At 50.5% G+C, this 57,671-nt stretch carries 53 protein-coding genes and 1 rRNA gene (1 of these 54 cut by a window edge); 32 read left to right on the top strand and 22 right to left on the bottom strand.

Translation table 11 applies throughout. The features are described 5' to 3' along the window. The 3 genes from NWE93_05365 to NWE93_05375 form a co-directional block, all read right to left on the bottom strand. Nucleotides 1–310: the beginning of a helix-turn-helix domain-containing protein gene (locus NWE93_05365; protein ID MCW3999647.1), read on the bottom strand. 1,910 nt of this gene lie to the left of the window's left edge; the window shows 310 of its 2,220 coding nt (coding positions 1–310); its start codon is at nt 308–310; the stop codon falls past the left edge of the window. A gap of 106 nt (nt 311–416) precedes the next feature. Beyond that, nucleotides 417–1,463, bottom strand: a complete 1,047-nt coding sequence (locus NWE93_05370; protein MCW3999648.1) for an agmatine deiminase family protein — start codon at nt 1,461–1,463, stop codon at nt 417–419. Beyond that, nucleotides 1,456–2,268, bottom strand: coding sequence for a carbon-nitrogen hydrolase (locus tag NWE93_05375; protein MCW3999649.1), 813 nt, complete (start codon nt 2,266–2,268; stop codon nt 1,456–1,458). The genes NWE93_05370 and NWE93_05375 overlap by 8 nt, the downstream gene beginning before the upstream one ends. Nucleotides 2,269–2,711: 443 nt before the next feature. On the opposite strand from NWE93_05375, the gene NWE93_05380 reads away from it, so the two are divergent. The 7 genes from NWE93_05380 (at nt 2,712) to NWE93_05410 (ending at nt 9,715) form a co-directional block, all read left to right on the top strand. Further along, the gene (locus NWE93_05380) at nt 2,712–3,023 is read left to right on the top strand and encodes a hypothetical protein (GenBank protein MCW3999650.1); all 312 of its coding nucleotides are present in this window, start codon (nt 2,712–2,714) and stop codon (nt 3,021–3,023) included. A 43-nt stretch (nt 3,024–3,066) separates the two neighbouring features. Beyond that, nucleotides 3,067–4,533: a C/D box methylation guide ribonucleoprotein complex aNOP56 subunit gene (locus NWE93_05385; GenBank protein ID MCW3999651.1), complete on the top strand. Its 1,467-nt coding sequence runs from the start codon at nt 3,067–3,069 to the stop codon at nt 4,531–4,533. After that, on the top strand, nt 4,463–5,215 hold the full coding sequence (locus NWE93_05390) for a fibrillarin-like rRNA/tRNA 2'-O-methyltransferase (GenBank protein ID MCW3999652.1): 753 nt from the start codon (nt 4,463–4,465) through the stop codon (nt 5,213–5,215). Before NWE93_05385 ends, NWE93_05390 begins: the two co-directional genes overlap by 71 nt. A gap of 391 nt (nt 5,216–5,606) precedes the next feature. Then, entirely contained in the window at nt 5,607–6,278 is a 672-nt protein-coding gene (rnhB, locus tag NWE93_05395) for a ribonuclease HII (GenBank protein MCW3999653.1), read from the top strand. Between the two features lie 94 nt (nt 6,279–6,372). After that, nucleotides 6,373–8,055 (top strand): CBS domain-containing protein, encoded by a 1,683-nt coding sequence (locus NWE93_05400; GenBank protein ID MCW3999654.1) that lies wholly within the window; start codon nt 6,373–6,375, stop codon nt 8,053–8,055. A gap of 100 nt (nt 8,056–8,155) precedes the next feature. Next, nucleotides 8,156–8,818: a triose-phosphate isomerase gene (gene tpiA, locus NWE93_05405; protein MCW3999655.1), complete on the top strand. Its 663-nt coding sequence runs from the start codon at nt 8,156–8,158 to the stop codon at nt 8,816–8,818. Between the two features lie 15 nt (nt 8,819–8,833). After that, nucleotides 8,834–9,715 carry an ARMT1-like domain-containing protein gene (locus NWE93_05410; protein MCW3999656.1) on the top strand — a complete coding sequence of 294 codons (882 nt, stop codon included), beginning with the start codon at nt 8,834–8,836 and terminating at the stop codon, nt 9,713–9,715. 23 nt (nt 9,716–9,738) lie between these two features. Here NWE93_05410 and NWE93_05415 read toward each other — a convergent pair whose 3' ends face one another. Next, complete coding sequence (locus tag NWE93_05415; GenBank protein ID MCW3999657.1) at nt 9,739–10,824, bottom strand: DUF4921 family protein; 1,086 nt, start codon at nt 10,822–10,824, stop codon at nt 9,739–9,741. A 104-nt stretch (nt 10,825–10,928) separates the two neighbouring features. Here NWE93_05415 and NWE93_05420 point away from each other — a divergent pair, with 104 nt between their 5' ends. The 6 genes from NWE93_05420 to NWE93_05445 all read left to right on the top strand — a co-directional run bounded on the left by NWE93_05420 (nt 10,929) and on the right by NWE93_05445 (nt 17,871). Continuing rightward, nucleotides 10,929–13,937, top strand: a complete 3,009-nt coding sequence (locus tag NWE93_05420; GenBank protein ID MCW3999658.1) for a glycosyltransferase family 39 protein — start codon at nt 10,929–10,931, stop codon at nt 13,935–13,937. Between the two features lie 167 nt (nt 13,938–14,104). Continuing rightward, nucleotides 14,105–15,316: a tRNA (guanine(10)-N(2))-dimethyltransferase gene (locus NWE93_05425; GenBank protein ID MCW3999659.1), complete on the top strand. Its 1,212-nt coding sequence runs from the start codon at nt 14,105–14,107 to the stop codon at nt 15,314–15,316. Between the two features lie 225 nt (nt 15,317–15,541). Next, nucleotides 15,542–15,889 (top strand): hypothetical protein, encoded by a 348-nt coding sequence (locus NWE93_05430; GenBank protein ID MCW3999660.1) that lies wholly within the window; start codon nt 15,542–15,544, stop codon nt 15,887–15,889. 152 nt (nt 15,890–16,041) lie between these two features. Then, nucleotides 16,042–16,848, top strand: coding sequence for a pyrroline-5-carboxylate reductase (proC, locus tag NWE93_05435; GenBank protein MCW3999661.1), 807 nt, complete (start codon nt 16,042–16,044; stop codon nt 16,846–16,848). An 8-nt stretch (nt 16,849–16,856) separates the two neighbouring features. After that, complete coding sequence (locus NWE93_05440; GenBank protein MCW3999662.1) at nt 16,857–17,513, top strand: HAD family phosphatase; 657 nt, start codon at nt 16,857–16,859, stop codon at nt 17,511–17,513. Between the two features lie 97 nt (nt 17,514–17,610). Beyond that, nucleotides 17,611–17,871 carry a hypothetical protein gene (locus NWE93_05445; protein ID MCW3999663.1) on the top strand — a complete coding sequence of 87 codons (261 nt, stop codon included), beginning with the start codon at nt 17,611–17,613 and terminating at the stop codon, nt 17,869–17,871. Nucleotides 17,872–18,041: 170 nt separating this feature from the next. Here NWE93_05445 and NWE93_05450 read toward each other — a convergent pair whose 3' ends face one another. Beyond that, complete coding sequence (locus NWE93_05450; protein ID MCW3999664.1) at nt 18,042–20,825, bottom strand: cation-transporting P-type ATPase; 2,784 nt, start codon at nt 20,823–20,825, stop codon at nt 18,042–18,044. A gap of 637 nt (nt 20,826–21,462) precedes the next feature. Between NWE93_05450 and NWE93_05455 the strand changes: the two genes are divergently transcribed. Next, nucleotides 21,463–23,679 (top strand): elongation factor EF-2, encoded by a 2,217-nt coding sequence (locus NWE93_05455; GenBank protein ID MCW3999665.1) that lies wholly within the window; start codon nt 21,463–21,465, stop codon nt 23,677–23,679. Between the two features lie 36 nt (nt 23,680–23,715). On the opposite strand, the gene NWE93_05460 is transcribed toward NWE93_05455, so the two are convergent. Then, entirely contained in the window at nt 23,716–24,075 is a 360-nt protein-coding gene (locus NWE93_05460; protein ID MCW3999666.1) for a hypothetical protein, read from the bottom strand. A gap of 151 nt (nt 24,076–24,226) precedes the next feature. Between NWE93_05460 and NWE93_05465 the strand changes: the two genes are divergently transcribed. Both NWE93_05465 and afpA read left to right on the top strand, forming a co-directional pair. After that, nucleotides 24,227–24,820 carry a flavodoxin family protein gene (locus tag NWE93_05465; protein MCW3999667.1) on the top strand — a complete coding sequence of 198 codons (594 nt, stop codon included), beginning with the start codon at nt 24,227–24,229 and terminating at the stop codon, nt 24,818–24,820. Between the two features lie 8 nt (nt 24,821–24,828). Next, nucleotides 24,829–25,410, top strand: coding sequence for an archaeoflavoprotein AfpA (gene afpA, locus NWE93_05470; protein ID MCW3999668.1), 582 nt, complete (start codon nt 24,829–24,831; stop codon nt 25,408–25,410). Nucleotides 25,411–25,483: 73 nt separating this feature from the next. Here the strand turns inward: afpA and NWE93_05475 are convergent, their stop codons facing one another. Both NWE93_05475 and NWE93_05480 read right to left on the bottom strand, forming a co-directional pair. Further along, nucleotides 25,484–25,720 (bottom strand): hypothetical protein, encoded by a 237-nt coding sequence (locus NWE93_05475; GenBank protein ID MCW3999669.1) that lies wholly within the window; start codon nt 25,718–25,720, stop codon nt 25,484–25,486. Nucleotides 25,721–26,129: 409 nt separating this feature from the next. After that, a complete protein-coding gene (locus NWE93_05480; protein MCW3999670.1) occupies nt 26,130–27,221 on the bottom strand; it encodes an ATP-binding protein in 1,092 nt (363 codons plus the stop codon). Nucleotides 27,222–27,380: 159 nt separating this feature from the next. On the opposite strand from NWE93_05480, the gene NWE93_05485 reads away from it, so the two are divergent. The 3 genes from NWE93_05485 (at nt 27,381) to NWE93_05495 (ending at nt 31,838) form a co-directional block, all read left to right on the top strand. Continuing rightward, nucleotides 27,381–27,647 (top strand): hypothetical protein, encoded by a 267-nt coding sequence (locus tag NWE93_05485; protein MCW3999671.1) that lies wholly within the window; start codon nt 27,381–27,383, stop codon nt 27,645–27,647. A gap of 199 nt (nt 27,648–27,846) precedes the next feature. Continuing rightward, a complete protein-coding gene (locus NWE93_05490) occupies nt 27,847–30,381 on the top strand; it encodes a PAS domain-containing protein (GenBank protein MCW3999672.1) in 2,535 nt (844 codons plus the stop codon). Nucleotides 30,382–30,692: 311 nt separating this feature from the next. Then, nucleotides 30,693–31,838: a tryptophan--tRNA ligase gene (locus tag NWE93_05495; GenBank protein MCW3999673.1), complete on the top strand. Its 1,146-nt coding sequence runs from the start codon at nt 30,693–30,695 to the stop codon at nt 31,836–31,838. A gap of 19 nt (nt 31,839–31,857) precedes the next feature. On the opposite strand, the gene NWE93_05500 is transcribed toward NWE93_05495, so the two are convergent. Both NWE93_05500 and NWE93_05505 read right to left on the bottom strand, forming a co-directional pair. Beyond that, complete coding sequence (locus tag NWE93_05500) at nt 31,858–32,667, bottom strand: serine protease (GenBank protein MCW3999674.1); 810 nt, start codon at nt 32,665–32,667, stop codon at nt 31,858–31,860. Continuing rightward, nucleotides 32,646–34,214 (bottom strand): hypothetical protein, encoded by a 1,569-nt coding sequence (locus tag NWE93_05505; GenBank protein MCW3999675.1) that lies wholly within the window; start codon nt 34,212–34,214, stop codon nt 32,646–32,648. Before NWE93_05505 ends, NWE93_05500 begins: the two co-directional genes overlap by 22 nt. Before the next feature lie 217 nt (nt 34,215–34,431). On the opposite strand from NWE93_05505, the gene NWE93_05510 reads away from it, so the two are divergent. The 4 genes from NWE93_05510 to NWE93_05525 all read left to right on the top strand — a co-directional run bounded on the left by NWE93_05510 (nt 34,432) and on the right by NWE93_05525 (nt 36,359). Next, complete coding sequence (locus NWE93_05510; protein ID MCW3999676.1) at nt 34,432–34,860, top strand: CBS domain-containing protein; 429 nt, start codon at nt 34,432–34,434, stop codon at nt 34,858–34,860. Between the two features lie 45 nt (nt 34,861–34,905). Then, the gene (locus NWE93_05515) at nt 34,906–35,460 is read left to right on the top strand and encodes a flavin reductase family protein (GenBank protein ID MCW3999677.1); all 555 of its coding nucleotides are present in this window, start codon (nt 34,906–34,908) and stop codon (nt 35,458–35,460) included. Nucleotides 35,461–35,567: 107 nt separating this feature from the next. Continuing rightward, complete coding sequence (gene rimI, locus NWE93_05520) at nt 35,568–36,017, top strand: ribosomal protein S18-alanine N-acetyltransferase (protein ID MCW3999678.1); 450 nt, start codon at nt 35,568–35,570, stop codon at nt 36,015–36,017. A gap of 75 nt (nt 36,018–36,092) precedes the next feature. Next, on the top strand, nt 36,093–36,359 hold the full coding sequence (locus tag NWE93_05525; protein ID MCW3999679.1) for a hypothetical protein: 267 nt from the start codon (nt 36,093–36,095) through the stop codon (nt 36,357–36,359). Nucleotides 36,360–36,424: 65 nt separating this feature from the next. On the opposite strand, the gene NWE93_05530 is transcribed toward NWE93_05525, so the two are convergent. Together NWE93_05530 and NWE93_05535 are read right to left on the bottom strand one after the other, a co-directional pair. After that, nucleotides 36,425–37,306 carry a hypothetical protein gene (locus NWE93_05530; protein MCW3999680.1) on the bottom strand — a complete coding sequence of 294 codons (882 nt, stop codon included), beginning with the start codon at nt 37,304–37,306 and terminating at the stop codon, nt 36,425–36,427. A gap of 224 nt (nt 37,307–37,530) precedes the next feature. Next, a complete protein-coding gene (locus NWE93_05535) occupies nt 37,531–38,826 on the bottom strand; it encodes an NADP-dependent malic enzyme (GenBank protein ID MCW3999681.1) in 1,296 nt (431 codons plus the stop codon). A 535-nt stretch (nt 38,827–39,361) separates the two neighbouring features. Here NWE93_05535 and NWE93_05540 point away from each other — a divergent pair. Then, a complete protein-coding gene (locus tag NWE93_05540) occupies nt 39,362–40,585 on the top strand; it encodes an MFS transporter (GenBank protein MCW3999682.1) in 1,224 nt (407 codons plus the stop codon). 221 nt (nt 40,586–40,806) lie between these two features. Here the strand turns inward: NWE93_05540 and NWE93_05545 are convergent, their stop codons facing one another. Next, entirely contained in the window at nt 40,807–41,373 is a 567-nt protein-coding gene (locus NWE93_05545) for an OB-fold nucleic acid binding domain-containing protein (protein ID MCW3999683.1), read from the bottom strand. Between the two features lie 151 nt (nt 41,374–41,524). Between NWE93_05545 and NWE93_05550 the strand changes: the two genes are divergently transcribed. Continuing rightward, a complete protein-coding gene (locus NWE93_05550; protein MCW3999684.1) occupies nt 41,525–42,286 on the top strand; it encodes a glutaminyl-peptide cyclotransferase in 762 nt (253 codons plus the stop codon). A gap of 94 nt (nt 42,287–42,380) precedes the next feature. Next, nucleotides 42,381–43,283, top strand: a complete 903-nt coding sequence (gene map, locus NWE93_05555; GenBank protein ID MCW3999685.1) for a type II methionyl aminopeptidase — start codon at nt 42,381–42,383, stop codon at nt 43,281–43,283. 36 nt (nt 43,284–43,319) lie between these two features. Here map and NWE93_05560 read toward each other — a convergent pair whose 3' ends face one another. The 7 genes from NWE93_05560 to NWE93_05590 all read right to left on the bottom strand — a co-directional run bounded on the left by NWE93_05560 (nt 43,320) and on the right by NWE93_05590 (nt 48,321). Next, on the bottom strand, nt 43,320–43,748 hold the full coding sequence (locus NWE93_05560) for a hypothetical protein (GenBank protein MCW3999686.1): 429 nt from the start codon (nt 43,746–43,748) through the stop codon (nt 43,320–43,322). Nucleotides 43,749–43,762: 14 nt separating this feature from the next. Then, nucleotides 43,763–44,875 (bottom strand): DUF1512 domain-containing protein, encoded by a 1,113-nt coding sequence (locus NWE93_05565; protein ID MCW3999687.1) that lies wholly within the window; start codon nt 44,873–44,875, stop codon nt 43,763–43,765. Nucleotides 44,876–44,959: 84 nt separating this feature from the next. Then, nucleotides 44,960–45,079, bottom strand: a 5S ribosomal RNA gene (gene rrf / locus NWE93_05570). A 189-nt stretch (nt 45,080–45,268) separates the two neighbouring features. Further along, entirely contained in the window at nt 45,269–46,288 is a 1,020-nt protein-coding gene (selD, locus tag NWE93_05575) for a selenide, water dikinase SelD (GenBank protein ID MCW3999688.1), read from the bottom strand. A 76-nt stretch (nt 46,289–46,364) separates the two neighbouring features. Continuing rightward, nucleotides 46,365–47,654, bottom strand: coding sequence for a double-cubane-cluster-containing anaerobic reductase (locus tag NWE93_05580; GenBank protein ID MCW3999689.1), 1,290 nt, complete (start codon nt 47,652–47,654; stop codon nt 46,365–46,367). An 82-nt stretch (nt 47,655–47,736) separates the two neighbouring features. Beyond that, nucleotides 47,737–47,970: a sulfurtransferase TusA family protein gene (locus NWE93_05585; GenBank protein ID MCW3999690.1), complete on the bottom strand. Its 234-nt coding sequence runs from the start codon at nt 47,968–47,970 to the stop codon at nt 47,737–47,739. Further along, nucleotides 47,971–48,321, bottom strand: a complete 351-nt coding sequence (locus NWE93_05590; protein MCW3999691.1) for a DsrE family protein — start codon at nt 48,319–48,321, stop codon at nt 47,971–47,973. It lies immediately after the preceding gene. A 164-nt stretch (nt 48,322–48,485) separates the two neighbouring features. Here NWE93_05590 and NWE93_05595 point away from each other — a divergent pair, with 164 nt between their 5' ends. From NWE93_05595 to NWE93_05615, 5 genes are all read left to right on the top strand, one after another. Further along, nucleotides 48,486–49,406: a LysR family transcriptional regulator gene (locus tag NWE93_05595; protein MCW3999692.1), complete on the top strand. Its 921-nt coding sequence runs from the start codon at nt 48,486–48,488 to the stop codon at nt 49,404–49,406. Between the two features lie 84 nt (nt 49,407–49,490). After that, nucleotides 49,491–50,504, top strand: a complete 1,014-nt coding sequence (locus NWE93_05600) for a metallophosphoesterase (protein MCW3999693.1) — start codon at nt 49,491–49,493, stop codon at nt 50,502–50,504. Between the two features lie 75 nt (nt 50,505–50,579). Continuing rightward, entirely contained in the window at nt 50,580–51,788 is a 1,209-nt protein-coding gene (locus NWE93_05605) for a hypothetical protein (protein ID MCW3999694.1), read from the top strand. Between the two features lie 175 nt (nt 51,789–51,963). Then, entirely contained in the window at nt 51,964–53,124 is a 1,161-nt protein-coding gene (locus tag NWE93_05610) for a hypothetical protein (protein MCW3999695.1), read from the top strand. Nucleotides 53,125–53,297: 173 nt separating this feature from the next. Then, complete coding sequence (locus NWE93_05615; protein ID MCW3999696.1) at nt 53,298–54,518, top strand: molybdopterin-dependent oxidoreductase; 1,221 nt, start codon at nt 53,298–53,300, stop codon at nt 54,516–54,518. Between the two features lie 26 nt (nt 54,519–54,544). Here NWE93_05615 and NWE93_05620 read toward each other — a convergent pair whose 3' ends face one another. After that, nucleotides 54,545–54,868: a Rieske (2Fe-2S) protein gene (locus NWE93_05620; GenBank protein ID MCW3999697.1), complete on the bottom strand. Its 324-nt coding sequence runs from the start codon at nt 54,866–54,868 to the stop codon at nt 54,545–54,547. Between the two features lie 257 nt (nt 54,869–55,125). Here NWE93_05620 and gpmI point away from each other — a divergent pair, with 257 nt between their 5' ends. Further along, nucleotides 55,126–56,673: a 2,3-bisphosphoglycerate-independent phosphoglycerate mutase gene (gene gpmI, locus NWE93_05625; GenBank protein ID MCW3999698.1), complete on the top strand. Its 1,548-nt coding sequence runs from the start codon at nt 55,126–55,128 to the stop codon at nt 56,671–56,673. 3 nt (nt 56,674–56,676) lie between these two features. Here gpmI and NWE93_05630 read toward each other — a convergent pair whose 3' ends face one another. Continuing rightward, the gene (locus NWE93_05630; GenBank protein ID MCW3999699.1) at nt 56,677–57,621 is read right to left on the bottom strand and encodes a hypothetical protein; all 945 of its coding nucleotides are present in this window, start codon (nt 57,619–57,621) and stop codon (nt 56,677–56,679) included. Nucleotides 57,622–57,671: the final 50 nt, after the last annotated feature.

Below are 57,671 nucleotides of genomic sequence, written 5' to 3' on the forward strand. Positions count from 1 at the left end.
TACCTTTAGGCTTGACGGCTTTCTTTTCAACGCGGTCCGCCACATCCAAAACCATCTTGCCAAGGTCAGTAAGGTAATACTTTTTGGATTCCACATCCGCCTCCACCAACCCGGCTTTAAGGAGAAACTTGAGGTGATAAGCGAATCTGCCTGCGTCTCGGCTGGGATTCATCTTGAGCTGCGCCATAAGTTCGCTGTAGCTGAGGGCGCTTTTGTCAAAGAGCCAATTTAGAATCTGCAGACGCATCGGTGAGGATACGGCTTTAAGAACCTTGACGCCGCGGCTGCGAGTTGGCTGAGCATTAACCATAAGCTGTCTCTCCCTTTGCGCCCAAATGTGTGGTGCTCTACCTATTATTCCACTGGAGAGTTTAAACTTAACGAAAAAACACGGCTAACGCTGTGGTGTTTGACGTTCAGGCGGGGCAGGGCTGCTGCTGGCTGATGCAGTGCAGGGTACCAAAACCGTAGACGAGGTCCTTGCAGCATATGCCGACGACTTTGCGGGTGGGAAACATCTCCTGCAGAATCGCCAGCGCCTTTTCATCGTTGGGGTCATCAAAGACGGGCACCAGCACTTTGGTGTTGCCGATGTAGAAGTTGGTGTAGCTGGCGGGTAACTGTTCGCCTTCGTCGCTGACGACTTTAGGCATTGGCAGCTTGATGACGCGGAGTTTGTGGCCGTCCTGGTCAGTGGCATCGCAGAGAACCGCATAGTTTTCCTGCAGAGCCCCAAAATCCGCTTCGCCGGCGTCATCTTGGTAGGCACAGACCACAGTGCGCGGATCGACGAACCTTGCCAAATCATCTATGTGCCCGTCGGTGTCGTCACCGAGGATGCCGCGTTTAAGCCAGATGAAGTGGGTGACGCCCAGAAAATCGGAGAGGTACTGCTCGATTCGCTCTTTAGTCAGGTCAGGGTTGCGGTTGCTGTTTAGCAGGCACTGCTCAGTCGTAAGCAGGGTGCCTTCGCCGTTGACGTCTATGCTGCCGCCCTCCAAAACGATGCCGGGCCTAAAACAGCGCAGCTTCATTTTTTGGTTGATGAATGCAGGGATTTCTTTGTCTTTTAGCAGCGTCTCATATTTTTCGCCCCAGCTGTTAAAGTCCCAATGAATCATTGCTAGCTCGTGGCGGGGGTTGCGGACAAAGATCGGGCCGTAGTCGCGGAACCACACATCCGCATAATCCGTGACGTAGATATCTACTTTGGAGAGGTCGATTCCTGCGGCCTGAAAGAGGCGGAGGACCTTTTTCTTGGTAGGTTCATCTATGACAAAGAGGTTCACGTGCTCGCTTTCATGGATTTCCCCAACGATCTGCACGTAGGTAGCTTCCACCTTCTCGACGCGGTCGGGGAAAGTTGTGGGGTCATAGGGCCAAGCCAGCCAAATCGCGTCGTGGCGCTGCCACTCGGCGGGCATGTAGAAGCCCAGTTTGCGGCATTCATTTGGGCTATTCATCGTTGGTATCCGCCTGCTTCTCGGTGAGTTTCTGGTAGATGTCGGGGCGGCGGTTTCGCAGAAAACCCCAGCCCTCCTGGATCTGCCGATTCATAGCCAAATCAACCTTGACGATTAGCACTTCCTCCTGGGTTGTGCTGGCTTCTGCGAGAACCTTGCCGAATGCGTCACAGACAAAGCTGCCGCCCCAAAACTCCAACTCGCCTTCCTCGCCGACGCGGTTCACCGCCGCCACATGCACCCCGTTTGCGATGGCGTGGCTGCGCTGCACGGTTCGCCATGCATCATGCCAGTCGCCGTCCGCCGACGTATAACCTTTGACGTAGCCGATTGCCGTGGGATAGAGGAGGATTTCCGCGCCCTGCAACGTATTGATGCGGGCGGCTTCGGGGAACCACTGGTCATAGCAGATGAGCACCCCGATTTTGGCGCAGCCCACATCGTAGACCCGGTAGGGCTCAGTGCCCGCTTCAAAATAGTTCTTCTCGTAAAAATATGGGTCGTAGGGCACGTGGATTTTACGGTAAACCCCAAGTATTTTGCCGTCGACGCCGATGACTGCGGCGGAATTGTAGAATTTGCCGTCGCTGCCCTTCTCAAAAAGCGGCGCAACAATGACGACGCCATGCTGCTTTGCCAGTTTGCATAGGGCATCGGTGGATTCGCCGGGAATGGTCTCCGCCAAACCTGCCACGTCACGGTGCTCCTCTTGGGGGAAGTACTGTGTGCGGTAGAGTTCCTGCAGGCAGATGATTTGGGCGCCTTGATGGGCGGCTTGCTCGATCATGCGCAGGGTCTTGTGCATGTTCTCCGCTATGTTTTCTGAGGCTGCGGTTTGGATTAAGGCGACTGTGACGGTTTTGGGGGGGTTTAAGTTGGCTATTTGGGTTCCATCCTTGGTTTGAACTATTACCTGCGCCGTATTAACTTTTTTGAAGCATACTCAAAGAAAAAAGGTTCCTGCAACCCTGCGGCTTTTAGAAATCGGTGTATTTCATGCATAATTTTCAAGCAATAGCAAATTATAAAACAAAGCAGACGCTAACTGTACTGAGGCACCGAAAAATAGCAAATATCCAAAAGTACACTCGCTTAAACGCAAATAACAGGCTGCTATATTTGGCATTTCCAATATTGGCTTTTTTGAATGGCGCTAATTCACCAGCGGCTTTTTCTTATTCCGTTGCCCTGTTCGCTGCGGGGCTGGCCTTGTGGTCTTCAGTTGCCTTCTTGAAGGAAAAGAGGAAAATGCGAATTCTCCAAGCACAAGGCAGCTATAAGCCAAATCCGCCTAAACTGCTATCTTTGTTTTTGGTTTTCGCACTTATAGGTAGTCTGCTTATTATTCTTGCTTTAAGCGCCTTCGCCTTTGAGGAGTTACATGCTTATTTGTTTGTCTTTAATTTCTTTACACCCATAATAATCGCGGAGATTTTTGTGCCTGCTACTTACGCCTACCTCTGGCAACGCAGAAACAAACGCATCCTCTACCTCTCAGGCGAACTCCTATATCCCTACCCCTACATCAACATCGCCGCTGGCAAAGAAACTATTTATTAACTAAAGGCGTTGACAATACATACGTTTACTGGGGCATAGAGATATGAAAGCATTCATTGTACAGTTTCCCTTCGGCGTCGCAGCATTCGACGACAAAAACCAGCTTGTCGAAAAAGCGCTTTTTCCCAAAAAACCGCAGGCGGCAGCCAAGAGCCTGCTACGCGCTGAACAGGGAAAACTCAGCGACCAAACCACCTCGCTAATTTCACTGCTCAAAAACGCTGGCTACGACGTGTATGTCTTTGCAGATGCCGCCCTCGCTCAGGAGGCACACCGCAAACTCGAAGTATCAACCGAAGTAACCAAGCCCGCGGAAGCAGCCGTCCTGAATGGACGCATGAGCGAAGTTGCGTTGGAGGCAGGTTTCGCCGTCGACGAATCCGAGTTAGGCGTGTGGAACCGTAACGTCGCCATGGAACTCAGCAAGCTCCGCATTAAGGGCGCAACCATGAAACGTGACCTCATCGTTTCGCAGGGCATCCAAACCCTCGACAGCCTCGACCAGACCGTTAACCTCTTTATGGGCAGGCTCCGCGAGTGGTATGGCGTCTACTTCCCCGAGCTTGATCGCCTCGTAGAGAAACACGAGACCTACGCTCGCCTCGTCATGAACATAGGCGACAAAGAAAGCTACACCCAAGACGCATTAGATGCAGAAAACATCCCCAAGGACCGCGCAGAGAACATCATCAAAGCCGCGGAGAACTCCATGGGCGCAGATGTTGGCGGCGCAGATTTGGTGCAGGTTCAAGCCTTAGCTAAAGATGTGCTGGCATTCTATGAACTGCGCAAGAGCATGGAGGACTACGTGGACCGCACCATGGAGGAGATGGCGCCTAACGTCCGAGCAGTCGCTGGGGCACTTCTTGGGGCACGCCTAATCTCGCTTGCAGGCAGCCTGCAGAATCTTGCGATGCGTCCCGCAAGCACCATTCAGGTTCTCGGCGCAGAGAAAGCTCTTTTCCGCTCACTGAAAACTGGCGCGCGACCCCCCAAGCACGGATTGATTTTCCAGCATACGCTACTGCATGATGCGAAGCGTTGGCAGCGGGGAAAGATCGCGCGGGTCATCGCGGGCAAACTTGCCATAGCCGCACGCGCCGACATGTTCGGTCAAGGACACTACATAGGCGACGACTTGAAAGCAGAGATTAACAAGCGTATAGAGGAAATCCACGAGAAATACAAAGAGCCACCGCCGCCAAAAGAAGCTGCACCAAGACCGCCACGGGAAGGAGGTTTTGACCGCCGACGCAGCGGAGAACGCCGATTTGACCGCGGCAGAGACAGACGTTCTGAAGGGGGCGAGCACCGCTTCTCATATCGTGTGCCTTCTCGAGAGGGACAAAACCAACCCATCCGCCAAACCCCAGAGGTTCCTCAGACGGAAGGAGCGCCTAAAGATAACCAACAGCGCCCACTCACGCCGAAACCTCCACATGCGGGTCCACCTAAAGGCGGCAAACGTAGGCGCAAGCAGTGGAGAGACAAGCGTGCCCGTCAGAGTTAAACCCAACGATAAATTCAGTGAAATCTACCAAATCTTGCTTGAAGACGGCGCCAAGCGGCTAGGAACCAAAAACCTTACGCCAGGCCGCAACGTCTACGGTGAGCGCCTCGTCAAATACAGACGTGTAGAATACCGCGTCTGGGATGCTTTCCGCAGCAAGCTTGCAGGCGCCATAATCAAGGGCGTCCAGAACGTCCCCATTCAACCCGGTTTTAAGGTGCTTTATTTGGGCGCGGCTTCGGGAACTACCCCCAGCCACGTCAGCGACATCGTGGGGGAAACGGGGCATGTGTACTGCGTCGAGTTCGCCCAGCGCAGCCTGCGCGATTTAGTTAACAACGTCGCCGCTTACCGCAATAACATAACGCCTATGCTTGAGGACGCGCGAATGCCCGAACGCTACGCCATGTTTATCCCGGGTAAAGTGGACACCGTCTACTGCGATGTGGCGCAGCCTGAACAGGCAAAGCTGCTCGCCGACAACGCCGATGCTTTCCTTAAAGATGAAGGATGGATTATGCTTGCCTGCAAATCCCAAAGCATCGACGTCACTATGGCGCCTGAAGCAGTCTACAAACAGGAAGCCGGCGTGCTGCGTAAACGGGGTTTTGACGTGAAGGAAATCGTGCCGCTGGACCCCTACGATAAGGCGCATGCCATGATTGTGGCGCAGAAAACCTAGCGCGCCAAGACGGCAAACCTCTTTTTTGGGAAAATCAGCCTATTTATGGCAGGTTAAGAATACTGTTTTTGTTTAGTTGTTGTGGATGATCCCTCTTTACACAACAACAACCTGCGGATTGAGTAAAACAACCCGTTTCGGCGTCGGGCGCTGGGGCATATTGCAGATTGGTTGTGGAGCAAACCACAAGCAGAACAACAAAAAATTGGTTTACTGATAGGATGGGGAGAAGGCGGTGGATCAGCAGCTGCCGCTATGTCTCTAAGAAGGGGGGGATAGCGTTGATAGAGCACAATCATTTCAGTAGAATCGCCATGCTATAGGCTAACAACGCTGATTTTGGAAAGCATTATAGGTTGGAATTCCAAAGCCATCGTAGGATGTGAAGGTGATGTTGGTTGCGGGAGTCGACGAGGCAGGCCGGGGATGCGTGATTGGCCCCTTAGTGGTAGCTGGCGTCGCCGTGCACTCCGATAACCTTACGCAGCTAACGGCGCTAGGCGTCAAGGACTCCAAGCTGCTCACCCCCAAAAAGCGTGAAGCCCTCTACCCCGAAATCCTCAAACTAACACAGCGCCACCACGTCGTCAAGGTTTTGCCCTACCGCATCGACAAAGCCGTCCGCAGCACCAAAACCCTCTACAAACTCAACCGCCTCGAAGCCCAAACCATGGCAGAAATCCTTGAGGAACTCAAACCCGACGAGGCATACGTTGACGCAGCAGACGTGATTGCTGAACGCTTTGGCCTCCACATCCAAGAGTGCTTAACCACAAAAACCTCCATTATATCCCAGCATAAAGCTGACCGTACCTTCCCCGTGGTGTCCGCCGCCTCCATCATCGCCAAGGTGGAACGCGACCGCGAAATCGAGTTGCTCAGAGCAAAGTACGGCGACTTCGGCAGCGGCTACCTCACCGACGAAAAAATCCTGGGTTTCCTGAGGAAGCTCCTAACTGAGAATGGGGGCTTCTATCCGAGTTGTGTTCGCAAATCTTGGGAGCCTGCTAGGCGGGTGAAGGCTGAGTTTGGGTTTAGTCAAAAAAAGCTTGGGCAAGCTTAAATTATTGTGTTTTGTAGCGTCAAAAAGGCTACAATTTATAAAGATGGTTAACTTACTTAATGATTGAAACAGCTGGTTTTACGGCGGAAAATCGATGAGTGAAAAAGACGTAACTAGGTTCCTTCAGATTCTGGGTTTATCGAAGCGGGAAATCCAAGTTTACATGTTCCTCGCCAAGAGCGGCGTGCAATCCACAAGCTTCGTGGCTAAGCGCCTAAAGATGGAGCGTGTGCAGGCATACCGTACCTTCAAGAAACTCCAGGAAAAGGGCTTCATTGAAGCCACCCTTGAGCGACCAACCCGATTCACCATCGTGCCCTTCTCAGCGTTAGTAGACAACTTTATCACTGCCAAAAAAAACGAGGTTACCAACCTAAGCGAGCAGAAACAGAACCTGCTCACCGCCTGGCAATCCATCAGCGCACCCGAATCTGAGTACCCCGTCGCAAAATTCTCCATTATAACGGGTAAAAAGAAAATCCATTCAAAAATGCTTAACATGATTGAGGAATCAAAATCCGAAGTCATCGTCCTCACGACGGCGCTGGGTATAATCCAGGAGGACATCGCCGGCATTTTCGACGCCGCCATCGCGCCCTCGCAGGACCGCAACGTGCAGGTCCAAATCATCACCGACATCTCCATGGATAACTACAAAGTGGTAGAACGCATCGATCGAAACATCAGCGATGACAGTCTCAACATTAAACTCCGTCACGTCACCATGAACTCCAAGTTCTTTCCCCGTTTCCTCATAAAAGACGAGGAAGAAGCTATCCTGTATGCGCCCTTCGGCAACGAAGCCTCCGTGCTTAACCTCGAAGATGAGGGCCTCTGGATTAACGACAAAATGTTCATTTCAGTTCTCAAAGCGTTCTTTGTGCAGATGTGGCAGAGCGGTATCGAAGCGGAAAGGCGCATCGATGAACTGAAAAGCGGTGTCCCCATCGGCGAAACCGTGGTGATTAAGGATCCTGATGAGGCATGGCAGAAAGTCACCAAGGTTCTAGACATGGCTAAAGAAGATGTGGTCATAATCACGTCTTCGCAGAGTATCAATCGCTTCGCTGAGGATGACCCGCTGCTTGAATACTTCAAGAAAGGCCTCAATGTCCGTTTAATGGCATCCATCGATTTAGATAACCTTGAGCCCGCCCAGAAGCTAGCTAAGAACTACGAGGTCAAACATGTCCCCATCAGCTACCTAACCATGATGCTGGTGGATGGCAAACACCTCTTCATGTTTAAGATGCCGCCGCTAAGCGACTTTGGCGTCGAATCCGCCTTCTACTTAGTGGACACCTTCTACAGCACAGACCCCAGCCAAATCGAGCGGGTAAGCGAAATGCTCGACGACATCTGGAAACGCGGCATAGACATAACCGAAATCAGCAGCCAAGCGGGAACCAAGCTGCCTCAGGTGGAGCTGGAAGCCGATGCCACCATAGCTGACAGCGTGGATAGGATGCTGCAGAACAACGTAACCACCATCCTGATAGTTAAGAACAGTGAGCCGCTGGGAGTTCTCAGTGACCGCGAGGTGCTAAGGGGCATCATCGAGAAACATCATGATCCCCAGAGGACCCGCATAAAAGACCTTGACTACACGCCATTGATAATCCTGGAACAGGATGAATCGATGGTTACGGCTATGAAGATGATGACTAAAAAGGGCTTTAAACGTGCAGCGATGGTTAAAAATGGGCAGCTCATAGGGATGCTTACTGAGGAAGCCGCCAAAAAAGCCGCGGTGCAGATGAAAGCCAAAGCAACCTAGGCCCCTACATCATTCATTGCGACTTTTTAAAGGCAAAGAATTATTAGCAAACCAACCCAAGGCATAGCTGAGGAATCAAGCGTTGAACCCGCAAACTCCCATGATAATCGTTAATTTTAAAACCTACCTTGAATCAACCGGCGTCCATGCGCTGCAACTGGCAAAACAGGCAGAGAAGGCCGCCAAGGAAACCGGCGCATGCATCGTTGTGGCGCCGCAGCTTACTGACCTTGCCAAAATCGCCGCTGAAGTAGAGATTCCGGTTTTCGCCCAGCACATCGACCCCATAAAACCCGGCAGCAGCACAGGCCACGTGCTGGCAGAAGCCATCAAGGAAGCAGGCGCCGTGGGCACCCTGATTAATCACTCCGAGCGTCAGCTGCGCCTCATAGACATAGACGCGACGGTTACTCTTTGCCGAGCCAAGGGCTTAATTTCCTGTGTCTGCGCCAACAACCCCCAAGTCAGCGCCTCAGTTGCGGCTTTATCGCCCGACATAACCTCGATGGAGCCACCTGAACTCATCGGCAGCGGCATTTCTGTTTCCAAAGCTCAGCCTGAAATCATAACTGACACCGTCAAACTCGTCCATAAAGTTAACCCCGCCATGACGATTCTGTGCGGCGCAGGAATAGGCACAGCTGAAGATGTCTCCATTGCCCTCAAACTCGGCACAAAAGGCGTCTTGGTTGCAAGCGGCATCGTGAAAGCCAAAGACCCCTACAGCGTGCTGTGCTCGTTTGGCCAAGCTACTAAACAGTAAATCCGCGTGAATCGCTTGAAGGTTGAACCAGAATGCGAATCCTGCCTGCTTAGCCGGGCAACAATCCAAACCTACCAGGCCACCACCAACCCTGCCCTGCGGTTCCGCTGCATAGCCGAAATCACCAAGCTCCTGAACCACGAATTCAAGCCGACCTCCAACGCCGCGGAAATCGGAACAAAACGAGACCGCATCATCCGTAAACTCACGGGCTGCGATGACCCCTACAAATTCAACAAGAAGCTAGCCAACGAGAAAGCCCTCAAGCTGCTGCCCCGCGCCAAAAAGTTTGTGGAGTCAGGCTACAGCCAGCAGGACCGCTTCAAAAAAGCCTGCCTCTGCGCCATCGTCGGCAACATTATGGAGTTTGATGTTCCCGGCCACAAGTTCACGCTCAATAGCCTCTCGACGGTTATGCGGGAAGCCGCTAAGGACCTTGTCATAGACGACATCGACAAAGCCTACGAGTTGGCAAAGAAGGCGCAGGCTGTGCTGTATCTGGCGGATAACGCGGGCGAAATTGTTTTCGACACCCTGCTGGTGGAGCAGCTTAAGAACATGGGGCTTAAAGTCACCTACGTTGTGAAAGGCGGCCCCGTCATCAACGACGCCACAATGGAAGACGCTGAAGTCAGTAACATGGATAAAATCGCCGACGAAGTCATCACCACCGGCTGCGACGCAGTGGGGCTACAGAAAAAGGAGGCCTCCGCGGAGTTTCTTAAGGCCTACGATCAGGCAGAGCTTGTTTTTGCCAAAGGCATGGGATATGCGGAAACCCTCACTGAATACCAACTCACCAAACCGCATCTGCTGCTGTTGCGCACCAAATGCGTACCCGTTGCCAACTACTTCGCTGTGCCCAGAGACAAAAACGTAGCCAAACTACTCCCCTAACCCATTTTTGCTGAATTTTACGCTTAGGGTGCAACCGCTTTTTTCAGGCTCTCCGCGGCGGCTTCAGGCGGCACCGTGTTGATGTAGATGCCAGTGCTCTTCTCGAAGCCCGCCCACGTAGCCAGTTTCGGGTAGACTTCGAGGTGCCAGTGGTAGTCGCCCCTGATGGTTTGGTGGATGCCGTAGTTGTAGGGTGGATCGTTTAGGAGGCTTTTCAGGGCTGCAAGACTGGTTTTTAGGGTCTGCGCAAGCGTCTTGATTTCGTCTGCGGTGAGGTCGGCGATGTTGGCGCTGTGGCGTTTGGGGGCTATCCAGAACTCCATCGGGTTAATGCTGGCGTAGGGTGCAAAAACCACGAAGTCGCTGTTCTCAAAAATCAGCCGCGGACCCTTCGCTTCACGCGCTATGATGTCGCAGAAGAGGCATCTGCCCTGCTCTTTGCGGTAGGCTTGGAGGGCTTTCTGCTCCTCAGCGATGCACTTGGGAACCATCGGGGTGGCGATGATTTGGCTGTGCGCATGAGTCATCGATGCCCCTGCTTCTAAGCCGTAGTTGCGGAAAATCGACACGTACGCCACGTAGCTTTTGGCGCTGAGCTCTCGGAAACGGTCGATGTAGGCGCCCAAGATAAGTTCGACCTGAGAAAGGGGAGCAGTGGAGGGTTCCTCGCCGTGGACGGGGGTTTCAATAACGACTTCATGGTGTCCGATGGCGTAGCCGAAATCGTTGCCCTGGAAAACCTGCTCAGTATCCGCCAGCTGCTGGGGTGGGGTGAATGCCGGGTAGAGATTGGGGATAACGCGGACCAGCCAATCCTTGGGGCGCTCTCCACCTTGCGGGTCTTGGCTACGAGTTACTTCTCCGTTTTCTTTTTTGATAAGCAGAACGGCAGGCGGCGTCATGTGCTCGTTTCCTACGCACATGGGGCACGTGGAGTTTTTGGTCGCTGGCGGATGCGGCTTGGCTAAATCGATGGGGCGTTTTGCACGTTCAGTGGCGATGACGACCCAGCGGTCGAGAAGGTAATCTTTGCGAAGCTCGTTGTAGGGCATACAAATCAAGATAGAACAGGACGCCCATGATTTAGGCGTTTCTAAATTCGCCTCCATAGGGGTAATTTGCGTAAAATATATTTCGCCGCTGAAATGCATGCTACTAGCGGGCAGTTAGCTATTGAGTGGCATAAACGACTGGGGAGGGTTGGTTGCTAGGTGTGGTTTGCTTCAAAAGAGGCTTAATTGATTACGCGCCGCTTTCGCTGATTTTGTTGGGAGCTGCGCTGGTTGCCTTTTCGATGGGGCCCTACCAAACTTGGGATACCCAACTTGAGTTCGAAGCCGCCTCCAACGTGGTAAAGATGGGCGTACCCTACGTTGAGGGCTTCGGCGCAGTCATCGACGAGCCGCCACTGGGTTACTACCTTGAAGGGCTGCTGTTTAGGGCATTGGGGACCTCGATGACTGTGGGTGTAGGGGCGGTTACTTTTTTCGGGCTGGCTTGCGTTGCTGTAATCTACTTTCTGGGCAGAGAACTCTTCAGTAGATCCACGGGGGTCTTTGCCGCGGCGCTTCTGAGCTTAAACCCCTGGCACCTTGCATTGACCCGCATCTTTCTAATAGACGCTCAGTGCCTCTTCTTTAGTCTGCTCAGCCTCTACGTGGGCGTTTTGGCTATTCGTAGAGACAGCCTTAAACTTGCTTTGGCAGCGGGGCTTCTTTTTGGCGCGGGCTTCATGACAAAGTTTTATGCAGTATTCGCGCTGATCCCCCTGCTAATATTCTATCTTCACTCAAAACCCCGGGATGCAAAACGGGCCTCTGCCAAGTTAGCGGCGTTCGCGCTGCCTACCCTTGCGTTTGCGCTGCTTTGGTATCAGGGGGTTTTGGGGCGTTCGCTGCTTTCAGTTTTTGTCCACAACGACTTCTCAAACACAGTCCCTGCCGCCACGGGTGTGGTTACCTCGCCGTTTTTTGCCGCCAACTTTATGGTGAACTACGGCTTAGGCTTGTATGTGTTGGCTGCGGCGGCGTTTTCTTTGGTAGTTGGGTTTTGGTTTCGACGGGATTTGTCTAAATCATCTCCGGCTGATTTAGCGTGTGTGCTGGCGGTGCTTGCTGTTTTGGGTGTTAACACCTATTTAGGCGCCGTTTTGAACCTAAATATTCCCTATATCGGCGCAGTCAAGTATGAATACCAAGCTTTGCCCTTCTTTGTGTTGCTGGCTGCTTCTCTGGCGGTAAAGGGATCAACTCTTCTTTCTTCAGCTAAACCTATGCTTCCTAAGCGTCGGCTGCCGATGGCTTTTGTTGGAGTAGCCGCTGTGCTTCTGCTTGCAGCCGCTTTACTTTCAAGCATAAATTCAACAAACATGGTATCCCAACGCGACTATTTGCAGTACCGCGTGGAACCCAACGTCGACTACGGCTACGCATTCTCAACACCTGCCCCCCTGAATAGCCAAAGCCCCCTTATGGCGGTTCAGCTGCTGGGTTTTGGTTTGGTGCTGGCTGGGCTGCTTTTTGCTTTTAGGCAGAGAGCTTTAGGGTTTGCTTTTATGTTGAAAGGTTTTATATCCCAAGCCGTGGGAATGGTAAACACTACCTGCCCCGCTGAGACCATGATTACCCAAACAAGTAACCCCTCTGGAGTTTCTCGGCTGAAAGCTGCCTTAACCAAGTGGCGAGTGGCATTCCTGCTCTTCGCCCTAGTCTACGGCGCTGTTCTGCTGCTCTGCACCCAGCATTACCCCTTAGAATGGGACGAAGTTGTCCACCTCAACGGCGCCCTTTTTCTGCAATCCGGAAACTACAGCAGCTTCATCGACACCGCCTTCTACCCGCCCCTCTTCGATTGCCTAACCGCCCTCTCCTTTAGCGCCTTAGGCATAAGCCTCTTCTCGGCAAGGCTGCTCTCGGTGCTGTTCGGGGTTCTTGCGCTCTGGCTGGTCTTTGAACTTACCCAAAAAATGTTTGATTCCAAAACCGCCCTGCTCGCCGCGGTGCTGCTGGCAGTTATGCCCGGCTACTTTTGGCTGTCGCGGATGGCGCTGCTGGAAACCATGCTGCTCTTCTTTATCCTGCTCTCCCTGTTTCTCTTCTACCAGTGGCTGCAGACCAAAAAGGACCGCTACGTTTTCTTTGCTGGAGTAGCGGTTGGACTGGGCGTTTTGGCTAAGTACCAGATGGTTGTGGCGCTGGTGGTTATGGCGGTGAGTTTGCTGTTTCTTGCGAGGGGACAGCTTAAGCGGGCTTTTTTGCGGTTTGCGTTGCTGATAGCTTCAGCGGTGGTGGTTGTGGTGCCTTGGGCTGCTGCGGCTTATCAAGTGTATGCGTCGGCGCTTTTTAGCCAGTGGCTCTATGCCCTGCAGGTGGGTAACCCCGAGAAACTGGCGTATAGCAGCCGCTTCCCCGCGCCCATATTCTACCTCATAGATGTGGCATGGCCCTACGAGAGCTTCCACCCCATCTCCATCGTCCTATATGGGCTGGGGTTGGCTGGGCTGGTTTTTCTATTGCTGCGCCGCCGAAGTGCCGACAAATTCGTCCTCATCTGGTTTGCCTGCATCTACCTCTTCTTCACGTTAATCACAAACAAGGAGTGGCGTTATGTGCTGCCGCTGTTTCCCGCCTTAGCAATCGCAGCCTCCGCTTTCATTATGTTCCTGTTGGGCAAAATCGGCGGCTGGAAAACAAGCGCGCGCTTGGAGCGTAAGCGGTTGCGTAAGGTGGCGGCGGCTGGCTTGGCGGTTTTGGTTGCCGGTGGAGTAGCCTACAGCATCTATGAAACTTACTCGGTGGAATCCTATTTTGATATCCAAATCAAGTTGGAGCCCGCTACAATCTACGCTATGAACCAAATGCAGAATAACCAGTCCATCCTGGTGCTCTGCCCCTTCAACTTCTTCAGCCAAGACATGATACGCTTCTACCTTGCCAAAAACGGCAACGACCAAATCCGTGTCAGCCAATACCCCGCGCAGCCCGTCGATACCTATACGCCGCAGTTCAACATAACCGAACTCATCGGCCTCTGCAAACAAAACCATGTTAAGTACCTCTTCGCCTACGAAAACGGAGGAACCACTCCATACTATAATACTACACTAAATCTTCAGGAAATTTTTGTGCAAATCTATGCTTCAGGCAATTTCAGCGAGATTTCAACGCAAGCCACCTTTGGCGCTAACCCACGCAGGGTAATGGTGCTGACTTTTCTGGGTTAGAATCAGTCGGATTTGCTATTGAGGTATCTTGTCTGAGGCGGCATTCACCCTCAACCCTGTACCCGCCAACTTGATTAAGAAAGCTATGCTTTACCAAATAAACCCGATTACCCAACCAGAAATCTAATATGGCGATAAAATAGTTTGATAGCATCGCGGGGCAGAATATGACAGCAGAGAACGCTTACAGCGCGGATTTTCCATCCGAAGTCATCAGGGAAGGCAAAGTGCAAGTGCTGGTGCCTGACCTTAAAGCCTACGGCGTAACCCCCAGCGACTACGCGCCCTCCAAAGCCCCCGTCTTCTATAACCCCGTCATGGAGTTCAACCGCGACCTCTCCGTGCTGGCGCTCAGAGCCTACCGCCACATGATCGGCCACGACGTAACCATCTGTGAGCCACTCGCCAGCCAAGGCATCCGCGGCATCCGCTATGCCGCAGAAGTCGACGGTGCAGAGGTGCTTATCGGCGACATCAGTAGCAAAGCCGTTGAAGTTGCCCAGCACAACATAGAATTAAACCAGCTTCAAGAAAAAATAACGCTCAAGCACAGCGACGCCAACCGCACACTCATCCACCATGCCTCGCCCAAGAAACGCTTCGATGCAATCGACATCGACCCCTTCGGCACCCCCGCGCCGTATTTGGAGTCGGCGTTTCGCGCCCTCAAAAACAAGGGGTTGCTGGCGGCGACGGCGACGGATCTCGCGCCCCTCTGTGGCGTCCACGCAAAAGCCTGCCTGCGCAAGTATGGTGGCAAGCCATTGCGCACCGAGTACTGCCATGAGTTGGCGGTTCGGCTTTTAGCGGGTAGCATGGCGGCGGCTGCGGCAAAGCAGGATGTCGGCATCCAGATTCTGTTCAGTCACAGCAGCGACCACTACATCCGCGTCTACGCCCAAATAGGCTACGGTGCCAAACGCGCGGATGAGAGCCTCAAAAGCGTCGGCTACATCCTTAACTGCTTTAGCTGTATGCACCGCGAAATCGCCCACAGCCTCTTCGGCTGCCCCACGTGCCATGAATGCGGGTCGCGCATGGATTGGGCAGGGCCGCTTTGGACGGGGAAAATCGCGGATGAAGCCTTCGTGGAGCAAATGCAGCTGGAAAACCAAACTGCCGCATTTAGGAACCACGCAAAAATCGCCAAGCTCCTCACGCTAATCAAAGCCGAAGCCACAATGCCCCCAACCTACTACGTCATCGATAAACTCAGTGGAAAACTCGATTTGCCCGCCCCCGCAAACCAAACCTTCCTCTCTGCCCTGCAGCAGTCAGGTTTTCAAGCTGTGCTTACCCACTTCAACCCAAGGGGCATAAAAACCGACGCCCCAGCATTACACTTACACAAGATTCTTCGGAAACTCGCCGCTCAATAAGCAGTACTTGGGTTTTGAGCATAAATTCTTAAGATACCTCAATTAGATATGCGCTATTGAGAAGATGCATTGCCTTAACTATTTCGTACAAATAGCGTTGGATGACAGGCTCTGTGGTAGATGCGGTGCCGCTGTGAAATCGCAGCTACCCCAAAGCCAAGGCGCTGACGCTGAGAAAGGTAAGCCCGAGTCTAATTTGTCAATTGCTTTACGTTAGGCGTAGGTGTGGCTTTGTTCGTTGTGGGAATTTTCATAGCTTTAGCCCTCAACAGCTTATACTATCAGCAGATCAGCTATTTGGAATCTGAGGGCTTACAGGTAAGCATCTTTTCATCTGGCTTCAATGACATGATTTTCCTAATTGCCACTGGAGCCCTAATTACCATCATGGGCTTATCCATGCTGGTGCTGGGCAGTCTAAGCTACTTCAGCAGAACCGTCAGAGAAGGGATGGCGAGAAAAGATACCTCCGCCCGTATAGGCAACGGGTTAATGACTGGCGGATTTATTGCTACTGCACTCGGCTCCGCTAACTTAGTAAAACAGTTCTACCGGCAATCCAGCGTAGGCTAGTATGAACCTGTCTTGTACTTTTTCATAATTGGGGGCTTAGTAGCAGTTTTCCTCGGCGCGCTTTTAATCCGAAGCTCATACATGCGCAGTCTTGCTGCAACAAAAGTTTAAAGGCGAAACCGCTGTTTCTAACAGTTAAGTAGTGAATAGTCATGAATGACAGAATCGCAGTTATCGGCGCAGGCATGATGGGCAGCGCCATAATCAAGAGCCTCCATAAAGGCGGCTACGGCGGCAAAATCACAGCCGTCGACATCGCTGTTGAGAAGCTCAAGGAACTCGAAGCGCTGGGTATAGGCGTTTCCACAGATAACCTGTTTGCCGCCGCACACGCCGACATAGTTTTCGTTATCGTTAAACCCGCTGACGTAGCTAAGGTGCTAAAGGAAATCGAAGGCGAAATCAAGGGCAAACTAGTCATATCCGTCGCAGCCACGGTGCCCCTGAGTTTCCTTAGAAAGCATGCTTCCGACGCAAAAATCGTGCGGATAATGCCTAACCTCTGCGCGATGGTTCAGGCTTCCTACACGGCGTTCTGCTGCACCGAAAACGTCACCTCAGCCGACAAAGAAAAAGTCCGCACATTGCTGGGCATGATGGGGAGTTGCGATGAGGTTGACGAGAAATACATGGATGCCATCACAGCGGTCAGCGGAAGCGGACCAGGCTACATGAGCATCATCATCGAAGCCCTCACATACGCAGGGTTGAAAGTGGGCTTGCCCCGTAACATCGCCCAAAACTGCGCAGCACAAACCGTGATGGGCACAGGCAAACTCGTCACCGACATGCAGCTTGACCCCGCAAAAATAAAAGACATGACCACCACCCCCGGCGGAACAACCATCGAAGCCATCTATCAGATCGAGCAGAGCCAAATCCGACCCGCCATGATACGAGCCATCGAAGAAGCCACCAAAAAAAGCCAAACCATCCGAGAAAAACTCAACCTCACATAGGCCCAGCCATGTTTAACGCGGCAATTTTTGATTGGGACGGCACCTTAGCAGATACAAGACCTGCAATCGTGGTTTCCTTCCAGCGGGCACTCAAAGAAATCAGCCTAACCGTCCCCACACAGTACATCGAACGCAGAATCGGCATTGGTGCAGCGGAGACTTTCCGCGCCATTCTTGAAGCAGCTAACAGGCGGGTAGATGAGAAAGTGGTTAAGCAGCTTGTTGAACGCAAAAGCCAAATCCAGATTCAGCTAGCCGACGAGGTTGCGCTGTTTGAGGGCACACGGGAGCTGCTGGCGGCGCTTCAGGGCAAAGTGAAGGTGGGGTTGGCGTCGATGAATAACCGCAAAGTCATCATGCATCTGCTTGAGGTTAAGGGTTTAGCGGACTGCTTCGATGCGGTTTTAACGGTTGAGGCAGTTAGCCGCTCTAAGCCTGACCCCGAGATTTTCCTCCGAACCGCCGAGCAGTTAAAGGCGGATCCGAGTGCCTGTGTGGTCTTTGAGGACTCGATTTTCGGGGTTAAAGCAGCCAAATCCGCTGGGATGAACTGTGTGGCGGTTACAACCGGCGTCTACGGCGGCGAGGAACTTGCCTCCGCAAATCCTGATTTAGTCGTTAAAAACCTGCTGGACCCCCATATTCTCGATTTCGTGCTTAGATGAACTGTTGCTTGTTGTAGTGCACGCGCAGTCACATAGCTTTAAACATATTTTAAATACAGTATAGAATGCTCTCAAACACTGAAAGGAAGACCACGTTTTGACAGAGTCAAACAAAAAAACCGCTCCTATATATCAGGTACTGCTACTCGACAATGACAGCAGCCAAAACGTAGAGGTCCATGAAGCCGAAAACGTTGATTTCAGCAAAGTAAAAATGCATCTGCAAAGCGGCGGCTCAGTCTTCATCACCAGTCGCGCAACACAGAAGCTTCTGCCCTCTTTTAAGGCGCAGACAAACTACAATCGAAGCCGAAAAACGCTTGGAATACTCTTCCATCAGCACCTGAGAAGCCAATGACCATGTAGCGTGCATCCACAGATTCCCTTTACCCCCCTCTCTCTTCCGAATTTTTTGGGTGCACGCTGCACCTGTTAACCTATAATTGCCTTCAAAGTTTTCTGCTGTTGAAACAAATCTCGCCAGTTCTTAATGATCAATAAAGGAAGGTTACCCCCTATTCTCGGGGTTTAGTTCTCGCCGGACTTGGCTGTTGCAGTTGCCGTCTTGGTGAAGAATTTACGCACCACCAGCTTACGTATTTCCTCGGCGAAGACCACAGCCAACGGCAGCAAGAGCAGATAGAGCCAATCCATCAAGTTCAGTCCCGTAGTGCCGAATACACCCTGCAGCAGCGGCACGTAGACTAACACGGCTAGTATGGAGAGTTGCGCGATTATGCCCCATATTATCCATTTATTCTTGGCGAGGCTGGCCCTGAAGATGGATTGCTTGCTGGTTCGGCACGCTAAAACGTTCCCTGCCTGCGCAACAACTATGCCCGCAAACGTCATGGTGACACCATGTATGTAGAGGGGGTCGTTTGCTGCCAGCGGCATACCAAACTGCCAGCCGCCCATCATCCATGTGCTCAAGCAGCCATAGAGGGCTCCTACGGCGATGATGGAACCGATGTAGAGCGAACGCGCGAAAACTTTGCCTGTGAAGAGTCGTTCTTTGACGCTTCTTGGCGGCTCCTCCATGATGCCTGCTTCAGGCGGCTCACGGCTCAACGCTAAGCTGGGGATGACGTCTATGGCGAGGTCAATGACGAGGATTTGCACCACCAGTAACGGTAGCGGAATCGCGAAAACGCTTGTAGATAAAACTGCGAATATAACGTATGGGATGAGCTCTGCCATGTTATGGGAGAAGACGTAAACGATGAATTTGCGGATGTTCTCGTAGATGGCTCTGCCTGACTCGACGGCTTTAACGATGGATGCAAAACTGTCATTGAGCAGAACAATATCTGCGGCTTCCCGAGCAACATCAGTGCCTGACGCGCCCATGGCGACGCCTATGTCGGCTTCCTTAAGCGAAGGAGCATCGTTGGCACCGTCACCGGTTACCGCTACAATTTCGGCGCTTTTCTTAAGTAGCTTGACAATGCGAAGTTTCTGCTCGGGCGAAACCCGGGCGAAAATCACGTTTCCCTTTTTAACCTCGTCAGCTATGGCTTGGTCGTTCAATTCTTCCAAGTTGACGCCTGTGATTACTTTGCATTCGCCTTTCTGGACGATACCTACTTCCTGGGCGATGACCTCCGCTGTGGGACCATAGTCGCCTGTGATGATAACCGTTTTTATGCCTGCCCGCTTTGCCTTAAGCACGGCATCCTTGACTTCTATTCTAGGCGGGTCACGCATCGCGGCTATTCCAACAAAGACCAGTTCTTTCTCGACGTCTACACCTTTATGGTAGGCTTCTTTGGGCATGCGTTTGTAAGCCATGGCGATGACCCGCAAGCCCTCTGCTGCGAACTCGTTGATTTTGGCTTCTATCTCATCTATGGTTTCCTGCGTCATTACCTCTTCTTTTCCATCTACCAAAACCCGATTGCTCAGTTCCAGCAGGACTCTTGGTGCGCCCTTTGTGAAAACCAACACGTCACCGTTGAGGGCATGAATGGTGCTCATGCGTTTCCGCTCGAAACTAAACGGCCAAATGTCAACCGTGGGCTTTTCGTTGGTGAGTTCGTCGATGTTTTGCCCATACTTTAAGGCGGCAACAAGCAAGGCGCCGTCAGTTGGGTCGCCGATGACGCTCCAGTTATGATTTCGGTCAGTGGGGGCGCAGACTTTTGAGCTGTTGCAGAGAGCGGCAATTTCAAGGAGTTTATCTAGAGATTTAGTTTCACCGGCCTGCAGCGGTTCCCCGTTTATAGTGAAGTCGCCTACTGGCATGTAGCCTAGGCCTGAAACTTCGATAACTCGGTTTTTAACCCAGAGTTTGTTAACGGTCATTTCGCCTTTGGTTATGGTGCCGGTTTTGTCGGTGCAGATCACAGTGACGCTGCCCAATGTCTGCACTGCCGAGAGGCGTTTGACCAGCACATTCTGTTTAACCATCTTGAGCACGTTAATGGCTAAGGCGCTGGAAACGGTGACCTGTAAGCCCTCGGGGACGCAGGCAACCATGACGCCGATCATGAAAAGGAAACTGGTTCCTGGAGGCACCTTTAGGAACAGATAGCTTGCAATGAAGAACGCGATGCCCACGATGACTGCGACGATGAAGTCGAATTTTGCCATCGATGCGATTTCTTTCTGTAAGGGGCTGTCTTCTTGCTGTATGGTTTGGGTTAAGCTTGCGATTCTGCCGAATTGTGTCGCCATCCCCGTTGCGTAGGCGACTGCTTTGCCCTGTCCCTTCGCGACGCTGGTGCTCATGAAGACTAGGTTGGGCGCGTAGAGGTAGGCTTTCTCGACGGTTTTGACCGTTTCGGGCGATCGAGGCTGAGGCTCGGATTCACCTGTTAGGGGTACATTGTTTGTCCACAGGTCAAAGGCTTCGATTAAGCGTGCATCGGCTGGTACGCGGTCGCCTTCTTCAAGCTGAATGATGTCACCGGGCACAATTTCTCTGACTGAAATCTTTTTGAGTTCACCATCCCGCATAACCTTGGCGTACTCAGGCATCCAGCTTTTGAGTGTCTCCATTGCTTTTTCAGCGCGTGACTCTTGGAACATGCTGATGATTATGTTAACGAAAACCACGGCTAAAATGATGACGCCCAACGAGGGGCTGTCACTTAGGAAAGACAGGATCGCAGCGAATATCAGCAGAATACCGAAGAGGTCGCGGAGGTGCTTGATAAATTTGGTGAGATAGGGAAGCTGGCGGCGCTCGGTGAGTTTGTTGTAGCCGTACTTTTTGAGGCGCAGTCTAGCTTCTTGGCTGCTTAAACCTTCAGGCGACGTTTTTAGGTCGTCGAAAACTCCCTCAATCGGCATAGATGCAGCTTTTTCCAAGTATATAACCGCCGAAACCTAGAAGACCACTGAGTTATCGTTAACTCGAGTGGGGAAATGGACGAATGAAGCGGTGGAGTTATGGACCAACGCATACTGATTTTGTCGTGAAACCGTTTGATGCCGCATTTGTATCCTCAGCATTTAGATATAGTGCTGTTATTGCAGGTTGTTTTTGCCTTATTGATTAATGTGGCATTTAAACTAATCGGAACCGACGCCTCTTTTAGCCGCGAAAACGCCTGCTTCAAGACCGAATTGTTTGCAATCGCTATATTGTGCACTAGATTCTCCCCTTTATTTTGCTTCCGTTTTTTTGTTTAAATGAAAATTGAGACCATTTATCCGTTTTTGCGAAGCAGACTTCACTAACTTGCAAAGTCCAGCCAACCGCTTCCACGGCTAGACACCCGCAAAGCGTCAGGGCAATTCTGGATACTGCACAGACACCGATATGAGATTTACGTATATGTTCCATCTCCCGTTGTTTCGGAGATTAATGCCATAAAGTTAATAGGCTACAAACTAGATTTCCATGTAGTCTTACCAATTTCATGAGAGACAAAATAATGCTTAAAATAACTAATAGACAAGCATTTCAAAGTAAAATTTCATGTAAAACGGAGAATGCATAGTTATGGCGCGATATAGACAAACAGACGAAATCGTAAAACTGATGAATAATCCCACGATCATCCGCAACACCAGCATCATCGCCCACGTGGACCACGGCAAAACTACCTTATCTGACAGCCTCCTTGCCCACGCAGGCATCATTAGCACCCAGACCGCTGGGCAGAAGCTTTTCTTGGACAGCTGGGATCTTGAGCAGAAGAGGCAAATGACCGTTTTCGCCTCAAACGTCAGCCTCGTCCACACCTACAACAACCAAGATTACCTCATTAACCTCATCGACACCCCCGGACACATCGACTTCTCAGGCGCGGTCACCCGCAGCCTCAGGGCAGTCGACGGCGCGCTCGTCGTCGTGGACGCGGTGGAGGGACCCATGACCCAGACCGAAACTGTGCTGATGCAGGCGCTACGTGAACGCGTTAAACCCCTCTTATTCATTAACAAAGTTGACCGCTTAATCAAAGAAATCAAGCTTACCCCCCAGGAAATCCAGAAGAAATTCGCAAAGATTCTTCTCCGAGTCAACACCCTAATCGAGAAGTATGCCCCTCCAGAGCACAAGAAGGACTGGCAAGTCAGAATCGAGGACAGCCGCGTTGCCTTCGGCTCAGCCCTACACAAATGGGGACTTAACCTTGACCACATGAAAATTAAGAAGGTCAGCTTCCAAGACATCATCGACGCCTACAGCGGCGACCCAACTGACGTCGGCCGAAAAGTCGATGAACTCAGCAAAAAAGCGCCCCTGCCCGAGCCTATCCTTGACATGTTCTGCCAGCATCTTCCTAACCCGCTGATAGCTCAACCTTACAGGCAGCCTCAGATTTGGCCAGGCGACCCAGAAAGCGCAGTCGGCGTCGGCATGGCAAAAGTTGACCCCAACGCCCCTCTGCTCATGTGCATCTCCACCATCGAAGTGGATCCTCACAGCGGCACCGTTGCCATCGGCAGAATCTTTAGCGGCGCAATCACCAAAGGCAAAGAAGTCCAGTTGGTCAGCGCCGGACAGAAAGGCACTATTCAGCAGGTATTCATGAGTATGGCAACTGACCGCGTTTTCATCGACCGTGTTCCAGCAGGCAACATCGGCGCCATCTCAGGGCTACCAGCTTTGCACGTGGGCGAAACCGTCGGTGAAGCAGGCGTAGAAATCCACAGCTTTGAAGGCTTACAATATGTTTCTGACCCCGTCGTCACCGTAGCTGTTGAACCAGAGGATGTCAAAGACCTACCGCTCTTCGACAAAGTCATGCATAAACTCACAACCGAAGACCCCAACCTGCACTTTACCATGAACAAGGAATCAGGTGAATTCCTCCTCTCAGGCATGGGCGAACTCCACCTTGAAATCACCGCTTACCGCATGCAAGAAGCAGGCCTTAAAGTCAAACTCAGCAAACCCATCGTTATCTTCAGAGAAACCATCAGCCACGATTACAAGGGCCCAGCTATCATGGGTAAAAGCCCCAACAAACACAACAAGCTCTGGATAACCATCGAGAAACTATCTGACGAAATCATTGAAGCCATCAAATCCGAGAAAATCACTGATATGCAAAGCAGAGATGAACGCACCAAGACTCTGCGTGCGCTCGGCTGGGACGCAGACGAAGCAAAGGGCGCTGTGGCTGTTGAGGAAAACAACATCCTTGTCAACCGCATCAAAGGACGCCAGTACGTGGAAGAAATCCTCGACCACATAAAAACTGGGTTCCGCGAAGCAGTCCACACCAGTCCACTGGCGAAAGAGCCTGCGTATGGTCTGAAAATCAACTTGGAAGATATCACCCTCCACGAGGACCCAGTCCACCGCGGCCCCGCACAAGCCATCCCCATGACTTGGAGACCCATCTACTGCGCCATACTCCTATCTGACCCCAAGCTGCTTGAACCCATCATGAGTTTTGAATGCAAAGTCCCCAGCGAATTCGTCAGCAGCGTCATCACCTTGCTTAACAAACGCCGCGGCAAAATCATCGATATGCCCAGTGAAGAAGACATGATCACCGTTAAAGCAGAAATGCCGGTGTCTGAAAGCTTCGGTATCGCCGATGAATTGCGCAGCAGCACACAGGGACGCGCCTTCTGGGCTACCCAGTTTAGCAGGTGGGCATACGTTCCAGAGCAGATGCAAGCCGACACCGTTAAGAAGATCCGCGAACGCAGAGGCCTATCGCCGATTCCGCCAAAGCCAGAAGAATATTTCGAGAACGAGTAAACCTACTCTTCTCCCCACTAGTTTTCTCTTTTAAATTTAACTTTCTGCATTCTCTACGTTTCGGCACTCAACCTTTGTCTCTGAACGCGGCTGCGCACCGGGGGTGCTGTCGCTCTCCCGTGCAAACCGTGTTTCACCTACATTGTAGGCGCCCATGGATTCTGCGCCCTTATAACTGGCGTGTGCCTTGTCGATGTCATCTTGGAGACGCCGCAGTTCCACATCGGTTTCCTCATGGATTTTTTTTGCTGACCATCCATCCTCGACCCTGCCCTCCACGCGCTCGGCGACTTCCTCTGCGACCCGCGGGGGAAGCCCTGCAGCTTTGAGGCTTTCTTGAACTTCGTTGCGGTCAAACTCCTGTTTTTTTCCGCTTTCATCGTAAACCTTAACCAAAAAATGCACCTCCAAAAGAAGACTTGTTTTCAATCAACAGTGGCTTTGTTTAGACTTAAAGCTGTGTGATTGCTCATGTACAGCTACGCATGGTGTGTTTGCGTTTGGGATAAGCTTTAATTTGGCTGAGCATCTAGTTTGATTGATTGTTATGATTGTAGGTGTATCGGGCAGCCCAAGGCATCAGGCCACCGAGCATGTTCTTGAGGAGGCGCTGTCGATGCTTAGGGAACGGGGCTACCAAACCCAGCTTTGGACGGTACGCGGGAAATGGATGGAGTTCTGTCAACACTGTGATTTCTGCTTAACCAACAAAGTCTGCACCTACCAAGATGACCTCGAGGAACTCTACGAGCTCCTCGCGAAAGCTAACGGCATAATCCTGGCGACTCCCGTCTACAACGGCGGCGTCTCAGCTCAGCTTAAAACAGTTATGGACCGAACCCGAGCGTTGGTGGCGGCGGATAAGGATTTCTTTAAAGGCAAAGTCGGCATGGGCTTAACGGTGGGCGGCGACCGCGCTGGCGGCCAGGAGCTGGCGCTTTGGCAAATCCACACCTTCTATGTCATAAACGGCATGATTCCAGTCGGCGGGGGACCCTTCGGCGCGAATTTAGGCGCGAACTTCTGGAGCAAAGACACGCTTGAGGGCGTGAAGGCAGATGAGGAGGGGCTGCGGAGTCTGCGCAAGACGGTGAAGCGCTTCGCTGAGTACTTGGAGCTTTACGGTAAAAAAGAAAAGTAGGGATAACTGTGGCAGAGAAACAAAAAAAACTAAAGGTCGCCTGGGGAATAACGGGCGCCGGCGACAAAATCGCGGAGATAGTTTCAACCATGAAGGAGCTTAAAGCCGCCTCGGAGGGAAAAGTGGACATTGACGTCTACATCTCCAAGGCCGCCGACATCATGCTAAAATTCTATCGCCTCGACGAGGAGCTCAAAGCGAGTTTCCCTAAAGTCATTGTTGAAGTGAATTCTAACGTGCCTTTCCTGGCTGGTATGGTGCAGAGCGGCCGATACGAGTTTCTGCTGATAATGCCTGCTTCCTCTAACACGGTGGCAAAAATCGTTAACAGCATCAGCGATACCCTGCTAACTAACGCCGCGCTTATGGCGCTTAAAGCCTATGTGCCGGTTTGGATTATGCCTGTAGACTACAAAGAAAGCGTTATCTACACCAAGCTGCCCAACGGCAAAGACATGAAGCTGCGAGTGCGCAAGGAAGAGGCGGCTCAAGTGCGCGTTTTGGAGGCAATGGAGGATGTGCACGTGTTTGAGAGCCCCCAGAAACTCGCGGATGCATATGTGGCTTGGTTGAAAACAGTGAAGAGTTGATTGCTTACTGGCATCCGGGTTTGTTGTTGGGTTAAGACAACAAGATTATTTTTTTTCCTTGGCGGCTGTGGTTTTAAGACCTGAAGTTGTAGATTTCGATGCTGTCGAAGTCTTCTTTGATTTGGTAGCTGTATTTTCTGGCGATTTCTTTGACTGCGGCTTTGTCGGTTGAATTCATTGACCCTTTGATGAGTACTCTGTAGTCTGTGGTGTTTTGGTTTTGGGCCTGAAATGTAACGGCTTCGGGTGACATTTCTTTGCATTGGATTAAAAGTTCTTTTAGATATGCCACGGCGTCCTTGCGATTCACGGGCATCCCCAGTATCCTGTCTTGAAGGATAATATATATTCTTTTCACTGACAGGGATAATTAAAAAAGCGAACCCATACTTAAGGGGAGAATCAATAAATTGCATGTTTCATATCAATTCAATCGCTTAGATTTTTTTCGTATTCCCATTTAGCAGAAGGGCTCTTTGATTGCTGCTCCCTGAGAACTTGGTTGCTGTTACATCAAGCTGCAACCACATTTCTTTATATCCCAAAATCGGGTTAGCCTTTATTTGGAATGCAAGGGATAGCCAACGAGTTGGGCGGATCCGGCTGCTGACAAAGGAGAAGGCGTTGCCCACCTGCTAACTTTTTCCGTCACTTCTTAGTCAGCACACGGCTTGGTCTGCCCAGCTGAACTTTTTGCCCCAAACAAACCGTGCACCGCATTAGCTTTGCGCTTTGAAGGTTCTGGCGGGCAGTTGGATAAAGAATCTTGAGCCCTTGCCATTTTGGCTTTCGAACCCTATTTTTCCGCTCTGCGCCTCCACCAGCCGCTTCACCGCCGCTAACCCCAGCCCCTGCCCCTTGGCTTTGGTGGTGAAGAGGGGCTTGAAGAGTTTATCTTTAACTTCATCAGATATCCCTCCTCCAGTGTCCTCCACATCAATCTCGGCAAAGTCGGAATCCGCGTGGGCTCTAATGGTTAATTTGCCGCCGTTGGACATGGCTTGTACCGCATTCATGATAAGGTTTGAGAGGGCGCGTTTGAGCATCTCGAAATTTGCCTCAATGATAAGCGCCTCCTTTTCCACCATGATTTCCACAAAAAGATTCTCGGGGATGGGTACTATGGTCATGACTTCAGAAATCACTTGGTTAACATCTACGTTTTCTTTTTTCACTCCATTAATGGGTTTTGCAAAGTCCTGCAAATCAGCCACAATCTTGTTGATGTAGAAAATGTTCTCTTCAACTGACCGGAGGCTTTCCAGCAGGTTTTTCTTGCTGTCCCCCTCTGGAAGCATAGCGATTTCTTCTCGCTCCAAATAAAGCTCGCCCACGATAGCTTGCAGGGGATTGCGGATATCATGACCCACCATAGCTGCGGTTTGACCGATTGCCGCCAGTCGTTCGCTGTCTTTAAGCCTCTCATCAGCTGCCTTTATCCTTTCTTCAAGATGCTTAGCATAAGTTGCAGTTTCTTCTCTTTTTCTTTGGCGTTCCAGATTTTTCTCGGCTTCCGCCATAAAAATATTGACTAAGTAACCGAAGGCAGCTACTTCATCGGAGTGCTCATAGGTGCCTTTTCTAGATTGGCTGTTTAGGGTTCGGATGATCATCCGCTCGATTTTGTAATGGTTAGCCCCATAAACGTCCCGGAGTGCCTCGTGGACTGTGTCGAAGCGGATGGCGAATTCTTCAAAATTAAAACTATACTTACGTTTAAGGTACTCGTAGAATGTTGTCTTGTCTGCAAACTCAAAGCTCGACAGAGCCGTATCTGTGCATTCAAAGATTATTCTGTTAACCGCAGACACAAATTTTGCCTTATGAAACAATGGTTAATTGTGTGTTTAAGGTTTTCCGAACCATGCGCTATCCTTCTTGCTAAACAAAAAACTGCGAATTTTTTACTTATTCATTGTTTCAAGGGAAAATTTATTGCCCTGCACGCCAATGAAGTATTAGGTGTTTTTATGAATTTGACCGAAATAGTGGAATTGCTCAGAGAAATCGTCGACGGTTCCCCCGGCTTGGAGGGCAACGATTTTCTGATAGCTCCCTCAAAAGTTGCAGGTTCCCCAATTGAAGGCTACGGAATTCACCTGACTGGAAACTTTAATGATGAAACACGAAGGCACCTAAACGACATTGCCTTAACCCGCCAACTCTCCATACGTCAAGAGCCCAAATCGGTCATGATTTACAAAGCCAAGAAAATCGAAAATGCGTCTTCCAAGTAACCCGCAGTCCAGAAGCATTATAGGAATTCTTTTAAGCTCTACCACTCCACTACCATTATATATAAATTCTATTCATGTGGCAAGCGTTAACTTGACGTTAACTGATGGTGGGTTAAATCTGAGCAAGAAAAGCAAAAAAGGAACTGAAATTGCAGAGCCACCCCGAGAAAACATTGATGCTAAGTCGGGAAGTGAGGAATTGGCAAAAGATGAAAAAAGTTTTCCGATAGTTGGCATAGGTGCATCCGCGGGCGGATTAGAGGCTCTTAAAATTGTTCTAGAAAACCTTCCTGACGATACAGGTATGGCTTTTGTTATAATTCAGCATTTAGCCCCTGGGCAAGTAAGCATGCTAACGGAGATTCTTTCGCGGTCAACCCGGATGCCTGTTCATAAAGTAACCCAGGGCATAAAGGTTGAGCCTAACAAAGTCTACGTTATCCCACCTGATAACAGTATGACCATCATAGAGAACACGCTGCAGCTTCATCCCCGCGCCCAAGACCTCAAAGCCATCGACGCCTTCCTTACCTCGCTGGCGGTGGCAAGAAAAACCCAGGCCATAGGCGTCATCCTCTCGGGCACCGGCGCCGACGGCACAGAAGGGCTTAAAGCCATAAAAGCCGAGGGGGGACTTACCTTTGTTCAAGACCCAGAAACTGCTCAGTACCCGGGTATGCCTCAAAGCGCCATAGCTGCCGAAACGGTGTACTTCATTTTGCCCCCTGACCGCATCGCCAAAGAACTCGCCCGCATATCCAAGCATCCCCAAATCATCCGCTCAGAAATCCTCGCCGCCCAGCCCAAGCCCACCAAAGAAGAATACAACAAAGCCATCTTCACCATGCTTAAAACCAACTTCAGCGTGGACTTCACCCACTACAAGGAATCAACAATCAGCCGACGCATTGCCCGCCGCATGGTCATAAACCAAATTGACAACCTTAAAAACTACGTTACGTTCCTAAGGTCGCATCCGCGGGAATTGCAGGCGCTCTTCGACGACATGTTAATTGGCGTAACCAGCTTTTTCCGTGAACCCCAAACCTTCAACATCATGACCGAGAAGATTTTCCCTGAATTCATAAAGACTCGCCAACGCGACATCCCCATACGTATCTGGGTGCCGGGTTGCTCCACGGGCGAAGAAGTCTACTCTATAGCCGTCACGATTCAGGAGTTTTTAGAGGAAAAAAACATCGCTGACCAATCAGTCCAAATATTTGGCACCGACGTTAACGACCGAAACGTAGAGCGCGCGCGGCAAGGGATATACGCTAAAAACATCGAAGCCTATATTTCCGAGCGGCGGCTACGCAAATACTTCACCAAAATCAACGGCAACTACCAAATTACCAAGTTCATCCGTGACATGTGCATCTTCGCTAAGCAAGACGTCACCAAAGATCCTCCTTTCTCTAATCTGGATATGATTTGCTGCCGAAACGTCCTTATCTACTTTGACAGCGCCCTCCAGGAAAGAGTCATCCCCATCCTCCACTACGCCCTCAAACCCAGCGGCTTCCTCGTTTTGGGCGAATCGGAGAGCGTGGGCAAATTCACCGATCTCTTTGGAGCCATGGAAAAGAAAGGCGTGGTCTTCATCAAAAAACGGGCGCCCACGCAGGTGACGTTTGGCTTTGAAGCCTTCCAAACAGCCACGCGCCAGCACCCCACAAGGGAAGCAGAGAAAAGAGACCCGCTTGCGTTTCTCCGTGATGAAATAGATAAAATCGTTATGTCCCGATATGTTCCCGCGATGATGCTGGTTAACCGTAACCTTGACATCCTCATCTTCCGAGGCTACATGGCGCCCTATCTGCTGCCTGAGTCGGGTCAAGCAAGCCTTAACGTAAACAAGATGGTCCGTGAGGAGCTTAAGCTTGAAATCCAAACGGGCATATACCGCAGCAAAAAAGAGGGACGCACCATAACCATCGACTCCATTGATTTCAGAACCAACGGCGACACCAAAACAGTAAGCATCGAAATCATACCTATACACCTCCGAAACTTCGAAGATAGCTTCTATCTGGTCCTATTCAGAGAAGCTCTGGCAAGACAGATTATCCACGCTGATTCCGCTCGCGCTCAAGAGACCGCCAAAGAAAGCATAAGCAAAGACCAGCAACTTACTGAACTCCGCGATGAACTCGACTCCACCAAGCAGTCGCTGCAAACCATCATCGAAGAGCAGGAAGCCACCAACGAGGAACTCCGAGCCGCCATGGAGGAGGTGCAGTCCAGTAACGAAGAGCTGCAGAGTACCAACGAGGAACTGGAAACCGCCAAGGAGGAGCTGCAATCCACCAACGAGGAACTAAAAACATTAAACGACGAGCTCAAGAACCGCAACGCAGACCTTGCCCGCTTAAACGATGACTTAACTAACCTCATCAAGAACATTGATATGCCCATTGTTATGGTGGATAATGGGTTGAGGATTCGCCGTTTTACTCCGCTGGCGCAGGATACGCTGGGGCTTATTCCCACTGATGTGGGGCGACCCATCACTAACATACGCCTAAATGTGCAGGTTAAAGCCATCGAGAAACTCATAACTGAAGTCATCACCAAACTCACCACTATAAAGCTGGAACTGCAGGACAACAACGGCAGATGGTTTGAGCTGCGAGTGCGTCCCTACATAACAGAGGAGAAACGCATCGACGGCGCCGTCATAAGCTTAATCGACATCGACGAAATCAAAAAAGCCCAGACCTGCAAAAAATAACCTGTTTGTTCTGTTGCATCCAAAGACCTATACCCCTCTATTTAGAGAGGCATAGAAGCAGCATCTGCTGCTCCACCACTACCTCCCTCCCCTTATAAAAAGGACAAAAACGGTCGGTTTCTTCAAGCAGTCTAAGCGGCGGTTTTTAGTAGCCCAAAACAACCCAGACAATCCGAAACCAACAATGCCTAATGATGAAGGGGGTTTTAGTCTTTAGGTACCATATGCTTTTGGGGGGACGCCTTTCTTGTTGACAAAAGAGATATAGGACTTATGCCTTTTTGTTTGCATCCAAAGCCCACGTGAATGCTATGTCTCTGCCAAACGGTGAAGAAAACAACAACGAAATGGTTGTAACCCCCTGGGAAGTCAAGGGCAAAGTCGATTACCAGCGGCTCATCAAAGAATTCGGCACCCAACCCCTCACACCCGAGCTGCTGGACCGAGTCACCAGCTACACTGACAAGCTGCATCTGCAGCTAGAGCGCCAGATTTTCTTTAGCCACCGCGACCTCGACACCGTCCTAGACCTCTACGATAAGGGCACAAAATTTGTGCTTTACACGGGCAGAGGACCAAGCGGCCCAGTGCACATCGGGCATCTGGTGCCATGGATTTTCACGTTGCACATACAGCAGAAATTCAAGACTCGGCTCTATTTTCAAATCACCGACGACGAAAAATACCTCATCAGCGATGAACGAGGCCTGCAGGAAACCTCTAAGTGGAGCTACGAGAACGCCCTCGATTTAATCGCGCTCGGCTACAAGCCCGAGGACACCTTCATAATCTATGATACTGTTGACATCGATCTGCTCTACGATATCACGTTGCAAGTTGCCAAGCGTATCACCTATAGCACTGCCCGCAGCAGTTTCGGCTTCCAAGACAGCACCAACATCGGCTGGGTTTACTGGCCCGCCATCCAAGCTGCACCATGCTTTATCCATAAAAAACTCACAGGCGAAAACGTTCCCGCGCTCATCCCCGCAGCCATCGACCAGGACCCCTACTGGCGCGTCACCCGCGACGTCGCCCAGAAACTGGGCTACTACAAACCAGCCCAAATCCACTGCCGTTTTCTTCCTGGTCTAGGCACAGGCGGAAAAATGAGTGCATCGATGCCTGAAACCAGCATATTCACTGTTGACTCCCCCGAGGTGGTGAAGAAGAAAATCTGGAATGCCTTCACCGGCGGCAAAGGCACCGCGGCTGAGCAACGCAAAGAAGGCGCTGACCCCAGTGTCTGCAGCATCTTCCAGTACTATGTGTTCCTCTTCGAAGAGGACAGCGCCAGGCTGGCGGAGCGGGAGAGGAGGTGCCGCGGCGGCGAGATGCTTTGCGGCGAATGCAAAAAAGACATAGCGGAGAAACTCAACCGTTTCCTTCAAGCCCATCAGGAACGCCGCGAGAAAGCCAAAGACGTCATCGAGCAGTACCACATAAAACGCAAGTAGGCAGCTTGAATTAGGCTACTTAGGTGATGTTTGCGTTGATTTCGCTCCAAACCTGTGGGCTTTTTGTCTTGATGTATTCTATGATTTTGTCTATGCGTGTTCCCATGTTAACCTGATACGCTGGAATCCCCTGATACATCAGAGGTTCTGGGGTATCCATGAAGCATTTATGTAAAGCAATCGCCTGCCAATCATCGTTGAAAACAGGGGAACCCGACGAGCCAAACAACGTATCACTGTAGTAGAGCAGATCACTCTCTTCGAGTCTACAGGCGGAGTTGTTGCGCAGGCTAATCATTTGCTTGCCGCCTTCAGGATGCTGGATAATGTTTACCGCAATCTGTTTTTGTGAAGAATGTAGCTTCAGATATGTGGGGTTGAGCGTCAAGGGGCTGCGGAAGGGCTGGGCTAACTTTAGTATAGCAAAGTCAAGATCGGGATCTGAACCGCATTCGCAAAAAGTCTGCAGAGAATCAACCGTTAACTTCTTGCCCTCACTTAGAGGCGGATTATAATCAAATTGCACTATTGCATGTTTAGCTTGCAGCGCCAAGTCTTCAATGGAGGCGTTTTTTTCACCGTCTTCACGTGCATTGATCACGTGGTGGTTAGTGATTATGTGTTGCCGACCAATCAGCCATCCAGTTCCATAGTAGGGCAGTGGTGTCTGTACTGGCAAACCATGCTCATATCTAAAAACGGATATACGTGCAACTGAGTTGCTTGCGTTGCACCCGATTTCCAGCCAAGATTTGGGCACCAGATCGTTTTCATTAATCACTGCCATGCAGTGGACGGGTTCTCTATCTATCTTTTCTTGCTTATCCATCCGAGAAATCCTCCCTTATCAGAGTTGGGGGCATTTTGAGCTGGCGGATCAGTGGGAGTTGGAGTTTGTAAAGTGGCGGTTATGATGCGGTTTAATGTGGGTTTCTCGTCATCTTTTCCGTACCCTAATTTAAAATTCATGTTGACAAGCTCACTGCAGGATCCCGCAGCCTCTACTTCCCCAGTTATCTTAGCCAGAACAAACGCTAAAACTATACCACTTATGTAAGAGGTGTCGCCGCCACCGATGCTGAGGGGCTTTTTGATGGTTATGGCTTCCCCGCCTTTAGAGCACACTTTAAGATGCAGCAGATGCGAAATGTGAGATGATCGGATATATTCTCTTAGCACGGCATCGACAAGCATTGAGGGCTTGTTATCTGTGGAGGCGGTGATGGAGGCAAAGAAGGAGTCGAAGGATTTGAGCAGCGCCTCGGAATCAAGCACCGATTTGTTTACGTTTTGGAGGGATTTGTTTAGTTCATTTAAAGCGTTGGTTTTGCTAGTTTTTTCCTGTTTTTTTGAGTCGAGGCTTTTTTGGATGCTTTCTTTTTCGGTGCCTTCCAATGCTTTTGCTTTTTTAGTGAGTTCTTCGATTTCGGCCTGAAGCTTGGTTATTTCGTCGCCTTTGGCTTTTGCCTCTGCAACCTTCGCCTTTAAATTCGCCACGGACATATCCAGCTCCATTTTTAGCTTAAGCAGCTCAGTTAGCTTCGAAACTAGCTCTGAGGTTGTTAGAGAGTTAAAATTGCAAACCATAACTTTGCCATTCCATGGTTTACCTGACTCAGTGAGCTCAGAACTGGTTATTTTTCCTGTGATACTTGCGATTAGCGCTTCTTCGTCTATGCTGAACTCTTTGCCCTTAACATTGTAATCGCCCTTGAAGAACCGCAGTACATCTGCAGCCACGCTTAACCCTCCTGAAATGAGGCTTGGAATGGCCGATAAGACCCCTGCAGCAGCCAGGGCGGTTGCAACTTCACGATGAGGCTTTCCAGTGGGAACCGACGGTTTCTGGGGCTCAGCAGGCATTTCCACGCCGTTGTTTTTTAGCTGAGCAAGAATGGATGAATTGTAGTTATCCATTAACCCGTCAATTAGTAAAAGCGGGAAGTCACCTTGTGCAAAGTTGAGGTCCTTCACCACCAGGATTCTTGGCTCAAAATTCTCTATGCCGGTTAATTCTTTCTCCCTTATTGCATCAGCGATGATTTTCGAGTTTTCCTCAACTAACTTGTAGGCGATAAGTTCCGTTGCGTAGCCAAAGTTGGCTGTGGTGGTGATTTCTCCTTCAACACCTGTGCTTTGCCCTTTAGGCAACATTGAGGTTATCTGTGTCTTTTTTGCTTCACTTAGCGCTATCTGGGCGTCAATCAGTTGCTTTTGCTCTTGAAGCTTGGTTTTTTCCTCTTCCGCCGCTGTACTTTCCTTCATTTTAGCGGCAAGCGCCTTCTCGGATTCAACCAATTCTGCCGTTGCCTTGTTTAGAGCGATTTTGTTTTGGATTTCCTCTAATTGTTTTTGAGAATCATCCTTACCAGACATTTTCAAATGCCTCAAATTAGACGGTTTATCTTAATACATGTTAAAGATTATAGGAATTTAAGGTTTGGGCTTGTTTGAAACCTACAATTTTAAGCAAAAGAAGTCTTAGTTGCGAGCGGGAAACGACTGCTAAGGGCAGTGTGTTTTTGAAAATGAAAATATTGATAAACCGCAAAGCGCTAGACTAGAATCAGGACAGTTTTTTAGGTGAAATATTTTGTCTGGCAACACGTTAGTTAAGGATATTATGACTAAAAACGTTAAGGTCGCCCGTGAAGACACAACCCTCCATGAGGTCATCGCGACGTTTAGCAGTTTTGACATAGACTCAATCATCGTGGTGGAAGGGGAGCGCCCGGTTGGAATCATAACCTCCAAAGACGCGTTAACTCGGGGGTTTGAGCATGGCTTACCCGTCAGCGCCATAAAAGCGGGGCAGGTTGCTTCAAGCCCACTTGTCACCATCGATGAGGAGGCAAGCGTGGAAGAAGCCGCTGAGTTGATGAGGCGCCAACACATCAAGCATCTGCCCGTGGTGAGCCATGAAAAACTTCGAGGCATAATCAGCGACACCGACATTATCTTTGCGTTGCCTTCGATGCTTACTGTTATGGAGGAAGTCTGTCGCCCCGCGATTCAGCATTAGCGAAAACAAAAAATGCAAGCCAGCGCCAATATTACTTGTGATTTGATGTCTCCGAAAACTCCAGTTAACATAAACAGCGCTTATCGGCTGCTGCATCCCATGCATGTGGTGATGGTGAGTTGCGTGGGCAACAGCGGCAAACCAAACGCAACCACGCTGGCTTGGGCTATGCCGACTTCGCAGAAGCCGCCGCTGCTAGCCATCAGCATTGCGCCTGGACGCCACAGCCATACCCTCATCGAGGAATCAGGCGAATTCGTCGTTAACATCCCAACCCTTGAGATTCTGCAGGCGGTTTACTCATGCGGCAGCCTCACGGGGCGAAGCTTCGATAAATTCAAGAAGGCTAATCTCACTGCGGCACCGGCCAAAACCGTTAAAGCCCCGATTATAGCTGAGTGCGCTGCGCATATCGAGTGCGAGGTGGATGGGCAATTCAGCACTGGGGACCATACGATTTTTGTGGGTAAAATATTGGAGGCTTACGCTGAGCAAGGTGCCTTTTCGGATGCGGGCTATGATCTTAAGCGGGTGCGTCACCTTTATCATGTTGGCGGCAACAACTTTGCTACTTTGGATCCGAAAAACTATAAGGCATAGATGATGTCGTGAGCGTTGATGTGGCTTATCTGTGTTGAAACCGCTATCATATGGTGGAGTATAGAAAAAACTAAAAACAAATCGGGACAATATCTTATTAGTCCCAAATGATAGAAGTCAGAATTGAAGCCGCAACTACAAAACTCCTCGATAAACTTTACCGCATAGAAGCAGACTGCTTTGACGAGGAAGCCTTCACTAAACAGCAGATATCCTATCTTCTAAGTGACTACAACACCATCGCTTTGGTTGCCAGAGACGGCCAGGAAATCGCGGGGTTCATCATTGCCCAAATCGAAACCGCCGAAACCGAATATGGACACATCATAACCATAAACGTGCAGCCAAGATATCGGCGATTGGGGATCGGCGCTAAAATGCTAAATGAAACCGAAAAACAGCTTAAAATTCGTGGCATAAGCACATGTCACCTTGAAGTCCGCGAAGACAACAACGCAGCCATAAAGCTTTACCATAAACTGGGCTACCAAACCCTCAGTAGACTGGAAAAATACTATGGTAAAAAGCATGGGCTCTACCTCAAAAAGGTCCTCTGAGGCTGCCAAGCGCTGGTTTGGCTGATAAACAAAGCTTTATATCAACTGATGCTGTAAAATCGATGGTGGGGAGAGATGGGAGAATCCCGTGGTAGAAAATCAAACGAGCAAACCCTTCGAACCATCGTTGTTTTAATCCGCAATACAACGTGGCGTTGTGGCAAGCTCGAGAAATCCATCGTTAAGCACCTCTACAAGCGACATGAAAACTTCGGCAAACCCGGCGTATCGATAAGAGACATCATGCAGAACCTCAACATCACCGGCGAAAAGAAAGACGAGTGCCTCGATGCCCTGCGCAGGCTAGAAAAACGCAACATCGTAAAAATAACTCCACTCTAACCTTTCTCTATTTTTTGTGAAAACAGATTGCTCTCTTAGCTGCGATTTTTTTCTATAGGCCCCTATTATATAGGCTCCACAAATGTGCATCCTCCAACGGCTGGGAGCAACGCACACTTAGGAGAAGCCAAGACACATGTGCATATGAAGCAAAAATCAGCAGGGGCGTCTGCGACTGTTTTCCGCTTCTGCCCATACCAAAGAAACATGGCAGCAGCAGTGACGGAAAGAAGCAAAGGCAACATTGCCAACCAAGACAGCTCTGGAACGGTTGGACTTGCGGAAGGCAAACCAGAACTTGTTGGTACTGTTATTGTCTCGGTTTGACTCCAATTGCTCTTAGCTTCACATTCAATAGCAGAAGCCATGTGTCCCAATGTAGGGGCAGAAAGGCTAGCCTCATACATTTCTGATGAGTATCCAAACATTGCTCGCACTTGCACATCCACCTCTGCCTCAGAAGCATAATTCGCTGGAATGCGGACAACCGTATATTGGGGCTCTACTGATGCAGGAAGAGGATCATGGTATAAAGAACTTAGAAATTCCGAAGAAACATTTTCAAGATAAGCTTCTCGTGAATTAAAGCCAGTGATGATAGGAAATAATTCAATCCAATCATCTCCAAAATGACCCTTATAACGTATGTTATAATACAAGGCGTATGTGGCACCGCTTGATGAGTCGCTAAATTCTTGGTTCTTAATTGTGACTACAATCGAAATATTTTGAACGTGAGTACCAGTTACATTAACAACTTTTTGTCCAGTAAATTCGTCTATTTTGTAGGTTGTTGGCACATCATACGAATTATCAATGTAATGCAACGTAAATTCAGGTATAGAGGGTTTAGGTATTGTCTGAGCATTAGCTAATTCTACAAACATCAGGCTGGAAGATATCATGATTATTGTCAGAATTAAGGCCATTTTATTTAATTTACCCATGCTTAAAACTATCAAAATAAAGTGGATAAAAAGATTCCTGTATAGCTTTCTTGACTAAGTCAGTCAACATTTCTTGACCAAAGGCTTCTTTGTCATGCGTGGGCAGATGGATACAGGTGGCAAATTCGATTGGCATGAATCCGTTTTGGATACAGGTATTATCAGCGGCATCACATTTTTTGCGGGGCTTGTCGTTTCATATCGACCAATATGAAAAAAAGGGTTTATTTGAGAAGCTCTGTTTCGCTTGGCGGCTGCTTAATCAAGCCATGCTTCATGAGCAACTCGGTGGATTCCCTTGCGTTCTTGATAATTGCAGATGCCCGCTCGTAGAGTTCTGCTCGGCTGGGCTTAACCCTTGCGACGCCCTGCTCTATAGATTTAAGCGCGCAGGCAACCGCTTCCCGGGGAAACACTTCCCACTCATCCATCCGGGGCAGCAAATCCACCTCTGACATGCCCCGCTCCTCGGCGTAGGTAGCCAGCTCCGTTGCGGCGGCGATGCACATGTCATCAGTTATTGTCTTTGCCTTCACGTCTAGGACGCCTCGGAATATGGCGGGGAACCCCATGCTGTTGTTAACTTGGTTGGGGAAGTCGCTGCGTCCCGTCGCCACCACCCGTGCGCCGGCTTCCTTTGCTTCCCAAGGCCAAATCTCAGGAATCGGGTTAGCGCAGGCAAAAACGATGGAGTCGCTTGCCATGGTTTTTATCCACTCCTTTTTGATGGTTCCGGGGCCGGGTTTAGATGCCGCCACGACTGCGTCGACTCCTTTGAAGGCTTCCTCTATGCCTCCACGTCGGCCCTCAGCGTTGGTTTTCTGGGTGACATCGAACTTCCAAGGGTCCTCCGCCTCGTTGATGTCTGATCTGCCCTTGTATATGACGCCTTTGGTGTCGGCGAGGATTATGTTGCCGGGTTTAACGCCCCACTTCATAAGCACATAGGCGGTCCGGATGTTAGCTGCGCCTGAACCCACCAGCGTAATGAGGCTCTCTTTGGGTTTTTTGCCCACCAACTTGAAGGCGTTCATTAGCCCCGCGAGGATAACGGTGGCGGTGCCCTGCTGGTCATCATGCCAAACTGGCACCTGCATCTCAGCGCGTGCCTTCTCAAGAACATGGAAGCATTTGGGTTTCTCGATGTCTTCGAGGTTTATGCCGCCAAACGAGGGCTCCAGCGCCTTACATATCCGCACTATCTCGTCAGGGTCTTTGGTGCGTAGGCAAATCGGAAAGGCATCGACGCCGCCGAGGTACTTGAAAAGCAACGCTTTGCCCTCCATAACGGGCATCGCGGCTTCAGGGCCGATGTCGCCTAGACCCAAGACGCGGGTGCCGTCGGTGACGACTGCCACGTAGTTCCAGCGGTTGGTTAATTCGAAAGATTTGTCGGGGTCTGCATGGATTTCCCTGCATGCTGCGGCGACGCCGGGTGTGTACCAGATGGCGAAGTCATCTACGTTTCTAATCGCGCATTTCGGGATAACCTGCATTTTTCCTTCGTAGAACCGATGCATCGGCGGCGAGAGCTGCGCGGGTTTTTTGGCTTTTGCAAGCAACTCGTCGACGGTGGCCTTTTTTTCTGCGGAAACCAAAGTGTCATTCTCCTGCAAAGCGCTAAAACACAAAGAACGCTTTAAGCGTTTCCGCCGACGCCTGTTTTCTTCTTTGTTGGGCGAGCGGTTTCTTGGCTACACAAATATGCGGCGGTGCCTGCTCAGTCAGCCTCCCTCCCCTCTATAGGTTCCCTGCATACCTCAGAAATCAGGGCCAAACAGTGGTGAAAAAGACGGCAGAACGTGCAACAAACCTTCCAGCCAACGCCGTCCTCAGACAGAACTAATCGCAAACACTCAAGAGGAATATTGCAGCTAAGCCTAACCAAATATGGCTGATAAGCGATTCTTCGCTTCAAATCACCTTTACGTTAAAGGTGACAGCAGAGAATTGGTATTTGCTCGCTTAAGCATTAATGTTGCGCTGTAATTTGCCATTACTATTTTACAAATCTATCAGTCAAGTTTAATTTTACGGAACTCATGAATGCCTGCTATGTGGCGGTTAGGCACTTTCTTCCATGAGATGGCTTATGGGCTGCTTTCAGTATTCATACCACTCTACATTGTCACCTCTGCAGCCGCGGGCGGTTTGGGTGGAAGCCTGGTAGATTTGGGTATAATAATGGGTCTTTCGGTTGCTTTTACGATACCTTCATCTTACTTTTGGGGCTGGATATGCGACAGAATGAGACGCTACAAAATGTTCATTCTGCTATCTTTCTTTTCTTCAGCAATCATACTTTTTCTCTTTACAATTCCCTTTGCCAGAAACTTGGTTGTTTTCGGAGTGCTCTACATTTTAATGAACGTGCTTCATAATGCCCACGAATCCCCCAAAAACGTGTTAGTTGCAGAAAACTATTCACATGACCAATGGGGAAGAGCATACGCAATATATGAGGGCTTAACCGAAGTCGGCCTCATTATCGGTTTAGGCCTCGGAATTGCAGCCTTTAGCCCAACAATCAATTTCGGAACCAATGCCATGTACACCTTCTACATTTGCAGCTCGCTGAGTTTGGTCGCATTCGTTATTTCTTTGCTATTTGTGGCTGATCCAATTATGAATTTTGAGCGCCGCCTTGTAGGTATAGAAAGAAATCTTGATTATAGCCATAGAGGCTTTGAGGCAGTGTCCAGAATGTGGCGCGGCTATGGAGATAATGCAACCCTTAAGCAAACCCGCTTTTTGGGCTTTGGTCTAGCTATCCTGTTCTTCTCATTAGCAACCGCCGTCTTCTATACACCGCTTCCAGTATTCTTTACCGAGTACTTAGGATTAGACACGGGATCAGTCTTTATCGCGTATGTATTGGGTTCGATTGGCGCCACCTCTGGCTACTTCGCTATTCGCAATCGAGCTTTCGGCGGCGATACCAAAAAGCGCATAAGCCGAATGATCCTGCTGAGAAGTTTTTTTGTTTTCCTAATTGTTGCAGTTGTGGGATTCTCTTTCTATCCGTTACCTCTGGCAGGTATGATTCTGATTGGATTAGGCTTTGCTTTCGCAATCTATTCCATTCTTATGCTTTGTAACGCTATGGCGCTTGTCCCAGAAGGAAAATCAGGCATAAGTGATGTCTTAGCTGGTTTAGGAGCAGCAATCGGCGCCTTTACTGGACCATACTTAGCTGAGGTAATCGGTTATCTGCCTGCTTTCTTAATTGCAGCCCTGCTTTTCTTGGTGGCTTTTGTCTGCATAAAAGTCCTTTCCTAACACCCTTCAAAGCGGCGGCTTCCCCTATCGATGCTTTATCTGATGCTTTGCATGGGGGTCATAGCCACAACAATCACGTAGTGCCCCTGCGGCTCTGTTTTTGCTTGGTAAGTACACAAGCCGCCGCCCGTATTCTAAAGAAAGGAATGCCGACTAAGGTGTGATGTTCGATGGAAAGAAATCAAAAAAAGAAAAAAAATTTTCTTGAACCTTATGGATACTTAGTATCTTGGCCTGTAGCCGCCGCCACCGCGCCGATCGCCGCCGCCTCTGCTATCGCGACCGCCGCCGTAACCGCCGCCGCCACGTCGGTCTCTACCGCCGTAACCGCCGCCACCGCCGAATCCTCTTCCTCCGCCTCGGCCACCGCCGCCGCGGAAGGGTCTTCTCTCCTGCTCATATGTTTTGCTTGAAACGTTGTTTTCTGTGTTCACTTCTGCTGCAAGGGGTTCAGCTGCGGGTTCGAGTTTGCCGTATTTGCCGATGTTTAGGCGGATGTTGCCTTTGAAGAGAGTAACGTAGCCGTTTTCAACGCGGACTGTGTCCTCTTCATTGACTTTCTCGATGTTGTCGTCCCAGAGTGTTAGGTAGACAACGCCAGTTTCGTCGCCGATGAGTGCATCGCTGACTTTGTGTGGTGAGCCGTCTCTGCCCATTGGGATTTCGCGTATTTCAGTTTTAGATACTACCTTGGCCGTGACATTAACTGCTTTAGATTGTGGGGTTAAGTCGCCGACTTTGGCTTCTACGGGTTCCTTTTTGTTTTCGAAAAAACCTTCTACAGCCAATTGATTTCAACACCTATTTTGTGGTCTCAGACACATGTTAGATTTTCTGAGAACTTAAGTGTTTCGCTTAAACGGTTCTGAGGTTTCTGCGCTGAACATATTAGGTTGAGCCACGTTTCTGGTGTATATGCATCGAAGAATGGCTGCTGCCTTGATTATTCTAGTAGCCGCGGGAATAGGATTAGCATATGCAGCCAGCCTCATTTGGACAGCGGTGCCCGATGGACCCACCCAGTACACCTACACAGTCATCAACACCTACCCCCATGACACCGCAGCGTACACACAAGGACTCCTCATCGACGACGGCGTCCTCTACGAGAGCACCGGCGGATTTGGCGCCTCGACTCTTCGCAGAGTTGACCTTACATCGGGTTCGGTGCAGCAGCAAATCAAGCTAAACGATTACCTCTTCGGCGAAGGACTCACCTTAGTCAACGGCAAACTCCTCCAACTAACATGGCAAAACCGCATAGGCTTCATCTACGACAAAGAAACCCTCATGGTGCAGGGCAACTTTAGCTACCCCACAGAAGGCTGGGGCTTAACCTACGACGGAACAAGCTTAATCATGAGCGACGGCACCTCCAACCTCTACTTCCTCGACCCCGCCACTTTCCAGCAAACAAGGCAAATCAGCGTCCAAGTTAACGGCACCGCCCTCACAAACATAAACGAGCTTGAATACGTCAACGGCGAAGTCTACGCAAACATCTGGCACACCCAAACCATCGCCATAATCAACTCCGACACCGGAGAAGTCAGGGGCTACCTTGACCTGTCAGGGCTCTATCAACAGCAGAGCCTAGATGATGTATTAAACGGCATAGCCTACGACCAGGAAAGCGGCAGGCTATTTGTAACGGGCAAAAACTGGGCAAGCCTCTTTGAAATAGAAATCGTGCCCAAGTAGCCCAGCTTGGCGTAGCAAACTGTTTTCTGCGTTTCTTTAGCTGGGTTAGGAATTTAAGTTGCCAATGCACATACAAATCCAGCAAGTGATTGCAATGCCATACGACCATGAAGAACTCGAAAAGTTTCGTCTCTCAGGCAAAATCCTGCGGGAAACCCGAGAGGAAATGCGCAGCTACGTCCAGGAGAACATGCGCTGCATCGACGTCTGCGAGAAAACCGAGGGCTTAATTCGCCAAAAAGGCGGCAAACCCGCTTTCCCAACCAACGTAAGCATAAACGAAGTCACCGCGCACTACACTTCCCCGCCCAACGACGCCTCCACCATCCCCATGGGCTCCACCGTAAAGGTTGATTTAGGCGTACAAATCGACGGCTATGTCACCGACACCGCGTTCACGGTGGCGTTTAGCCCCGAGGGTAAAGCGATGACGGCTACGGCTGAACTTGCGCTGAAAACCATAATCGAGAACATCCATGGCGACATGTCTCTAGGCGACATCGGCGCGTTAGCTGAGAAAACCATAAGAAACCGTGGATTCCGCCCCATAAGCAACCTCACTGGGCACAGCGTAGGCAGATACCTCATCCACGCGGGAACCTCCATCCCCAGCGTGTCCGGCTTTAACCCCCATAAAGTCAAAGCGGGCGATGTCTACGCCATCGAACCCTTCGTTACCCAACTTGACGCCATCGCAAGGGTCGATGATAGTCCACAGAACACGATTTTCCGTTTTCTGAAAGCCAAATCACTAAAGACGCCGGAGGCAAAAAAACTTGCCAAGCACATCGAAGCAAACTTCCATACGCTGCCCTTTGCGGAGCGCTGGCTGCTCGGGGTTTTGCCTAAAGAAAAACATGCAGCCGCATTCAAGGAGCTGCTTAAATCAAAATCCGTTATGACTTACCCCGTGTTTGTGGAAGCCAGCCGAAAACCCGTCGCTCAGGCAGAACATACCTTGCTCATCAAGGAAGACGGATGCGAAGTTTTAACCTGAAAAAATTAAAATAAAATAGATTGGTTGCCTAGCCGTTTAGATGGCGTAGGTTTTTTCCTTCTCTTTGACTTCTTTGTAGATGGCTGTTATCATTTGTTTGCCGCCGCATTTGGGGCATGGAGCCTCGATGTCTTTGAAGACGTAGTCGCCGCGTTGGAATTCTCTGACGGTTTTGTTGTTGCAGGCTTTGTTTTGGCATTCGATGGTTGTCATGACTTTTGGGATGTCGATTTTTACTTCAGCGGCTTGTCTGCGGGATTGGTAGAGCAGAAACAGCGACATAGCCATAGCGATTGCTCCTATGCCGCCTAGAATCGCCGCTGCCAACTGGTCGCCTTGGGACATGTAGGTTTCGAAGGCAACAAACACCGCTACCAGTGAAAGCGCCATGACGACGATCACTATCATCGTCAGGTAATTGGAGATTTTGTTTGTGCCAGATTGGGTTTGTGTTTGCTGAGTCAATGATATCGACCTCACTATTGTCCAACTCCTATGGAGTTACCGACGCCCACGATGATGATGGTGTCGCCTTCTTTGGTGCGTTCCTTCACAACGTCCTTTACGCGGTCGATGACTTTATCGACTGCATCGTTGATTTCTCGGCGCATAGGCGAAACTGCATCGCCAATGTCCTCTTTAACGATTACCGCGTAGAGCGGAATGTGGTATTTGGTAACGTTCTCTTCGATCTTGAACTGGTCCACGCCGGGTCCACCGATGGCTGCGCCGATGCCCTCTGCGACTTCGCCGACGCCTTCGCCTTCCAGCTTAAGGCCTGCATCGATCATGACGACGCTGGCGATTTTACCCTGGTTTTCCTCGATGACGCTCACGATTGCCTCGCCGGGTTTGCCCACGTTTCCACCTGGGCCTTCAGCTTTAAGGACAAGCGCGGTGCGTCCTTCAAAGGGTACCGATGCCACGACGCAGTCTTTGGGGACTTTGCGAACCTCGTAGCCGTGCATCAGCTTAGAGGCGATAAGTGGCCCAACGCCGTCTCCGATGGGTTGACCATACGCGAAGGCTTTAAGCGCGCTGGCATAGGCTTCTGCCTCCTTCATGACCAGTGGCAGTATCATCTGCAGCTGCATGATCACGTAGAGACTGAGGGTTTTTTTGCCCTGGATGTAGTAATGGCGCACGACTTTGTAGATGAAGTTAAGCGCCATCGCTGCCTCCAACGTGTTTTCCAAGTTGTTAATTTGAACTTCGTCTGATGCCGCTGCTGGCGCCATAAGTTTGACTTCTTCCTTTAGCCGCTCGTCTCGGATGTCTAGGATGTGGTCGAGTTTGTTCACTATGCCTGCTGGGTCCATGGTCTGGGGGCTTATGGTGAAGTATTCGAGGTATCGGTCCACGCGGGGGGTGGGGTCAGCGGTGGGTTTGCCTATTTCTTTAAGGACTTCCACAGCTACTTTTTTGCCCTCATCTTTTATAACGCGTAGTTTATGGAGGGAATTCTCCACTTCACGAACCATGATATACATTTGGATGCGTTGGCCATAGAAGATAAAGACTATAAAGAACACATACATGCCTAAGCTAAGTATCTGTAATATTGGCGAATCGGTTCCGGGAATCAAACTCAAGTTTAAACACCACTTCTTTTCAAAACTCTCTTCGCTGAGTTATAAAGATATGCTATATTTGGGTGTATTTGAATTGGGAAAAGGTGCTGCCAGCTTTCCCAGGTTCACGTGGCCTAAGACCACACTACAGCTGGGAACGGAACACGGTTTAACTTCTGAGTTCGGTATGGGATCAGGTGGAACCCGTGCCCTTTGACCGGCAAACATTGCATATCTGCACAGCTTCACCTAATATACCTTTAGTTTTGCAGGAACGGTTTTTGGTGAAAAACCAGCGATTGGCAGCCATCAGTCTTTATTCAGCTGTTAAGGGGGATAGAGACTGGCGGAGCAGCAGCTTCCTGCGCCTTAACCCTATAAATAGAGGGGGGATAGGCGCCCTGAGCAGCAGAGTTATGCCTCGGTGACCTTCGCGTCTTTTAGCACATGCACCAAGCCGCTGCCCCCAGCGACGAAGCCGACTTCACAGTGCATAACCCCGCGTTTGTCAAGTTCACTCTGCAGCTCATCGGCGTTTTCCTTCGCCACCGCCAAAAGGATCCCGCCCGCGGTTTCCTTGGCTTCACCGGTCAGCAGCGGATACCCCAGCACCTGAGCGAGGAGGGGTGTGCCGGCTATCACGTAGAGGTTGTTTATGACTATGTCAACTTTACCGAGCATTGCCATGTTGGCGCTGTGCCCCTTGAGTCCAAAGCCAGTTATGTCGGTTGCGGCATTCACGGGCACGTGCTGCATGGCTTCTGCGACGGGTTTATTGGAGGTAATCATGCCTGTGATTGCTCCATTTACTGCCTTTTCAACGACATCAGGAGGTATATCAGCCAGTAGTTCCTTGCCTTCTTCGTCTTTTCGCAGCCGATACGCCGCCATAGCCGGCGCAATTCCCAGCGGCTTGGTCAAAAAGAGCTTGTCGCCGACTTTGGCGCCCCGGGTGTACACGATTTTCTGCGGGTCAGCGATGCCGGTGGCTGCTCCGCCGATTATGGGCCAGGGGTTGCGGATGGTGTGCCCGCCCACGATGGGAGTGTCCATTTCGCGGCAGAAATCGCCCAGACCCTTAAGCATGCCCACAGCGAGTTCCGTCGGCATGTTCTCGGGGAACGCCATGATGGTGAGTACCGAAGCGATTTTGGTGACGCCCAGCGTGTAGATGTCGCTTGTAACGTTGCTGCCGGCGATGCGGCCCTGGATTTCGGGTTCATCCACCATGGGCGTGAAGAAGTCAAGGGTGTTGAGGACGGCGATGCCGTCGGCGATTTTCACGACGCTGCTGTTTTCCCATGGCCCAGCCAGCACGTCGGGCTTGAATTCCTCGGTTAAGCCGGCTTGGTCAAGTAATTCGCCCAGTTGGTACTGGGGCAGCTTGCAGCTGCAGCCGTGGACGGGCACGGCTTTGGTTAATCTGTAACTCACTTTGGGTTCCTCCATTATGCATGTGTGGTTGATTAAATAAAAATTTATAATACAAAAAAGGAAAAGGAAGGGAAATTTAGGCTTTTTTGCCCGCGATTATCTCAAGGAAGGCTTCGATGCGGGTTTTAATCTGCGCTGCATCGCCCATGCCATAGTCGGTTTCGATGTTTAGCATCGGCAAATTCTGCTCTTTGAGTGCACGCCCGACTTTGACGCCTTCCACATTGTAGTCATGGCAGTTCTGCAGAGTATAGTTGATGACGCCATCAGCCTTGAATTGGCCGGCTAGGTCAGTGACGCTTTTTATGCGGCGGTCGTTGGGCGTGAAGCAGGCGCAGGGGATTTGACTGTACTTCTCCACGATTGCCCATAACAGGTCGCTTATGCTGTCGCCTTTAGGTTCAACAAGAGTACTGAAGAGGCGGGTGCCAACGCAGCTTTCCTCCACAACCACCGTGGCGCCAAGCGATTGTGCGATGCTGTGGACTTTCCAGTTGGGAATCGCCATAGGGCAACCTGAAATCATCAGGCGCGGGGCATCCGCTGGGGCAACGCCGACGCCGTTTTTGACGCGTTCGTCGAGTTCATCACAGAGCTCGTTGACTTTGGCGGTGAAGCGCACGGGGTCATCGTTGAAGCTGATTTGGTTAATGAGCAAAGCGTCGAGTCCACTGATGGGTGAGGGGCTTTTGGAGCGGAGGTTGTTTAGGCGCTGCAGGGCTCGGCGTTTGTTGTTGATGAGTTCTATGGCGGCTTTGAGTTTCTCAGCGGTGATGGTGTTGCCGGTGAGTTCCTCGATTTTAGCTTTGAAGGCTTCTACCTCCTTGAACCAGAAGGCTTTTCCGGCTTCAGTGTCGGGTTTGTGGGGAATCTCGATAACGTAGGTTGAGATAAGTTCGTTTAGGAGTTCGTAGACTTTCTTTTTGCCATCACAGGTAGTTTCGCCCACGACGAGATCGCTGACTTGGAAGTAGGGGCAGGTTCTGCCGAGTTTAAAGCCATAGAAGGACTTGATAAGCGGGCAAAGGTTTCGGGGCAAAACTGTTTCAGCGTCTGGAACCGAGAAGTCTGCTCCGCCGCAGAGCCCCACCATCGAGGCGTCAGCTGCATAGGGGATTTCTTCGGGGGCATAAACGCAGAATGCGCCGACGACTTTTTTGCCGCTGATGCGTTTGTCGTTTAGTTCTTTGATGCGGAGACCATGGATTTCTGAGACGACAAAGTCGAAGTAATCCATTTTTTTGGGGCGGTTTTTTTGGGAGAGGTAAATGTCTGTGTAGAATTGTCCTAGGGCTTTTAGGAGGATGTCGTGTTTTTCAACATCTATTCCTATGCTTTTCCACATTTCCAGATATTGTTCTGACATAGGGCTCACTGCTGATTGAGAAAGGAAGAAGCATTTGTATTAATATTTTTTGTAATTTAAATTAGAAAAATTTATGGTCGAGTCAGCGTTTTTTAACCAACAACTTAAACTCGGCACCGGACCGCTGCGTCCCAACAACCTCATGCCCGTTATTAGTCACCCAATGCGAAATGTTATCAAACTCCAACTCGCCCTCGCCAGTGACCTCCAAAAGAGCGCCAACAGGCAACTCCGCCAGCTTACGCTTGGTCAAAGCCACAGGAATCGGGCACATCTTACCTTTAACATCAATCTTTTCTACGCTCAGAGTTGCCACCTAGAAGGTTACGACCTTGTCGCTTGTTGTCGTCCACTCAACCAAGTCATGGATTGTTGCTAGTTTGACGCCGTCTATGAGTTCATCTTGCTTTAGGCCGCGGGCTTCAGCGCAGACGACGCAGGCTTTGGTTTCTACGCCGCCTTTGACGAGGTCTTCGAGCATTTTCCCATAGTTGGTTAGGCCTTGGGCGGGGTTTTGTCCTTTCTTGGCGAGGTAGACGCCGTTTTCGAAGAGCCAGATGCGGACTTTATGGCCTTCCAAGTCGGCGGTCCATGCGAATCGCAGGGCTGATAGGGCGCGTTCTTTGGCGATGGGGGATTCGAAGATGATTACGGTTAAAGTTGCCATGTTCATGCCTCTAAGTAGTGAATAGTGTTTATTCAATTTGTTAATTTAACAGTTTCCATCCAAAAACCCATACCGCCCATCAAAAGTTTCGCGGAGCTTATATACTAAAAACTCGGATAATATAACCAGCCAAGGATTATTAGCAACCGCAAAGAGGCAAACATATGAGACTAGACTACCTAGAAACCTTCCTTACAGTAGCGAGGACACACAGCTTCTCGATAGCAGCAAAAGAACTAAAAACCAGCCAAGGCACTGTCAGCCACCAAATCGCCGCCCTCGAAGAATACTTCGACGCCCAACTCTTCAAACGCGCAGCAGGCGGCGTTGAAGTCACCGATGCAGGCGCAACCCTGAAGGAAACCGCCCAGCGCATCCTCCAAGATGTCCAGGACGCCAAAGCCCAAATCTCCGCCGCCAAAGACACCCTAAGCGGAACCATACGCATAGCCGCAAGCACCATCCCCGAAGAACACATAATCCCCGGCTTAATCGCAGAGTTCCAAAAGCGGCATCCGGAAGTGAAATTCAAAATAACCGCGCAGGACAGCGTAACCAGCCTCGCAAGCCTCCAGAATGGCGGCGCCGACTTCGCCGCGGTAGGCACACTTGCTGGGTTTGAGGACAAATTTGACTTTCTCGAAATCGGCGAAGAGCAACTGGTGCTAATCACCGCCTGCAACCACACGTTAGCTAACCGCAAATCAGTCAAACTCGCAGAAATCACCCAGTTCCCCTTCATTAGCCGCGAAGAAACTTCAGGTACCCGCCTGGAAATCGAGAAGCTGCTTGCGAAAAACGGCTTTTCAAGCGGCAACCTCAAAGTTGCCTTTGAGCTGGGCAGCACCGAATCAGTGGTCACGGCGGTTTCGGAGGGCAGGGGGGTAAGCGTGATTTCATCTATCGCTGCAGCCAAGGCTAATGCTGCGGGGCTCGTTAAGGTGGTGGCTATTTTGGAGGCTAAGAATCCGCGTAAGCTTTACATGGCGCGGAGCAAGAAGGCGTTGCTTAAGCAATCTGAGGCGTTTTGGGCGTTCTGTGGTACGTATCGGTTCAAGAGCCAGGCGGTTGTTTGTCCGGCTTAATTATCCTGTTTTTACGTTATTATCGGACACACAGCACGATATTATTTAATAGTTCCATCGGTTCCTGTCACTTAGGAAAACAAAGTGAAAAACCCGCCTCCACAAACTCTTCTCGCAGCCGCACTCATCCTTGCAGCCCTGACCTCAACCATTCCCCCGCTTGATGCCCAAGGCGCCGACGACACCTTCTCAGTAATCTGGATAACTGACACCCAGTACCTCTCGGAAAGCAACCCCCAAGCCTACACGAACCTAACCCAGTGGATAGCAGATAACCAAGCAACCTACAACACAAAGATGACCATCCACACCGGCGACATAGTAAACAGCGAAGGCAACCTAACGCAGTGGCTTGCCGCCAACCAATCTATGGGTGTCCTCCTCGACGGCGGCGTACCCTACACCTGGGATGCAGGCAACCATGACTTCAACTCATCCTACTACACGGGTAACCAATTCGCCCCGTTTAACCCCGCAGTTATGAAGGATAAGCCCTACTGGGTCAGCGACAAATATGACGGCATGAACACGGCGGTGCGCTTCAACGTTTCAGGCTGGGACTGCCTAATAGTAAACATCGCTTTCTACGCCAACGATTCTGCGCTGGAGTGGGCAAACCAGCTTTTGGACGCCAACCCCCAATCACACGTCATCGTGACGACGCATTCTTACCTCAACAAGGCAGCCGGCTACGATGAATGGGCAGGCCACCTCAAAGAAACCGTGTTAGACCCCCACCCAAACGTGTTCCTCACGCTCAGCGGACACTATTACCCCACGCAGGGCAACCGCTCACAAGTGGGGGGACGCTGGGAGTTGCTGTTTAACCAGCAGGATGCCTACGGCAGGTTAGGTGCGGAGAGCGCAAGGATCCTGACTTTTAACGTGACCGCAGGCACCATAGAAGTCCAGACCTACAACGTCAACCAGAACCGGTTTTTCACGGATTCCAACAACAGTTTTACTGTGCATTCGACTTTCCGCAACGATGCGGCGCCGGAGGATTTTCCGTTGGGGTTTGCGATTGGTGGCGGGGTGGTTGTGGTGGCTGTGGTTGGCGTGTTTTTTGTTTTAAGGGGGAGGCGTTGGCTGCGTTGATGGTTGTTTGGGTTTTGTTTGATGCGATATGATTAAATAGTAATATCGATAGCTTTCAATAAGAAGGAACATTACATGACCACCCAACCCAAAAAAGGAATTAACACAAAAATCATAGCGGCAATAGCAATCATAATAATCGCCATATCCCTCTCCGCAGTCGCAGCCCAATACATGCTAAACCAGCAGACACAGCCCCCACTCGAACTACCAGACATGACTCTCACACTAGTCGGCAGCGACGGGCAACAGCAAACCCTAACAAAAACCGACATCCTCTCGCTCCAAGCTTACACTGCCGACGGCGGCATACGAACCAGCAACGGAGAAATAAAGGGCGTCGGAACCTACACCGGCGTTGCGGTAACCACCCTGCTGGAATTAGTCGGCGGAATCGAAAGCGACCAAACCCTAACCGCTACAGCCTCAGACGGCTACACCATGGCCTATAGCTACAACCAAATTGTGAACGGCGCAGACTTCACCACCTACGACCCCGCTACACGCAGCCAAACCGATGCCACGCAGCCTCTGAAGCTTGTTTTGACCTACAGCATCGACGGAGCAGCCTTGCCCAGCGACGAAGGACCGCTGAGGATGGGTGTTTTAGGCAGCGAAGGGTTAGCCACCCAGGGTAACCTCTGGGAGAAAATGGTTGTTAAACTGCAAGTTAACCTTCCGCCGGAGCCAACGTCTACCTCTACACCCTCACCTACAGCTAAGCCCACCGCTAAACCCACCACAACCTCATCTAACCCAACAGCCACGCCTACTCCAACCCCAACTCCAATCAGCATCCCAGCCACTCAGTTAACAATCATCGGCGCTGACGGAACCACCACCGTTACGCTCAACGAGGCGTCGCTGGTGACTTATGCGCAGACCTCGGGGCTTGGCGGCAAATTTAAGAGCCAAACCGGAACGACTGACTATGGAACCTACACGGGCATCTCCATTACTACGCTGCTTAATCTCGTCGGCGGCTTATCCAGCACGCAGGTGCTCTGCGTCACCGCAGCCGATGGCTATGCCAAAAACTACACTTACACGCAGGTTACTGGTCCGGGTTTAACTATGTATGACCCCGTGACAAACGCTACCGTTACCCCCACATACCCAGTGACTATGATTGTGGCGTACTACTACAACGGCACAGCCGCCAACCTACCGGTACACACAAGTGGCGCATACCTTGAAACCGCCTTCGTTGGGCAAGACGGATTGTCCACCACCGCTAATCTCTTCTCAAAGTATACTGTTACGCTACGAGTCTACAACGCTTAAGCATCCACAACATGGCTGACTGTGGCAATTGCTACGGTCCGCGCTCCTTTCTTTTTAAAAGGCAGGTTTTCTGAATGTCGAAGGTATTCATCAGTACTATCGTTCATGTTTTTAGGGTTTGCTTATCGAAAGGCTTTTATTTTTTATATGCGACTGCCTACCACGATGTGATCAAATGGTAATATCGAAAACTATCTTAGGAATACTCTCCATAGCCATAATAATAACGGCGGCTATCGTCGCCTGGCAAATCTACCCTACACTAACCGGCGACCAAGACACCAACCCTTCCAGCACACCAACCCCTACCGCAACCCCTTCGCCCTCACCTTTACCTACTGCCGCACCAACGAGTTCGCCAACAAAGACCACCACCAAAACATCAACGTCAACTTCATCCCAATCAGGCACGTCTAATCCAACTCCCACTCCAACGCCTACACCGATCCCAGTCGAATGGAACCTCAACTTTACCGGCGGAAAATCGATTAACATGACGAACTTGGTTTTTGAGGCTCAAGCAACAACTAAAGCATTAACCTATAACCAAACCAGCAGCAACACAACATGGACAGGGATACCCCTTCACGAGCTAGTTGACTACTATGCAAACACTGGCAGCATAAACTATGGTGTTCTATCAGTCGGATATAACGTCACAGTCATAGGCTCAGACAATTACTCGATCGAATTCAACGGCAGCCGGGTTAAAGGAAACAACGACATAATCGTAGCTAACTCAGCCAACGGCACAAAACTCGGTGAGGTCTATTACCCCTTGACTTTGACAGGTGCCAACTTGACTAAAAAAGAAGGCGTTAAAGCGATCGCTCAAATTCAAATTGAAACCCTTCTGCCCGACAACGTGACCCTAACACTAAAAGCCGCTAACGGAACAACAATAGTGCTACATAAAAACGACATAAACGCCTTGCCAACAGTCAACGGAATGGCTGGAAGAAGCACCCATGGCACAATACAGGCAATCGGTAACTACACTGGCTTTTCAATACAATACCTCGCCAATTTAGTTGGTGGAATGCCCGCCAATAGTTTCATTCGCCTTACAGCACCTGACACATACACAAAAGATTACTCATATGAGAATATGATGAACGGCACTGGCTATGCCACCTATGATCCAACAACGAACCTCGAGCGAAACGCAACGCAACCAATAACCGGCATCTTAGCATTTGCTGTCGATGGTCAATTGCTGCCTTCGTCTGACGGAACATTCAGGTCGGCTTTTGTGGGTCCCGAAGGCTTACTAACGATCAGCAGTATCTGGGTTAAATCGATTGTTCAAGTGAGCGTTATTCAAGTAGTTGCCTAAACTTTAGGCCACCCTTCTTTTTTTTAGACTGATTAATTTAAGTAGAAAGCGCTGGGTGAAAAGAAAGGTTCGTGGTAACGTTGGGTTTTTGGTTTCTACTTTTATTTTTGGGTCCGAAAGGTCGATATGATTAAATAGTAAGTTCGCTTGTTGGTTTTAACAAGGTTAACCAGATGACGTCTCAACCCAAAAAAAGAAAAACCAACCCCAAACTCATAGCCGCCATCGCAATTGCAATCATCATCGTATCATCAGCCTCGGCAGCAGCTATCTACATCTTCAACCAGCCCCCACAAATAAAGCCAACAACAACCGAACTCTCCGACCTCACCATTACGTTAGTCGGCGCTGACGGACAACAAAAAACCCTAAACAAAAATGACCTTCTAGCACTCCAAAGCGTTACGGGAGACGGAGGAATCCTTTCACATGCGACCCAAGTCAGCGGAGTCGGCGCGTACACAGGGGTCCCAGTGAAGACCCTTCTCAATTTAGTCGGTGGAGTCAACATTGACCAAACTGTTACTGTGAAAGCCACCGACGGTTATACCATGACCTACACTTACAATCAAGTTGCTTCAGGCGAAGAATTCGCCACCTACAACGCCTCCACCCTATCTCAAACCGCTCCAACCCAGCCAGTACAGCTTGTTTTAACGTATTACCGTGACGGAACTGTTCTACCGGACGACGAGGGACCACTTAGGATGGGCGTTTTGGGGCGTGAAGGATTAATCACTCAGGGCAACCTTTGGGTAAAATGGGTTATTCAACTAACCGTTAATCCATCCGCTCCAGTAACATCATCACCTACGCAGACATCCACGGCCACCACTGCCGCCACTCACAAGCCAGTCGCCTCAACTGCGCCTACAACCGCACCAACAGCCACTCCGACACCAACCCCAACCGCAGTGCCCATAACGGGAACTCAACTAACTGTTGTAGCAGCCAATGGCACACAAATCACTCTGGATTCTAACCAGTTAATGGCGTTAACATCGGTTTCTGGGACAGGGGGAACTAAATCAGGCATTGGATTAGGCAACTATGGAATTTACACTGGAGTGCCCTTGCTAACTATATGTAGTTTGGTCGGCGGATTTAGCAGCACTAACATAATTAGGTTCACAGCTTCCGACAACTATGTCACAACCTACACCTACCAGCAAGCACACGGGCAAGACATCCCAATGTATGATCAAAACCAAAACTCAGCTACGCCCACCCATGGACTAACAGTGATAATAGCTCACCATCTTAACGGTACAGCTTTACCACATGAAACATCCAGCGACCCCGGACCCCTAAGAATAATGGCTATCGGCTCAGACGGCTACTATATGCAAGGCAATCTGAGCCCGCGTATGGTGGTAAAGATCGAAATCCTCTAAGCGTCTTTCTCAAAAAGGAATCTCAACTAGAAGTCTTCTGTTTTCACCCAGATTTTCCCATCTACAACCTTGTGGGGGTAAGTAACCAGCACATAGGAGGGGTTCTCTTCGTATTCGCCGCTTTCAAGATCAAAGCGCCAGTCATGGCAGGGACAAACCACAAAGTTGCCGTCCAAGCTACCTCCGGCGAAGCTGCAGCCCATATGGGGGCATCGGTCGTCGATGACGTAGAGTTTGCCGTTTAGCTTTATGAAAAGCACCGGTGTGCCTTCGAGGCGAGCCATCTTCATGGCGCCTTCTTTGAGTTCGGATTCAGCTATTCCTTCCACGTAACCTTCATCGTCATACATACGGTTCCCTTGAGTAATTTCTCGGGTGCATGATATTTAAAATTTATTTGGCAAATCTCTTCCCCTGGGGAAGCGTTGACTCCTCTGTAGTTTCTGCAAAAAACCACGATAGGCGCCAAATATGCATCTGAGGGATTGTTAGCGCCGGCAATAACATGGCAACCCAAACAGCCCCACCGCCACATCAACAAACCGATCGTTGCAGGCAACACAAAGGCTATTAGCCCTAAATCGCCACTTAAGCGGGAGGAAACCCCATGGATAAACCCGAACTCGGCATCGGCAACACGCGTCCCCTTGTGCTTGTTATACTCGACGGTTGGGGGCTACAGGAAAAAACAGTCGGCAACGCCATCGCAGCCGCTAACCTGCCGAATTTCCAGAGAATCTGGCGGCGATACCCCCACACGACGCTGAATGCTTCAGGCGATGCGGTAGGGCTGCCCGAGGGCGTGATGGGAAACTCGGAGGTCGGGCACCTTAACTTGGGCGCGGGCAGGTTAATCCTGCAGGATCTGGTGCGGATAAATAAAGCCATCCAAACCAGCGAATTCATGCATAACCCCACCCTGCTAAGCCACCTAAAAGCTGCCAGAGACGCGGGGCGCAGTATCCACTTCATGGGGTTGCTATCCGACGGCGGCGTCCACAGCGACATAAGCCACCTGTTTGCTCTTCTTAGGCTCGCTAAAACTTTGGGTTGCGAGAAGGTTTGGGTTCACTGTTTCCTCGACGGAAGAGATACCCCGCCTAAAATCGCGGAGAAGTACCTTGATGAACTCCAAAAAATGATGGATGCCCTGTCAGTGGGGAAAATCGCTACGGTGATCGGTCGGTATTATGCGATGGATAGGGATAACCGCTGGGATCGAACCGCAAAAGCCTACTATGCCATCACGCAGGCGGAGGGGCTAAAAGCATCGTCTGCAGAGGCGGCGCTGTCTGGGGCGTATCTGCGGGGGGAAGGCGACGAATTCGTGCAGCCCACCGTAATCGAGGGGTATGGCGGCTTTGGCGAGGGTGACCGTGTGGTTTTCTATAACTTCCGCTCGGACAGGCCCCGGCAGCTGGTGCGCAGCCTCTACCAACCCGGCTTTGACTTCTTTGACCGAAAAGTCTTCTTCCATCCCGACGTTGTATGCATGACGCAGTACGATAAAGAATTCCATTTGCCCACCGTGTTTCCGCCCCTGCAAATCAAAAATGGGTTAGGCGAGTATCTTAGCAGCCGGGGACTACGTCAATTCCGCATCGCCGAGACCGAAAAGTATGCGCATGTCACCTTCTTCTTCAACGGCGGAGTCGAGAAACCCTACCCCGGCGAGGACCGCGTGCTCGTCAAGTCGCCTAAGGTGGCAACATATAACCTAAAGCCGCAGATGAGCGCAGAAGAGGTCACCGCGATTCTAGTCGAGAAAATAACGGCTCAGCTCTATGATTTTGTTTTGGTAAACTATGCTAACCCCGACATGGTTTCCCACACCGCAGACTGGAAAGCCACCATTGCGGCGCTGGAAACTATTGATGAATGCTTAGGCAAAGTCCTTGCTGCCACCGCGCGGGCGGGGGGACTCTGCATCGTCACCTCTGACCATGGACACGCTGAGCAACTCATCGACCCTGACACAGGCGGCCCCTGGACAGCGCATACCTGCAACCCCGTGCCCTTCATCGTCGTGACTGATGCCCCGCTTAAGCTGCGACAGGGTCAACTGGGTGATGTGGCGCCGACTGTGCTGGAGCTTATGGGTATAGCGCAGCCCAGCGAGATGACGGGGCGTTCCCTAATAGAGAAAACAGTATAACCCTTACTGTTTAAGCCCCAAAACCTTCCTGATTTCGTTCTGCGTCTGCTGCGGGGTCCCCGCTGTATTGACAAGGTATACGCTGCTTTGGTTGAAGAAGCGGCGGAAAAAGTCGGTGCGCAACTGCATCTTGCGTTCGTCTTGGACGAGTTGGTGGGGGTTGCAGAAGTTGTTTGCCAGCAGATACTCCAGCGCCTCCTCAGTGTCCATTGCAGTGACGATTTTAGGGTCGGATGGGTCGCGTTTTAGCATTATGATTTTGTGGATGGTCGCCATCGGGATGACACCGCCACCGCCCACAATCCAGCGGATATTCACTATGGCTCTGCCGCGGTTATCAAACTTGGTTTTATCCACCAGCCGCTCATACTCATTCCAGATTTTCCCTATATCAGCTTGGATGTAGGTGTTCTTCTCGGAGCCAAACGCCAGCGGCTCGCGGGTGCTGAGGCGCACAAAGTACCAGTCGTCGCTGATTAGCCGCGCAGTTGGAATACGCAGCAGCCCCCATGAATGCGTGGTTTTGCCCGTGCCCGAAGGAGCAATAATCGAGATGCCCAGGCAGCTTACGTCTATGGCGGCGCCATGCACCGAGTAGATGTGATGCTCATCCTCCAAGATGTCGCCTGCAACCGCCAACGCGATGCTCTTGACCCAACCATAATACTCTACGTTTATGAGAAAAGCGGTTTTAGTGTAGGGGTCATACTTGACGCTCATCGGCTGATCTGGCTCGGCGAGGACGATGAGGCGCCCATGGCTGCGGCTATTCTCATTTGCCGAGTAAAAGTTGTCTTCCCACTGGTCCTTGATTTCGACGGAGTCAGTTAAAACCTTGATGCAGCAACCGTAGATGTCAGCTTTGCTGGAGTAAAGCATCCGCGGCTCGTAAGTTTGGTAGAGGGCATCTTTCTCTTTTGAATCAATCAACTGCACAGTATAACCCATCAGGTAGCCTCCAAAACCATTAATAGTTAACCGTCGACGAGGGGATAAGG

This window comes from Candidatus Bathyarchaeota archaeon (assembly GCA_026014735.1).
In the GTDB taxonomy this organism is placed as follows: domain Archaea; phylum Thermoproteota; class Bathyarchaeia; order Bathyarchaeales; family Bathycorpusculaceae; genus Bathycorpusculum.

What these genes read in the sequence shown, in the direction of transcription:
- NWE93_05630 (MCW3999699.1), bottom strand. Translation starts at nt 57,621, where the DNA reads ATGGGTTATACTGTGCAGTTGATTGATTCAAAAGAGAAAGATGCCCTC.
- NWE93_05515 (MCW3999677.1), top strand. Translation starts at nt 34,906, where the DNA reads ATGTCTCCGAAAACTCCAGTTAACATAAACAGCGCTTATCGGCTGCTG.
- map (MCW3999685.1), top strand. Translation starts at nt 42,381, where the DNA reads ATGCCATACGACCATGAAGAACTCGAAAAGTTTCGTCTCTCAGGCAAA.
- NWE93_05440 (MCW3999662.1), top strand. Translation starts at nt 16,857, where the DNA reads ATGTTTAACGCGGCAATTTTTGATTGGGACGGCACCTTAGCAGATACA.
- NWE93_05525 (MCW3999679.1), top strand. Translation starts at nt 36,093, where the DNA reads ATGGGAGAATCCCGTGGTAGAAAATCAAACGAGCAAACCCTTCGAACC.
- NWE93_05455 (MCW3999665.1), top strand. Translation starts at nt 21,463, where the DNA reads ATGGCGCGATATAGACAAACAGACGAAATCGTAAAACTGATGAATAAT.
- NWE93_05500 (MCW3999674.1), bottom strand. Translation starts at nt 32,667, where the DNA reads ATGGATAAGCAAGAAAAGATAGATAGAGAACCCGTCCACTGCATGGCA.
- NWE93_05370 (MCW3999648.1), bottom strand. Translation starts at nt 1,463, where the DNA reads ATGAATAGCCCAAATGAATGCCGCAAACTGGGCTTCTACATGCCCGCC.
- proC (MCW3999661.1), top strand. Translation starts at nt 16,042, where the DNA reads ATGAATGACAGAATCGCAGTTATCGGCGCAGGCATGATGGGCAGCGCC.
- NWE93_05605 (MCW3999694.1), top strand. Translation starts at nt 50,580, where the DNA reads ATGACCACCCAACCCAAAAAAGGAATTAACACAAAAATCATAGCGGCA.
- NWE93_05595 (MCW3999692.1), top strand. Translation starts at nt 48,486, where the DNA reads ATGAGACTAGACTACCTAGAAACCTTCCTTACAGTAGCGAGGACACAC.
- NWE93_05610 (MCW3999695.1), top strand. Translation starts at nt 51,964, where the DNA reads ATGGTAATATCGAAAACTATCTTAGGAATACTCTCCATAGCCATAATA.
- NWE93_05485 (MCW3999671.1), top strand. Translation starts at nt 27,381, where the DNA reads ATGAATTTGACCGAAATAGTGGAATTGCTCAGAGAAATCGTCGACGGT.
- NWE93_05385 (MCW3999651.1), top strand. Translation starts at nt 3,067, where the DNA reads ATGAAAGCATTCATTGTACAGTTTCCCTTCGGCGTCGCAGCATTCGAC.
- NWE93_05620 (MCW3999697.1), bottom strand. Translation starts at nt 54,868, where the DNA reads ATGTATGACGATGAAGGTTACGTGGAAGGAATAGCTGAATCCGAACTC.
- NWE93_05590 (MCW3999691.1), bottom strand. Translation starts at nt 48,321, where the DNA reads ATGGCAACTTTAACCGTAATCATCTTCGAATCCCCCATCGCCAAAGAA.
- NWE93_05535 (MCW3999681.1), bottom strand. Translation starts at nt 38,826, where the DNA reads ATGCATCGGTTCTACGAAGGAAAAATGCAGGTTATCCCGAAATGCGCG.
- NWE93_05415 (MCW3999657.1), bottom strand. Translation starts at nt 10,824, where the DNA reads ATGGAGGCGAATTTAGAAACGCCTAAATCATGGGCGTCCTGTTCTATC.
- NWE93_05380 (MCW3999650.1), top strand. Translation starts at nt 2,712, where the DNA reads ATGCGAATTCTCCAAGCACAAGGCAGCTATAAGCCAAATCCGCCTAAA.
- NWE93_05530 (MCW3999680.1), bottom strand. Translation starts at nt 37,306, where the DNA reads ATGGGTAAATTAAATAAAATGGCCTTAATTCTGACAATAATCATGATA.
- NWE93_05425 (MCW3999659.1), top strand. Translation starts at nt 14,105, where the DNA reads ATGACAGCAGAGAACGCTTACAGCGCGGATTTTCCATCCGAAGTCATC.
- NWE93_05375 (MCW3999649.1), bottom strand. Translation starts at nt 2,268, where the DNA reads ATGCACAAGACCCTGCGCATGATCGAGCAAGCCGCCCATCAAGGCGCC.
- NWE93_05615 (MCW3999696.1), top strand. Translation starts at nt 53,298, where the DNA reads ATGACGTCTCAACCCAAAAAAAGAAAAACCAACCCCAAACTCATAGCC.
- NWE93_05540 (MCW3999682.1), top strand. Translation starts at nt 39,362, where the DNA reads ATGTGGCGGTTAGGCACTTTCTTCCATGAGATGGCTTATGGGCTGCTT.
- NWE93_05580 (MCW3999689.1), bottom strand. Translation starts at nt 47,654, where the DNA reads ATGTCAGAACAATATCTGGAAATGTGGAAAAGCATAGGAATAGATGTT.
- rnhB (MCW3999653.1), top strand. Translation starts at nt 5,607, where the DNA reads ATGTTGGTTGCGGGAGTCGACGAGGCAGGCCGGGGATGCGTGATTGGC.
- NWE93_05495 (MCW3999673.1), top strand. Translation starts at nt 30,693, where the DNA reads ATGTCTCTGCCAAACGGTGAAGAAAACAACAACGAAATGGTTGTAACC.
- NWE93_05390 (MCW3999652.1), top strand. Translation starts at nt 4,463, where the DNA reads ATGCGGGTCCACCTAAAGGCGGCAAACGTAGGCGCAAGCAGTGGAGAG.
- tpiA (MCW3999655.1), top strand. Translation starts at nt 8,156, where the DNA reads ATGATAATCGTTAATTTTAAAACCTACCTTGAATCAACCGGCGTCCAT.
- NWE93_05505 (MCW3999675.1), bottom strand. Translation starts at nt 34,214, where the DNA reads ATGTCTGGTAAGGATGATTCTCAAAAACAATTAGAGGAAATCCAAAAC.
- NWE93_05465 (MCW3999667.1), top strand. Translation starts at nt 24,227, where the DNA reads ATGATTGTAGGTGTATCGGGCAGCCCAAGGCATCAGGCCACCGAGCAT.
- rimI (MCW3999678.1), top strand. Translation starts at nt 35,568, where the DNA reads ATGATAGAAGTCAGAATTGAAGCCGCAACTACAAAACTCCTCGATAAA.
- NWE93_05400 (MCW3999654.1), top strand. Translation starts at nt 6,373, where the DNA reads ATGAGTGAAAAAGACGTAACTAGGTTCCTTCAGATTCTGGGTTTATCG.
- gpmI (MCW3999698.1), top strand. Translation starts at nt 55,126, where the DNA reads ATGGATAAACCCGAACTCGGCATCGGCAACACGCGTCCCCTTGTGCTT.